Source organism: Collinsella sp. SGI.033, from assembly GCF_050315135.1.
Classification (GTDB): Bacteria; Actinomycetota; Coriobacteriia; order Coriobacteriales; family Coriobacteriaceae; genus Collinsella.
In genome coordinates this window covers 1-55350 of the sequence record NZ_JBNPOK010000014.1, presented here as the reverse complement: position 1 = coordinate 55350, position 55350 = coordinate 1, and the positions used below count along the sequence as shown (strand labels likewise).

Sequence of the window (55350 nt, the reverse complement as noted above, 5' to 3'; positions counted from 1 at the left end):
AACGCCCCCAACTGCCGAACTGCCGAACAAAAAACGGGCGAGGATCATGGGACCCTCGCCCGTTTTTGTTTTGGGCAATGTTTCGGCTGCGCCGCTACTTGCTGGCGGCCGCCTTCTTTGTGGTCGTCTTTTTCGCGGCAGCCTTCTTGGCAGTCGTCTTTTTCGCCGTGGTCTTCTTCGCCGTACTCGCCTTGGTCGTCGTCTTGCGGCCGCGGGCGGGCTTCTTCTCCTTGGTCGGGCAGTCCATGTTGACGCAGATGCGCCACGGACCGCGCGCCGTGTTGACCACCACGATGGGAGCGCCGCACTCGGGACAGGTCTCGCCCGTCGCCTCGAGTTTGCCACGCGCCGGCAGCGGATAGCTCACGCCGCAATCGTCATAGTTGGTGCAGCGGATAAAGCGCTTGCCGCTCTTCTCGCTCTTGTGCGCAATCAGATCGCCATGGCGTCCGGCCTCGGCGCACACCTTGCACTCGCCCACCTTAAGGTCGGGCTCGTAATTGGTGGGACACGTGGGGTTCACGCAGATCTCGAAAGCCTTCTGGCGGAACGGCTGGCACTTAATGCGCGGTGCGCCGCATTCGGGACACACGGCAGCCTCGCCCTCGAGCGGGCTCACCTTGACGCCGCTCGGCACCGGATAGGTCACGTCGCAGTCGGGCCAGCCCATGCAGCCGATAAAGCTGCCGCGGGTCTTGGCGCTCGTCTTCATGACCAGATCCTTGCCGCACTTGGGGCAGGCGCCCACGCGCGCATCGGCCGTGACGGCATCGCTGATGGCGTCGCCCAGCTCCTGCGTATGCTTGAGCAGCTCATCGAGCACGCCGGCCAGCAGCGCGCGCGAGTGCGTCACGACATGCTCTTCGGTATCTTCGCCGCGCTCCACGCGGGTCATGTCGCCGTCGAGCTCGCTGGTCATATCGGGGCTCGTGATGCGCGGGGCAAACTGCGACAGTGCATCGATGATGGCGATACCCAGCTGACTCGGCTCAACGGGATCGTTTTTGAGGTAGCGCACGGCGTACAGGCGCTCGATGATGCTCGCGCGCGTGGACTTGGTGCCCAGGCCGCGCTTTTCCATCTCCTGCACGAGCTTGCCCTGGCTGTAGCGTGCGGGCGGCTCGGTCTGCTTGGCCTCGAGCTTAATGTCGAATACGTCGACCGTGTCGCCCTGCTCCAGCGGCGGCATCTGCTCGTCGCGCTTAAGGCCGTACGGATAGGCCTCGCGGAAACCAGGGGTCACGAGCACGTCGCCCGAGGCCACGAACGGCTCGCCGTTGACGTCGAGCTCGAGCTTGGTGTTCTCGATGGTCGCGGGACCCATAAGCGTTGCCAGGAAGCGACGGGCGATGAGGTCGTAGAGCTTGCGCTGGCCGCCGTCGAGCGTGGATGGGTCGCCCTCGCCCGTGGGATAGATAGGCGGGTGGTCGGTGGTCTCGACCTTGCCGCGCGTGGGCTTCATAGGACCGGCAAGCACCTTTTTGCACACGGGCGCCAGCGCCGGGTTGATCTTTGCCAGGTCGCTCACCACGGCGCCCAGATCGAGCGTCGCAGGGTACACGGTATTGTCGACACGCGGGTAGCTGATAAGACCCGCCATGTAGAGGGACTCGGCGATGCGCATCGTACGCGCAGGCGAGATGCCCTCGGCCGCAGCGGCAGCCTGCAGCGAGGTGGTCGCAAACGGCGTGGGCGGCTGCTGCTTGCGCGAGCGCTTGGTCACCGCGGCAACGGTTGCCGTCTTGGCACCGTCAACGTGACCGTACGCCGTCTCAGCAGCATCCTTGTCGGTAAAGCGCGCCGTCTTGTGCGCGATCTTAAAGCGATCGTCCTCGGTAGCAGCCTGCGCGGCAGCCATGCCGCGAATCTGCCAGTAGTCCTCGGGCACAAACGCCATGCGCTCGCGCTCGCGCTCGACCACCAAGGCGAGCGTCGGAGTCTGCACGCGGCCGGCAGAACGCACGTTGCCAAAGCCGCCAAACTTGGCGAGCGTCAGGTAGCGCGTGAGCACCGCACCCCAAATGAGGTCGATGTGCTGACGGCTCTCGCCGGCATCGGCCAGGTTCTGGTCGAGCGAGACGAGGTTATCAAAGGCCTGCGTGATCTCGGCCTTGGTAAACGAAGAATACTGGGCGCGGGCAACCGGCAAGTCGGGCGCAACCTCGCGCACCTTGTTGAGGGCGTCCGAACCAATCAGCTCGCCCTCGCGATCGAAGTCCGTGGCGATGATGACGCTGTCGGACTTCTTGGCAAGGTTCTTGAGCGAGCGAATGAGTTCTTTCTCGGCCGGCAGCTTGATAACGGGCGCCCAGGTAAGGTAGGGCAGGCTCTCGAGCTTCCAGCCTTTGATGGAGATACCGTCGGCAAGGAACGGTTTGCGCTTGGTGTCATAGGGCGGACGCGCCAGGCCATCGGGTATGTCGGCCGGCAGCATCTCGCCGTCCTCGGTGACCGAATACCAACCCAGCTTTTTATCGAACAGCACGCTGTCGCAAAAATCGGGCGCAAGGATGTGACCGGCAAGGCCGATTGTCACGCACTCCTCGCCCTTCCACTCAAAACGGTAGATGGGGGTGTTGTACACCTTGTCCTTTTTGGGCTTGCCCGTGGAAAGACGCTCGGCAATCTGACGCGCGGCGTCGTTTTTCTCGGCGATGATGAGCTTCAAAAGAGGCTCCTATCTCGTGTGTCTGCGGCTGCGCCCGCACGTACGACGGCCGACTTACGCCCTTGCTTGTTCGATCTGCCCGATGAGCCAATCGCACCAGGCATCCATGCCCTCGCCCTTGCGTGCGCTCACGGCAAACCGCGGCGCCTGCGGATTGAGGTCATCGAGTGTCTTAGTATACCTATCCATGTCAAAATCGAAAGCCGGGGCCACATCGACCTTGTTGAGCAGCTGTGCGCCAGCGTGCTGGAAGATGCCCGGGTACTTAATGGGCTTGTCGTCGCCCTCGGGCACCGAGAGAATCATGATGGACAGGTTCTCGCCCAGGTCAAAGTCGACCGGACAGACCAGATTGCCCACGTTTTCGATAAAGATAACATCGATGTTTTGAAGGCCCACTGCCTGGTCGAACGCGTCAACGGCCTTCATGATCATGTTGCCCTCGAGGTGGCACAGACCGCCCGTGTTGATCTGAATGGCGGGCATGCCGGCTTCCTTCATGGTGATGGCGTCGACATCCGAGGCGATATCGCCCTCGATGACGGCACAGCGCAGGCCGGCTTTGTCGCGCAGACGCTCGTTGGTGCCCAGAATCGTGGTGGTCTTACCAGAGCCGGGACTCGACAGCACATTGATCACATAGGTGCCTGTCTCTTTGAATCGCTGACGCAGCTGATCTGCCAGGCGCTCATTGCGCGACAGAATTGGCGATGCGATATCAATAGTTTTCTCGGCCATACTCGGCACTCCTTACTTCTACCATTTATACCCCGTCCCCAAATGGCAGGCTGGTTAATTGTCGGGGGTTTCGATCTCGATGCTGGCGATGTCGAGCTCGCGGCCGTGCAGCAGGCGCACGTTGGTGCCGCCACACTGAGGACAGCGGCAATGGAAGCGGTCGTGCTCAAAGACCTCGCGGCAGTCCAGGCACTCGCTTTGTGGATGGACTTCCTCCACGGCAAGCTCGCAGTCGCGCGTGAGCATGTCCTCGTCGCGAAACGTCTCCCACGCAAAGTCGAGCGCCTCACGCACAACTTCGGTCATATCCCCAATGCGCAGCGTTACCAAAACAGCGCGCGAGGCCCCCGCCCCACGCGCCGCGCGAATCACTGTATCGAGTATGCCGTTGACAATGCCAACCTCGTGCATACGGATTTACTCCTCGTCGTCCTCGTCGTCGTTCGAGAACAGATCCAGACGGCTCACAAACAAGCCCTCCTTGCCATCGCGCGCGGTAATGACCACGCGGGCGATGGCGAGCGAAATCTCGTAGAGCGAGAGCAGGGCGCCATACATGAGACCCAGCGTAACGGGCGAGCCGTCGGGCGTAATCACAGCCGAGCCCGCAAGCAGGCCAACGTATACGTAACGCCAGGCACCGCGGAAGGCCGCATAGGACACGATATGGAAGACAGACAGGTAGAAGATGATGAGCGGCAGCTCAAACGCCACACCAAAGCCGATCATAAAGAGCAGCTCCATGTTGACGTAGTTCTCCAGATCGGGCAGCGCCGTAGCGACGGCCGAGGTTTCGCCGATGAGCCACTCAAAGCCCGCAGGGATGATGATGAAGTAGCAAAAGATTGCGCCCAGGAAGAACAGCACCGTCGAGGCGAGCACCGTGGGCACAACCCACTTGCGCTCGTTGGGGCGAAGCGCCGGCAGGAAAAACGCCAGAATCTGCCAAATGATCATAGGCGTGCACATGACAACGGCCATCTTGAGGGCCAGCGAAAAGCGCAGACCAAAGCCGCCGAGCGTGGTGGTGATGTAGAACTTACCGTCCGGCACAAAGGAGCGGATGGGGTCTTCCAGGATGTCGAGCACCACGGGCGTGGCGAAATACAGCACGATGGCGGCGGCAAAGACCGACACGACCACGATGGTTAGGCGGCGACGGAGCTCACCCAGATGATCGAAGAGCGGCATGCGCGCAGGTCCGATAGGCATTACTCATCGCCTCCCTTCGGGGCATGGGCGGCAGCGGCGTCGTCCTCGGCCTCGAGCTCGCGAGCGAGCTGGTCGACGACGGCCTTGCGCTTGCGGGGACGACGGGCGTAGAGGTCAGCCGTCGTGGGCTCTGCCGGCTCGGGCTCGGGCTCCGGCTCTGCAGCAGGCTCGGGCTCGACGGCGGCAGCGGCAGACTCGGCGCCCTCAGCCTCACCAGCAGCACCTTCGTCCTCGGCAGCACCCTCACTCGCGGCCTTCTCGGCGGCAAGGCGGGCACGGCGCTCGGCAAAGGTCTCCTTCTTTGCGGGCGCGGCCGTCTCGACGGCATCCTCGTCCGCATCGGAATCGTCATCGACGGCAGCCTTCTTGGGCTTGACCGGAGCCGAAGCGGCCTCGCTTACCGGATCGATAATCTCGGACTGAACAACAGCCGTCATCTTTTCCTGCGTCTCGCGGAACTGACGGATGGCACGGCCGATCGTGCGGCCCATCTGCGGGAGCTTATCCGGGCCAAACAGCAAAAAGCCGAAGACCACGATGATCGCGAGCTCACCCTCTCCAATACCAAACACACATACCTCCAAGGCTCGATGTGAGTCGAGCCCGCACCGCGCCATTCGGCCGGAACTCGTCTATTCATTCGGTCAAGTATAGCGCCCGGACGTCAAAACATCCGAGCGCATCACAAACATATACCAAACGGCACGCCCTTTTTGGGGCAGGGCTTATGCCGCCGTAATTGAAATCTCCTGGTCGACACCCAGCAACTGAACCACGCGCATCACCGGGGGCTGCACGTTGACGCAGCCAAACCGCTTGTCGTGATCGGCTGCGTGGTGCGCGGCGCCCACAAGTACGCCAATACCTGTCGAGTCGATATAGCTCACCTGGGCAAAGTCGAGCTCAACGGCCTCGGTGGGCTGCTCGAGCGCCAAGTCGATGGCGTTACGCAAGCTGTCGGCATTAGAGATATCAATCTCACCGGTCACCCTGATGGTGTAGAGCTCCGGCGTGGGGTTGGTGGAAATACCCAAATCCATGTATACGCTCCTTTGCGTATCGAGAGTGCGGATAGTACTGGACGCGGATTTGCGGGGCCCTACGCGTTAGGCGCGCTCGGCACGAGCAAGCTCGGCAGCGACAAGCTTGACGGCCAGCACCAGCACGTCGAGTGCGGCCTCCAGGTCCTCGACCGTGGGATAACTCGGCGCGATGCGGATGTTAGTGTCGCGTGGATCCTTGCCATAAGGCCAGGTGGCACCTGCCGGCGTGAGCTTGACACCCAGGTCGGCGCAAAGCGCGGCGACCTTTTGGGCCGAGCCCTCGGGGCCATCAAAGCTCACAAAGTAGCCGCCGCGGGGATGCGTCCAAGTAGCGCAACCCGTATCGCCCAGGCCCTCAGTGAGCTTGCGCTCGACGGCCTCAAAGCGCGGACGCAAGAACTCGGCATGCTTTTTCATGTGCTCCTTGACCGCCTCGATGGTGGGAAGGAAGCGCACGTGGCGTAGCTGGTTGAGCTTGTCGGCGCTGATAAGACCGGCCTTCAGGCGCTTGGAGAACTCCGCGATGACCGCGGGACTCGCACCGATAAAGCCGATGCCCGCGCCCGGGAAGGTGATCTTGGACGTCGAGGCGAATGCCACCACGCGGTCCTCGGTACCCGCCGCGCGGGCAAGATCGAAGATGTTGGCGAGCTCGTCGGTCTCGTCGTACAGGTCGTGCACGCAGTAGGCGTTGTCCCAAAAGATGCGAAAATCGGGCGCGGCCGTGGGCATCTCGACCAAGCGGCGCACGGTGTCCTCGCTAAAGGTGATGCCCGTGGGGTTGGAATACTTGGGCACGCACCAGATGCCCTTGATGGAGTCGTCGGCGGCAACCAGGCGCTCTACCTCGTCCATGTCGGGGCCGCTGCCGGTCATCGCGACGGGGACGTTCTCGATACCCAGGTCGGCGGTGATGCCAAAATGACGGTCGTAGCCAGGAACCGGGCACAGGAACTTGACCTTCTTACCGTCGTGCGCGGCCTCATAAGCCTCCCAAGGCTCGCTGCCGCACGAGCCGCAGCGCCAGAACATACCGGCGATATCGTGCTCGATCAAAAGGCTCGACGAACCCAGTACGAGCGTCTGATCGGCGGGGCAACCCAGGAACTCCCCCGCCAGCTTGCGTGCCGAGGGGATGCCCTCAAAGCAGCCGTAGTTGGAGCAGTCGACGTTACCGTCGTGCAGATCGGCGTCGGCATTGAGGATATCGAGCATGGGGCGCGAGATGTCCACCTGGGAGGGCGACGGCTTGCCGCGCGCCATGTCGAGCGCCAGGCCCTTGGCCTTGACCTCGGCAACCTCGGCTTTGAGCGCCTCGATGGCGGCATCGAGTTCGGTGGTTTCCATCTTCTGGTAGATCGTCTGCATGGGTGCGACCTTTCGCAAAGCGGGACGTTGCAGTTTGTCTAAGTATAGACCGCTACCGCCGCAACGGTATGAAGCCGTGATAGATTAAGTCCATCGCAATGAATTACGATATCCACCGTATGACCCGTATAGCCGCATGGCACATCCAAGGAGGCAGTATGGAATACGGCTCTTTTCAAGCCGAGGAGTTCGGAGACCTGCAGCGTCTGGTCGACGGCTTGTTTTATGACCGTAAGGCCATTGACCGCCTGGATCTAATCGTTCAGGCGGAGATCTTGGACCTGGCGCCCGATCTCATGGAAATCGTGAATCTTTTGCCGCCCGGCCACTACGACCGCCAATCGCTTTGCGACCAGCTTAACTCGGCCCTTGCCGCCCATGGCTGGGGCGCCGTCTACGGCACCGTGGAATAAAAATGGCAAATAAATGAAATGCCGTTTGTGACAGTGCTCACAAACGGCATTTTTTCACACGAGGGCATCCGGGGCATGTCCGGCCCCGGTTTTCGCGCTCCTACTCGTCCTTGGGCGAAGGATGCTTGCAGACCACGCTCATGTAGATCATGCCCAGCACGGCCGCGGTAACAGAACCGGCAAGAATGGCGGCCTTGGCGGCCAGAACCTCGAACTGGGCCGTCGGGAAGGCGAGGCCGCTGATGAGGATCGACATGGTAAAGCCGATGCCACCCAAAATGCCCACGCCGGCGATCATATGCCAGTTAACGTTATGAGGCAGCTCGCAAGCCTTAAGCTTGACCAGGGCAAACGTCACGCCAAAGATACCGATCGGCTTACCCAGCAGCATGCCAAAGTACACGCCGAGGGTCACCGGGTCGGTAAGCAGCACGCTCATGTCCACGCCCACAAGGCGAACCTGCGCGTTGACAAACGCAAAGATCGGCAGGATCACAAAGTTGACCGGCGTGGAGATCAGGCGCTCCATGCGGATGAGCGGCGGGGTCACACGGTGCATGACACGCTCGACCTTGGTGGTCGAAAGGGTAAAGTCGTGCTGGCCCAGGATGTGCGCCTCGTCGTCGTAACGGTCGTCGAGCAACGGCAGGTACTCGCCTAGCCAATCGGTAAGGCTATCGAGCTTAACACCGCACTTGGCCGGGATGGTGAAGGCCAGGATGACACCGGCAAGCGTGGCGTGCACGCCGCTCTTAAACATGCAAAACCACAGCAGCAGACCAAGCACCGAGTACGGGGCAAGGCGATAATGCTGAGTCTTGTTGAGCCACACAAGTGCGCAGGTCACAACTGCGGCGGCACCCAGCCAAAACGGACTGGGGCTCTGGCCGTAGAAAATGGCGATGGCGGCGATGGAGATGAGGTCGTCGGCGATGGCGAGCGTCGAGAAGAACACGCGCACGCCGTTGGGCACGCGATTGCCCAAAAGCGACAGCACGCCCAACGCAAAGGCAATATCGGTTGCCATGGGGATGGCCCAACCGTTGCGGGCGCCGGCATGGTTAAAGATCAGGTAGATGCAGGCGGGAACGACGACGCCGCCCACGGCTGCCAGCATGGGAAGCATGGCCTGACGCGGATTCTTGAGCTCGCCGACCGTCATCTCGTACTTAAGCTCAATACCCACCAACAAAAAGAAGATCGCCATGAGAAAGTCGTTGACGAAAAGCTCGACGGTGAGGCCAGCCGTAAGGTTGCCCAGACCCACATACAGCGGGGTCTCCAAAAAGTGATGGATAGCCTCGTAGACATCGGTGTTGGCGCAGATAACGGCGGCGATGGCGGCGATGACCATGACGGCGGCGGAAATCGTGCCGTTCTCGGCGATGCGCTCCCAGATGTCATGACGTTCAAAGCGTTTGCGCTCACGAACGTTGAACAGCTGCTCAGTTGCTGCCATGGGCGGCTCCTTTCACGGGAAAGCTCCCGTCTTAAAAAAGCACGGCCCGCCCAAGTGGCGGCACCGCGCTCCAACGTATTACGCTTGCATCTAGCCTACCCTGCACGACAAGCACGCAGGCGTGGCCGAAAAGCGGAACCACAGGTTGAACATTATTTGCCCAACGGTACGGGCGCCCCTGTCCAATAGAGGACGCGGTCCCGCGCACAAAAAACGACCGGAGCGCGGGGCGTCCGCGGTCCGGTCGTAGCAGGTTACAAAACCTAGCAGGCGGCCATGATGGGGGCAGCGACCTGCTTCTTACGGGAGAGGACGCCCGGCATCCAGACGCCGTCGTGCTCGTCGGCAATGCCCAGGCCCTTCTGAGCGGCCTCGGTCTCGCCCTCGAGCAGGACCTGCGAGCCCTCCTCCATGATGTCGGTGATGCACAGGACGATGCCGTCGGCACCCTTCTCGGCGGCGTAGGCGCGCATGGCCTCGCGGATCTCGTCGATCATGCCGAGCGCACGGCTCTTGTCGACGGTCTCGTACTGGCCGATGAGCAGCTTCTTGCCGGCGGGCTCGAACATCTTGATGTCGTTGCCGACCATCTCGGCTGCGGTGAAGGAGCCGGACGGACGGGTGAGGAAGACCTCCATGCCAAACTTGACCGGGTCGACACCCACCTGCTCGCCGAGCTTGGCGGCGACGGCGCGGTCGACATCGGTGGTGGTGGGGCTCTTGAGCATGAGCGTGTCGGTCATCATGGCCGAGAGCAGCAGCTTGGCCTGAACGTCGGAAAGCTCAACGCCGAGCACGCCGGCGAGCTTAGTGACGATGGTGCAGCTGGAACCCCAGGGCAGGCAGATGTAGTGCAGCGGGCCGGCGGTCTCAAAGTCGCCGATGCGGTGATGGTCAACGACGCCAAAGACCGTGGCGTCCTTAAGGCCGGCGACGGACTGGGCGGACTCGTTATGGTCGGTGAGAACGACAAGCTGGCCGGCCTCGACGGACTCAATCACGCGGGGCTCGGCAATGCCGGCGTCTGCGAGCAGCTTGGCGGACTCTGCCGGAAGCTGACCAAGAGCGCAGACCTCATAGGTGTTGCCGGCATACTCAACCTGGTTGAGCAGCTGAGACAGAACGACGGCGCTCATGATGGCGTCGTTATCGGGGTTCTGGTGACCAAAGACAAGAACGTTTGCCATGGGTATCCTCCACTTGGTATGTGTACTTAGACGTAGCTATGGTAGCACGCTGGCAGCTGGCCTTTGGGGACGGAAGGGCCACGGCATATTTTGTGGCAGGTATGGGGGCCAAGGCTGTCCCTTTTGCACCATGTTGGTGCAAAGTAACCTGGCCCCCTTGCACCAGCTATTTACCGGCAGCGCGCAGGGCTACGTAGGCAGAACCGATGATGCCGGCGTCGTTTCCGAGCGAGGCAACCTTAATGGGCGTCTCGCGCGAGGCGGAAAGCGCGTAGCGCTGGAAGTACTCGCGAACCTTATCGAGGTAGACATCGGCCGAGGCGGAGGCGCCGCCGCCGATCAGGAACATCTCGGGATCGACCACGTTGGCAATAAGCGCCAGGGCGCGGCCGAGATAGTCGGCCATGGTATCGGCCGCGGCCAGCGCGAGCTTATCACCCTCGCGGCAGGCTTGGAACACGTCCTTGGAATCGGAGGGGCCGGTGAGCTCGATGGGCTCGACGCCCGCCTTCTTGCACTCGGCAAGGTAGTTGCTCACCACGCCGGTGGCGCTGGAATACTGCTCCAGGTGGCCATGGCCGCCGCAGCCGCAAGTGCGCTCCTCAGCCGGATTCAGGCACATATGGCCAATCTCGCCGCCGGCGCCCACAACACCCGACACCACATCGCCGTTGACGATAACGCCGCCGCCCACGCCGGTACCGATGGTGACCATCACCACATTCTGCACGTCCTTGGCAGAACCGAGCCAAGCCTCGCCCATGGCAGCGGCGTTGGCATCGTTCTCGTACTTAACGACCGCATCGGGGCAGTGCTCCTGAATGGCGATCTTCAACTCGGGCAGGTTAATGGCAATGTTGGCCTTGACCTTGGCATCGCCCGCTGCCGGAATGGGGCACGGAACAGCAAGGCCAATGCCCGCCACAAAGGCGCGCGGAATCTGTGCCTTGGCGACCACCTGGTCGATAGCCTCGGTCACCGCGGCAAAGCCCGCAGCGTCAACGATGGGAGGCGTGGGCACGCTGACCTTCGCAAGCAGGTTGCCATCCCCGTCGAACAGGCCCTCCTTAACCGAAGTGCCGCCGACGTCGATGCCGATGTAGTACTGCTTAGGTTCCATAGGGGCCCGCCTTTCTCGTTTAAACATTGTCTGTATGGTACCGCTCCCAAGGCAAAAACCTACCAAAAAGGGACAGGTTTGTTTTGGTAGGTTTATCTGAGGAAATGCAGAATACAGGATTCGGTTCGCTGGGTGCTAAATCGGTTCGGCCCCGTCCTCGGACCGATTAGATTTCTCAACACGACATTATTCGAATGTATTTTTATTTAGAGCGCTTTTATTTTTAGCGCAAAGCGACTTTTAGTAATATATCTATCGAACTTTTCAATGACTCAATAGGGATACTTAGGTGTTGAGTATACTTTCTTTTATACTCAATCAAGTTGGAAAGGAGGTTTCATGATTCCCAAATACGAGGCGATAGCTGCAGATATTCGTCGAAGTATTGAGGATGGCGCTCTTAAACCAGGCGACAAGCTTCCCACCGTCGTTGAGTTCTGCGAGCTCTATAGCGTTTCCAAAATCACCGTCAAACGAGCTATCGAGCAAATCACCGAGGAAGGTCTTGTTACCAGCCGTCGTGGATCGGGTACCTACGTTAAGGACACGGCGGGGCTTCCCGGCCAAGCGTTTTTCCAGGGCAAAAACGACCGTGCCCAGGGCTTTTCGTATGAGCACCGCGGGGAGAAGGTGACCTCGGTGGTCTACGATTTCTCGATTGTTAATCCACCAGCGGACATCGCAGCCCAGCTGGGAATTGCCGAGGATGACTTTGCCTATCACATCGTGCGCGTGCGTCAGGCCGATGAGAAGCCCATCGTTATCGAGTACACCTACATGCCCCTCGAGCTGATTCCGGGCCTTAAAAAGAAGGACCTGTACGGATCGGTCTACCGCTTTGTCCGCGAGCAATGTGGGTTGAAGATCTCGAGCTTCCACCGTACCATTCGCGCCGTGGCAGCAACCGAGGAAGAAGCCGAGCGCCTGGACACCAAACCTGGCTCTCCCCTGCTCGAGCTCAACCAGATTGGCTTTTTGGACAGCGGCGCGGCCTTTGAGTATTCGGTCTCGCGCAACGTTGGCGACCGCTTTGAGTTGCACAACGTAACGTTGGCATAGGTTTTTGTAGTCATGCGGGCGCTCGTTTTGAGCTGTTTGTGCAACGCCCGCGCAACACAATGGGGTATGAATATGTCCGATTTGATTAAACTGACGCCGATCTTCCACGAGAAGATCTGGGGCGGCCGCCAGCTCGAAACCGTATTTGGCTACGACATTCCCGAGGGTCCCATCGGTGAGTGTTGGGCCATCTCGGCCCACCCCAACGGCGACTGCCAGATTGCGGAGGGCCCGTATGCCGGCCACACGCTGTCGTGGCTGTGGGCCGAGCACCGCGAGCTCTTTGGCAGGTGCGAGGGCAAGGAGTTCCCGCTGCTCGTTAAGATTCTGGACGCCAAGGACGACCTTTCGATCCAGATTCATCCCAACGACGAGTACGCCGCCAAGCACGAGAACGGCAGCCTGGGCAAAACCGAGTGCTGGTATGTGCTGGACTGCGAGCCCGGCGCCACGATCATCGTCGGCCAGCGCGCGCATGACCGCGCCGAGGCCGCACAGATGATCGAGGGGGGCCGTTGGGACGACATGCTCAACGTGCTGCCGATCCACAAGGGCGACTTTTTCCAGATTGATTCCGGTACCGTGCACGCCATCAAGACCGGCACGCTCATTTTGGAGACGCAGCAGTCAAGCGACGTGACATATCGCCTGTACGACTACGACCGTCCCGGCACCGACGGCAAACTGCGTCCGCTACACATTGAGCAGAGCCTCGACTGCATCGACTTTGATGCTCAGGCTCCGACCGACGGCACGGTGGCCGCGCCCGAGGTGAACGGCGTGACCGAGCTCGAGTCTAACTCCTGCTACACCGTCGATCGCGTACGCGTCGACGGCAGCAAGACCTTGGAGCAGCGCTGGCCCTTCATGTGCCTGTCGGTCATCGACGGCGAAGGCACCGTCTGCGGCGACCCCGTCCACAAGGGAAGCCATCTGCTGGCACCCAGCACCGTCAGCTCCATTGACCTCGAAGGCCAGATGGAACTGATCGTCTCGCACCTGTAAGTTACCGGTCCCCGAGCGCTCGCCGGGATGGGGCGCGGGCTTTGGTCGCCTGCTCGGACAGTCCTGCTCGCACGGAGAGCACATTAAGTGCTCTCCGGCTCGTGCGGAACTCGCGATCGACCAAACCCCGCGCCCCATCCCGGCGAGCCTCTGGCTAGTAACGACAATCAAAAAGCAACAAGGGGCTCTTCCGTTCATCAACGGAGGAGCCCCCGCTATACATAACGACTCAAGGTGCCTATAGGTAGACCTTTTCGAGAAACGATAACGTGTCCTGAAGCCGCGCCCTTTCCTTACGGTTGGTCTGCCGATTTACATACGAAGCAAAGTCCGTAAGAAAATCCTCCGCATCAACCCTCATTTGCCCCGTTAGCTCCAAACGCGCCGAAGGCGACAATAAGTCAGCAAGTCGAGCAACATCCGAACGGTGCTTCCGCCGATCAATGTTGTTGCAACGACGTCCCTCTTCATAACTTCTGTTGATATCAATGTGCGCACGCATCTTGAGGGGAATGATATGGAGTGCATCGAGCAACGTAATGCCTTCTACGTTCGTTGCGTTGTCGCGAATAAATTCGTAGTAGCCATCGTCGAGGATAATTGCCGAGAGACTTGATACGGCCCCGTCAAAGGAAAGAGGTGCCACTTCGCTCGTTTCATCTTCGAGCACAAAATCAGGATGTCGGGCAAATAGCTCAATTTGACCGGGATAGTCTAGGGCCCGCTTCGATCCTTTGGGCAAGCAGAACCGATAGTAAGTGCACTTTCCATCGCCGACCTTTCCAATCTCGTATCCAGCTGCTTTGATAAATGCCCACAATGCAGTGGCAAATTCAACGCCTTCCCCATCAGCAATTACGACGACATCCAAGTCTTCGGTAGCCCTGAATGAATCACCTTCGCTGTCAAATAGAACGCTGCAGGCCCCTCCACCAATAAGGACGTAACCACCTTTGCAGCTGCTCATGGCGTCGGCAAATCGCTCTATCCCCCTCACTTTTGGCATATCGTCCTCCTGAGCTGTTCGACCGCATCGAGCAGACGGTCATCTTTGTAATCCTCTTTTGCGCAGGCAACGTATAAGGAGAACGGGTCGACACATTGCAAACCTGTCGTGTCAAAACTAACATCGGACGGCTCGTCCACGGGATACGACCAGACCTCAATCTCGATAGCAGCCGGTTCGTACCACTGGGCCTCCAGCCATCTGTCACCCATGTGCTCTTTTAGGTCCTCTAGCTGATTCTTTTCGAGAGCAATGGTTGGAGCAGATTCTTCATGAGCAAGGTCAGACATATAGCTAAGGGCAGACATACCGGAAAGCAGCGCGTCAACGGCACGTAGCTCTGTTCTCTCGATAACCTTCTTGAGCCGGATTCGCTCTAAAACTGGTGTGCGAAGATAGTCCTCAAACCCATCCAGCAGCGTCTCGGTCGACAACCCGGCATCGCACAATATACGCTTTTTGCCGTCCCGCATAATCAACCCAGGAGCTATAGCGGCGATTTCCGAAAGATAGCCGCTGACGCTTGCCGCGCTTTTGCCACACAGACGCGCTAGGTCGCCGGCGGAGCAGTCAACCCATCGTCCCGCGATGAGATTTAGGACGATTCGTTGAGATTGGGGCGAAAGCGGAGCAGCGGGAGAAGCACCCAGCACCTCACCGGAAATAACGGCTCCGATAAACGGCAGAAACGCATTTCGCTCATCTCGGATATATGCGATCCCCTCCGAAGAAAGCGCGCGCATAAAGCCTAAATCCATAGCGTTCCAGCAAATTGCCACCGGGCGAGCATCTATCTTGCGCACTGCATTGGCGAGATTTTGCGCCGAAATGACACTGGGCGGTTCTTTTGGTTCCGCAACAATAAAACGGCCTTGCTCAGACATGCCGAGCCGTGCTAAGCGAAGCGAATAGCGCTCGAGATACATGCGAGGAATCTGTATCTCAACTGGCTCCGGGTCGATGGCGAGCTCTAAAGAGAAGAGTCTTTCAGGGAGACAATTTAGCAGCATGTCCACTCACCATTTTCATTTCAGTTACATTTTAGTATCTATCTAAAATTATACTGAATCGTATAAAACGCTCAATCCCCAAAGTCATAAGAAACAATCCGAAACGCAACAAGGGGCTCTCCCGACCATGTACGGGAGAGCCCCTACTCGTATCTATCTATCAGCCCACCCGGCTCTCCAGATCAAAAAGCGAACGAGCAAAGCGACGTTCGCAAGCTGCAGGCCAAAACGCCACAAGGAAGAGGGCGCGCCGGGGGCTTTGGTCGATCGCGAGTTCCGCACGAGCCGGAGAGCACTTAATGTGCTCTCCGTGCGAGCAGGACTGTCCGAGCAGGCGATGTTTCCCCATACGCCCGCACAGGTCCGCCGGGATTACGACAGCTTGACGATCGGCGCAAAGCCCTTCATCAGCTTTTTGGTCTGGCCGGTCTTTTCGAATTGGACCTCGATCATGTCTCCAGCGACCGAGATCACGGTACCCGTGCCAAAGGTCTTATGACTCACGGTATCGCCCGCGGCAAAGTCCTGCGACGCGCTGGCGCGATCGACCTTGCGCTCCACTGTTGGGGACACCTTGGACGACGGCTTTTTGGCTCGCGGTGCGCCCGAGCCAAAGGTCGAGGCAACGCGACCGGCGTCGGGCGAGACCCCACGATGGCGCTCGGTCCCGTAGCTGCTGCCGCCAAAGAAATCGTCGAAGCTCGATCCGCCGCGCGAACCGGAACCGCCGGTCGAGCGCGTATGCGAACCAAACACCTTGCCGCCATACATATCCGAACCCGTGCCCGAGCCAAAGGTGCCGCGACGGTCGCCGCGCTTCTCCCAGCCCGTGCCCTCAAAACCGGCAGAACCGATACCGCTAAACTCGATATCCTCAAACGGAATCTCGTTGAGAAAGCGCGAACGCGGGTTGGCGGAGGTCGAACCGTAGGTGCGACGCGTGGCCGCATAGGTCAAGAACAGGCGTTTGCGGGCACGCGTGATGGCGACGTAGGCCAGGCGACGCTCCTCCTCGAGCTTGCCCGGATCATCGCTGCCGCCAAAGTCGTGCACGTGCGGAAAGATACCCTCCTCCATGCCGGCCACGAACACCGCCGGAAACTCCAGGCCCTTGGCGGAGTGGATGGTCATCATGGTAATGGCATGCGTCTCGCCGGCCAGGGAATCCAAATCGGAGCGCAAGGCCAGCCACTCCATGAGTGCCGGCAGCGCCTTACAGGTGAGCGGACCGTAGGTACGCTCGATCTCGCCGGCATGCACGGCACCCGCCGACAGCTCCGTCGGCGCGGCATACGCGTTGCCTGCGATGGCGGCGGCCAGGGCATCCTGCGGAGACAGCGCCGGAGCGGCCAAGCCATCGAGCGGATTGGAGCCCGCGGCGTCACGGGCGCCGACGAGCGCCTCAAACGAGGATGCCGGGACAGATGGCCCCGGTTCGGGCGCAGACACGCTCACCACGACGGGCTCGGGCTCGGCGCCGGCAGGCACATCGGCAACACCGGCTGCGCGCAGCTCTTCTAGGCTCTCGAGCGTACCCTCGATATCCTCGTGCGTCTCCTCAAATTCCGCCGCAACGCCCAGAAATTCCTGGATGTTCTCGGCGCGGCTCTCAGATTCCATGGTGCCCTCGGCGCGAAACGCCTGCAGCAGGCCCGTCTTATCGACGATCATCTCGACAACGTCCTTGAGCTCGCCGTCCATGCGGCGGCCCTCGCGCACCAGTGAGACAAAGCTCGACAGGCCGTTGCGCACCTTGGCGCTAAACATGCCGGTTTCGGCGCACGCGATCTCGCAAGCCTGGAAGAACGAGCAACGGTTGTCGCGTGCCAGCTGCTCGATCTTTTGGATTGAGGTGGAGCCAATGCCGCGGCGCGGTGTGTTGATGACGCGCTTGACGCTCATCTCGTCGGCCGGGTTCACGATCATCTTGAGGTAGGCCATGACGTCGCGAATCTCGGCACGGTCGAAGAATCGAGTGCCGCCCACGATCTTGTAGGGCACGCCCGCGCGCAGAAACATATCTTCGAGAATACGCGACTGGGCGTTGGTGCGATAAAACACGGCGATGTCGTCGTAGCTCGTGCCTTTGGCATGCAGTTTCTCGATCTCGCCGGCAATCCAGCGGCCCTCGTCGCGCTCGTCGCTCGCCTGGAAGGCCTGGATCTTCTCGCCATCGCCCTCGGCCGTAAACAGGCGCTTGTCCTTGCGCTGCGAGTTGTGGCGCACCACGGCGTTGGCGGCGTTTAGGATATGGCCCGTAGAGCGGTAGTTCTGCTCGAGCTTAACGGTCTTGCAGTTTTTAAAGTCCTGCTCAAAGTCCAAGATGTTGGTGATGTCGGCGCCACGCCAGCTGTAAATGGACTGGTCATCGTCGCCCACAACCATGAGGTTTTGGTACTTGGCGGCCAGAAGGTTGGCGATTTCGTACTGGACGTGGTTGGTGTCCTGATACTCGTCGACGCTAATGTAGCGGAAGCGCTCCTGGTACTTGTCGAGCACCTCGGGGCGGGTACGCAGCAGTTCGAGTGTGCGCACGAGCAAATCGTCGAAGTCCATCGCGTTGGCGGCGCGCAGGCGGCGCTCCAGCTCCAGGTAGACCTGCGCGGCCTTTTTGTCGTTGGGGCTATCGGCGGATTTGAGCATGTCCTCGGGGCCGATCATGGCGTTTTTGGCCGAACTGATCTTGCTGCGAATCATGTTGATGGGGAACTGCTTTTGCTCGATGCCGAGCGCCTGCATAATGTCACGCACCATGCGCTTTGAGTCATCGTCATCGTAGATGGTGAACTGACCGGTATAACCCAGCAGGTCGGCGTCCTCGCGCAGCATGCGCACGCACATGGCGTGGAAGGTGCACACCCACATGCCGCGGGTACCGCTGGGAATGAGCGCCGTCAGACGCTCGCGCATCTCGGCCGCGGCTTTGTTGGTAAACGTGATGGCAAGAACCTGCCAAGGCTTAACACCCAGGTCGCCGAGCATATGCGCGATGCGGAAGGTCAGGACGCGGGTCTTGCCCGAGCCTGCGCCGGCGAGGACCAGCAACGGGCCCTCGGTGGTCAGGACGGCCTCGCGCTGGGCGGGATTAAGGCTGTCGATGTCGACGAGCGGCTTGACGGGCTTGGGTGCCGGCGCGGGAGCGTCGTAGATGTCGAGCGGAACGAGCTCGGGCTCCGGCGCAGCGGGGGCGGTGTATGCATCGAGCGGCACGGGTTCCGGCGCGGGCGGCACGGGTACCGCGGCGTTCTTTTCCCAGGGCAAGGGCTGGGTCATGGGCGACTCCTCATCTGACGGACGGCGCGCCTGCGGGCGGCGCCATAGTTTGAGCCGTACCAGTATACCGAGCCGCGCGGACACCGATGCAAATCACACCACGACTCCGTGCGCCGCGCTCTGGCCGCCGCGCAGCGTCAACCAAGTTACAGGCCGAGCATAGGCTCCAGAACAAAGAAGTACGCGAGCACCACGATGCCCAGAATAATGCGGTAGACGCCAAAGCACTTAAAGTCGTGACGGCGAACGAAGCCCATGAGCCACTTGATGGCAATAAGCGAAACCACAAAGGCCACGACGCAGCCCACGCCCAGAATGGCAATCTCGTTGGTGCCAAACGTACCGCCCTTAACGAAGTACTTGACCAGCTTGAGCGCGCTCGCGCCAAACATAACGGGAATGGCCAGGAAAAACGTGAACTTGGACGCCACCGAGCGCGTGCAGCCCAGCAGCAGGCCGCCGATGATGGTAGAGCCGGAGCGTGATGTGCCCGGAATCAGCGAAAGCACCTGGAAGCAACCGATACCCAATGCGGTCTTCCAGCTCAGGTCCTCGAGCGTGGCGATGGATCCAAAATCCAAATCCTCGTCATCGTCATTGTCTTCGGCAATATCCGCCGCAGGCGCCGCGAAGTGTGCACCGGCGGGACGCCCGCCCGCCACCACAGCACGCGAACCAAACGAATCGGCAAGAGCGGCATTCTCGCGCTTACTCGCACGCCAGTTCTCAATCACGATAAACAACACGCCGTACACGATGAGCGCCAGCGCCACGACGGGAGCGTTATAGAAATGCTCCTCCATCCAGTCGTTGAGCGGCAGACCGATCGCCGCGGCGGGAATACAGCCAAGCACGATCTTGCCCCACAGCACCCAGGTGTCGCGACGACCCTCCTTGCCCTTGCTGGGCGAGAACGGATTTAAGTCGTAGAAGAACAGAACGCAGACGGCCAAAATGGCGCCAAGCTGAATCACGACCAGGAACATATTCCAGAATGTCTCGCTCACATTCATCTTGACGAACTCGTCCACCAAGATCATGTGGCCCGTCGACGAAACGGGCAGCCATTCGGTGATGCCCTCGACCAGGCCCATGAAGGCAGATTTTAGAAGCTCGATGATATCCAAAGGGACCCCCTCGTTTGTCACCCGCCGATAGTTGTTCTGCGGACGGTTGCGGGCGATGTCCCATTATCAACCGTTCGGCCGCGGCCGCGCCCACCCTTACCAAAAATCTCGCCCGTTCACAGAATTGCGAGCGGTCAAACCGAAATCCTTGGGTATAACTGCAACAAGCTAAAGTGTCCGGCGGCCAACACGTCGTCCGATGCACGAGCCCCGCGCCCGTGCGATAGACCAAGGAGGAAACCATGAACGAGGGCTATACCAAGGTATTTGTTTCACTCGACGGTACTGAGCAGCAGGATTTTGTGCTCACACGCGCTATCAAGGTCGCCGCAAACAATGGCGCCAAGCTGATCATCGGTCACGTCATCGATTCCACGGCGCTCGAGAGCGCCGGTTCCTATCCGGTCGATCTGGTCAACGGCCTGGAGGAGGCCTTTAAGAACTCCATCGCCAAGCAGCTCGAAGAGGCCAAGGCTAATCCCAACATTCCCGAGGTCGAAGTCATGATTCGCGCCGGCCGTATTCGCGAGACGCTCAAGGACGAGATGCTCGACGTGGTCAAGCCCGATCTGGTGCTCTGCGGCGCTCGTGGCCTTTCCTCGATCAAGTATGCGCTCCTGGGTTCGATTTCGACATTCCTGCTGCGCAACACCGACTGCGACATTCTGGTCGTGAAGTAGGTTCCTTCCCGCCGGCGCAAGGCCTGCGGGGTTATCACGCCGACGTCCTCGCCGCTTCGCGGCTGCGGGATGTCGGCTTAGATAACCCCTCCCGGCCTTGCGCCTTCGTCACCGTACTTCAGCGAGTTAGCTGAATAGAGAGATGGCGTGCCGCCCTGGTCGGGCGGCACGTTTTGTTTGGGTGATTTTTTTAGAGCCTCATAGCCATGTTCACGTTCGGGAACATGGCTATCCGTATCACAAGACGGCCCGACTACTCGAAGTATTGAAACTTGTTGGTCGAGAAAGCGAATGTTACGACAAAGCCTTCGCCGGAGTCGGATGCCGCGGTGACGTCGATGCCCATCTTGGAACACAGGCGCGCCACCAGGTAGAGGCCGATGCCCGTTGCGCGCTTGGTGGTGCGGCCGTTATCGCCGGTAAAGCCCTTCTCGAACACGCGCGGCAGGTCAGCCGCGCTCACGCCGCAGCCGTTGTCCGCGACGGTAAGCTCGATGCGCTCGCTTGCCAGGCCCTCGTCCAGCAACGCACCCGAAAACACAATCTTCGCGCCGTCCTCACGCGCATATTTAATGCTGTTCTGAATGAGCTGGCCCAGAATAAACTCGAGCCATTTCTCGTCGGTGAACACCTCAAAGTCGAGGTTCTCGCACACCGGAGCCACGTGCGCCGCAATGAGCTCGCGCGCGTTGGCTTTAATCGCGCCCGTCACCAAGCTCTTGAGACCCCAGCGGCGAATTAGGTAGTCGCGCTCTACGACTTCCGAGCGCGCATAGTACAGCGCCTGATCGATATAGCGCTCCACGCGAGCCAGCTCGCGACCCAGGTCATCCACGCGCGACAGGTCGTCTTCGCTGCCGTCCAGGTTTTCCAAAATCAGATGAGCCGCCGCCAGGGGCAGCTTGGCCTCGTGGACCCAGCTCTCGATATAGTCGCGGTAGTCATCGGTCTGGCGCCGGCCTTCCGCCACCTCGTCGCAAGCGGCTTTGCCCACCCGGCGCAAGACCTCATATTCGAGCTCGCCCTCGGCATAGGTCGGGCATTGCACCATCTCCTGCACCCAAGCAGGGCTCCCCAGCTCCTCTGCCGCGCGCTCCAGCTGGCACAGAAAACGACGACGGCGCACGTACTCGATCACGATGCCCAGCATGCCAAAGATAAAGGACACACCGACCGCCACGACCACGATGGATGCCGGGGCGCCGGCGACCGTCAGTACAAAACAGCTCAGCAGAACGCCGCAGGTCCACACGGCAACGGGAAGCAGTGCATCTTTAAAGAACTTGGCAAACGACATAACCGGCCCCTAGACCGAATAGCCTTGGCCGCGATGCGTCGTCAAATACCCCTTGATGCCGATTTTTTCGAGCGTGGTGCGCAGGCGGTTGATATTGACGGTGAGCGTATTGTCGTCCACGAAGGCGTCGGAGTCCCACAGGTCCTGCATGATAGCCGAGCGCGAGACAATCTTGCCCGCGCGGCCCAAGAGCAGCGAGAGGATACGCAGCTCGTTTTTGGTGAGCTCGGTACTGTCGCCGGTTGCCGTATTGGTGACCATGGAGCGGGCGAGGTCGAGCTCCAGCCCCTTGTGGACGAGCGTGCTGCGATCGCCCGCCGCCGCGGTGCGGCGCAGCAACGCATTGATGTGCGCCACGAGCACACGGGCGCTGTAAGGCTTGGGAACAAAGTCGTCCGCGCCAAGCGTCATGGCCATGACCTCGTCGATCTCGGTCGTGCGCGACGTGAGGACGATGATAGGAACCTCGGATTCGCGGCGAACCTCGTGGCAGATATGTTGGCCGTCCTTGACGGGAAGCGTGAGGTCGAGCAACACCAGGTCGGGCGCGGCGGCAAGGATATCGCGCGAGACATGCTCAAACGATTCGCAGGCCTCGATTTCAAACCCGGCGCGGGCAAGGATGTCGACAAGCTCACGACGAATGCGCTCGTCGTCCTCAACGACATAGATCAGCGCCATGTGTCCTCCCATTTCGCGCAACTTGCACCTTCCACACCATTATGCCCACGGCGTCGCAGCGATACGACCCCGTGGGCACCTAATGTGACAAAAGCGTTCGGTAGCCTTGAGAGAAAATGGGGGCCGACCGGTCCTAAACCGATCGGCCCCATCACTTCGACCTTGAGCCTCTACTCGAGCGTACGCATGTACGCAGAGATGGCATCCAGGCCCTTCTGCAGGTCGTCGGTGTTATCGGAGTATGCATAGCCGATACGCATGCTCTTGGGCTCCTCGAAGCAATCGCCCGGGGTGACGAGCGCGCCGGACTTCTTAATCATGTCGGTGCAGAACGTCCTGGAGTCGATGTCGTAGTCGTAATACACGAGCGCGGTGCTACCCGCCTCGGGCTTGACGAACGACAGGTGCGGCTCGCTCTCGACCCACTTTTCCAGAACAGCGAGGTTCTGACGGACGATGCGACGGCTGCGCTCAAGGATCACGGAAGCGTTACTCAGAATCAACTCCGCCACCGACTCGCTGAATATGCCTTTCTGGACGAAGCGGTCGCCCTGTTCGCATCGTTTGCAGAGCCCCTCGACCCGCGTACGTTTTTGCAAATCGAACGTCTCTGTTCAAAATCGACCCTCGCCGAATGCCACAACATGCTGGCACCCTATGACGGAGGTCTGCTATTCGTAGCGACAAGCGACTCGGAGCAGACGCTCGATGTGGAGCGAATCGTGCAGGCGCTCACGGAGCTCATCGAGGTTAGCGGTATCGATGGCGGAGCGGAAGGGCTCGGCATCAGCGATATTCTGTTTGGAGACGAGGCGGTGGCGCAGGCGATCTCGCAGGCGATTTACGCACAGCGCCTATCTTGTCAACGAGCCGAGGGCCCTGTCCGCTATACGCAGCTCGGCATCCTGAGAACCGTGATGCCTTTTGCGGAAACCCCGGAGATGCGATCGTTCTCGGAGGCGATTCTCTCGCCGATACGCGAGCACGACAGTGAGCATGGCAGCGAACTGGAATCCACGCTCGCCGCATTCATCGAGAACGACCGACGTATCGAGCGAACCGCCAAGCAGACTAGCCAGCACCCGAACACGATTCGATATCGCCTCGATAAGGTGACAGCTCTCACCGGACTGAGCTACAAATGCGCCCCGGAGATGGAGCAGCTGTCGCTCGCCTACGCCATCGAACGCGCTCGCTCGCTTCAGTAAGCCCACCCCGCCTTGAGGTTAGAAGCGGCAGGCACGGAGCTTTTCGTAGCCTTCGGCAAAGAAGGCAACCGTAGCGGCGTCGGACTCGACGGCGTCCGTCTCGGCGGCAGGGACCACGCCGTGCTCGTCACTCACCAGGAACAGCGCACCCTTGAGCTGCGCGGGAATGTCCACGCGCGTGACCGGGATGCCCTTGGTCTGGGCCAGCTGCTCGATAAGCGTCGCCGTGCCACACAGGCACTCGTCCGCCGGTGCCACAAAGACCAGCTCGCCGTTGTTGACGGCGGCGAGCAGCTCGGGCGCCACGCCGGTTTCGTCGGCCTCGGAGCGGGCCTCGGCGGAGCGGGCACGCAGCGCCTTGGCCGAAGTATCGGCCAGCGGCTCGTACTCCCCCACCGTCATGACGGCATTGCCATTAACGTCGATCACCAGCATGAGCACGCCGTCGCGCGCGGTGTAATCGCCCTCGGCAAGCGACCACTCAACGTGCTGCTTGGCCCAGCTGAGCATGTTATGGGTGAGCGGCTCGCCCTGCACCAGGCGCTCGGACAGCGCACGAATGTGACGGTTGAGCATGGGCACCTTTTTGTTGGACATGCGCCAACGGCAGACAAGCGCGGGCTTGTCGAGCGTAAACTTCTCGACCGCCTCCTGATTGGCGCAAAAGTCCTCGTACGCACGCTGGTCCTCGGCATTGCCAAACAGCTCGGCATCATCCACAACGGCCATATCCAACCTTTCTCAAAAACATACACCGCACCGTTATACCCAAAAAAGCCGCCCGCACCAACCGGCACGGACGGCAATAGATAGCTTTAGCTCGGGGCGAGCAAATACCGCTGGTGGAGCATAAGCCAGCGAGCCGGACCCAAGTGCCTCAGGTCGCCGCAAAAGAGGAGCGACGCGTACTTCTGTACGCGAGCGACGGTTTGAGCGGCGAGATGAGGTGCTTGGGGCCGGCGCAGCGTCGAGCAGTTACGCGGTTTGGTAAAACCGCGTAACGATCATTAGTGGCGGAAGTGGCGGGCGCCCGTGAAGACCATTGCGATGCCATGCTCGTTGCAGGCCTGGATGCTCTCGTCGTCGCGCTTGGAGCCGCCGGGCTGGATGATGCAGGTCACGCCGTGCTCAGCAAGCACGTCGACGTTGTCGCGGAACGGGAAGAACGCGTCGCTTGCGCAGGCAAAGCCGCCCTTCTCCACGCCCTCGCGCTCGCAGAAGTCCTCGGCGCGCTCGCAGGCAAGCAGTGCGGAGTCAACGCGGTTGGGCTGGCCCGGGCCCATGCCAATGCCGGCCTTACCCTTGGAGACCAGGATGGCGTTGGACTTGACGCCCTTGCAGACCTTCCAGGCAAACTCAAGCTCGGCCATCTCGGCATCGGTGGGCTTGCGGTCGGTGGGGAACGTAAAGGTCGCGGGATCCTCGATCACGTGGTCGACCTCCTGCACCAGCATGCCGCCGTCGATGGAGCGCAGCTCCACCTTGGCGCCGTGGTCCACGCCGCCGGTAGCCAGCACGCGCAGGTTGGGGCGCTTGGCCATGCGCTCGAGCGCCTCGGCGGTGTAGCTCGGGGCGATGATGACCTCGACGAACTGCTTGTTCTGATCGGCAAAGTGCTCAACCAGCTCAAAGGGAACCTCGCGGTTGCAGGCGATGATGCCGCCGAAAGCGCTCTTGGGATCGCAGGCAAAGGCGCGGTCGTAGGCAGCCGTGATGTCCTCGGCAACGGCGGAGCCGCAGGGGTTCTGATGCTTGAGGATCACGCAGGCAGGCTCGTCGAACTCGCGAACCAGGTTCCAAGCGGCATCGGCGTCCAAATAGTTGTTGTAGCTGAGCGGCTTGCCCTGAATCTGCTCGGAGCCCACGAGCGGGAACTGCGAGCTCGCGGAGTTCTCGCAGCCATCGGCAAAGCGGTAGACCGTAGCCTTCTGCTGAGGATTCTCGCCATAGCGCAGGTCGTCGACCTTCTCCAGCGAGACCTCGAGTTTGGCAGAGGTGTCCGCCACGTCGCTTGCCTGGGCAGCAAGCCAACGGGAGATAGCCGTGTCGTAGGCGGCGGTGGTCTGGTAGACCTTCACCTGCAGGCGACGACGGGTGGAAAGCGTGGTGCAGCCACCGGTCTCGCGCATCTCGGCCAGGACGGCATCATAGTCGGCCGGGTCGGAGATGACGGCAACGCTCGCGGCGTTCTTGGCGGCAGAGCGAAGCATGGAGGGGCCACCGATATCGATGTGCTCGATGGCATCCGCGAAGGTGACCTCGGGGTTGGCGACGGTCTTCTCGAACTCGTACAGGTTGACGACGACCAGGTCGATCAGCTTAATGCCGTGCTGAGCTGCCTCCTGCATGTGCTGCTCGGAATCGCGGCGAGCCAGCAGCGCACCATGAACCTTGGGGTGCAGCGTCTTGACGCGGCCGTCCATCATCTCGGGATAGCCCGTGAACTCCTCGATGGGGGTTACGGGAACGCCCGCGTCCTCGATGGCACGAGCCGTGCCGCCCGTAGAGATGATCTCGACGCCAAAGTCGTCAACCAGCGTCCGTGCGAAATCGACGACGCCCGTCTTATCGGTAACCGAGATCAACGCGCGTGCGATCTTCACATCAGATCCCATGCAGTCCTCCTGTCTGGTACGCCGCCGTGCTCTGTGAGTCGGTGATACGTCGATCTGCAGCGCTCGCGCAGCGGCATTGAAAATACTGATTCAATGTAGCGCATCGAGCGCATCGATGCACCCCGTAACGGGCGCATGTGCAGAAAAAGCTTGCGAGCGGGGGTTGCAGGAGCGCCACTAGGCACGGTGAGTTGATGGAACACAGGGGCACCATAATTAGATGCCAATGGCATGGTAGAACTGTGCTCGATATGCATCCGCAATAGAAAGAGGCACTATGGTCTCGCGGGTTCTCTACCGACCGTTTGATACCGAAGACTTCGACGCCATCGCGCTGATCTTGCAGCAGCTTTGGCATAACAATTCGGATAACGAAGAGTACAACCGCCTTGAGGCCGCGTGCGACCTCGCCTATTGCCTTTCATCATCGACGTTTTCGCAGGTCGCCGTAATCGACGGCCAGGCGCGCGGCATTGCACTCGCACGTGCGGGGCAAAGCAGCGGCGCCACCGTTAAGGAGCATTGGATGGATACAGAACGCGCATTGCTGTCGCAGATGCGTGAGCTGGAGCCCGATGCCTGTGCCGAGTATCTCTCGTTTGTGCGCGCCACCATTCGGACCAACAACCGCCTGCTCGAGAGCAGCCCGCTGCCGCATGACAACGAGGTCACGTTGCTTGCCGTGGATCGCGATGTCCACGGCCTGGGCGTTGGCTCGGTTCTGCTCGATGCCGCGGTCTCGCACCTGTCCTCGCGCGGAGCGTCGAGAGCGCACCTGTATACCGACTCCAACTGCTCGTGGAAGTTCTACGAGCTGCACGGCTTTAAGCGCACGGCCACGCACCGCGCCAACCGCGAAGAGCGCCGCCACGACATGCCGCGCGAAAGCTTCCTCTACGAACTCGACCTGACAGCCTAAACCCGGTAGTCAAGGGAGTGTCCCCAAGTGCCGACATCCGGGGAAGTTCCTAAACTGCCGGCATAAAAAGAACGCCCCTAAGTGCCGTCCGTGGAGCAAGCAGCCCCACTCGAAAACTCACAGGGAAAGCGCATCCCAGAATTCGCCTAAATTGCGGGATGTGGTTTCCGGAAGAGAGCCTCTTGAGAAACTGCATCCCGGTTTGAGCGCATATTCTGGGATGCACTTTCCGAATGGCACGTCTGGCGGAAACTGTGACCCAGAATCGAGGCCCAGAGTGGGATGCGCTTTCCGAAATCATCCCATCGGGAAAGTCCATCCCGCTCTGCGCCTAAATAGCGGGATGCGGTTTCCGCGAAAGCTCGCCTTGGGAAAGCCTGCATCGCTTCTGAGCATAAAAATGGGATGGATCTTCCGGCAACAGCCGCCGGGGAAGACCCATCCCATGATTTGCGCTCGCTAGAACGTTCCGCCGCCGCCTCCGCCGACGCCGCCGCCCCCGCCGCCCGAGAAGCCACCACCGCCGCCGCTCGAGCTATCGGAACTCGAAGCCAGCTCACGGATGCTCTCGTGATACACGCCATCGAACGAATCGAGCGGAGACTGGTTTCCGTAGTGATGGTAGTACCACCAGTAGCAGGGGTAATTGTCGTAGAAGCCGTCGGCCTCGCGCACCTCGGGCGGCACGGCCTCGGCAAGCTGACGCAGAACTTCCTTGGAAACGCCCAGCGCCGCACCCATCACCAGAAGTTTATTCCACAGCACCAGATCGCCGGGGACGGCTTCCTTTAGACGCGTGAAGTCCTCGAGCCAATGCTTGAGCGCCTTGCAGCGAGCCGCCACCTCGGCGCCCTCCGGCGTAAGGCGGCGGAACGTAAGGCCCACGCCAATACCCACCAGCACAATCGGCACCGAGATAACCGCGGCGACAATGTTCGCCTGTGCGCCGTCGGTAAAGAAGATGGATCCCACGGGAACAAAGGCGATCAGAGTACCAAGAACCAGGCAAAACACCATTGCGACAATGCCGTCCGAGGCAACGTACTCGCTATCGGCCAGTTTGCCCTTAACGGTGCTCTGATAGTCCTTGAGCTTGTCGCCCACGGGCGTAGCGTGCTGCTTAACATAGTGTTGCAGCTCGTCAAACGTGCGCGAGCGATCGCCGTTCTCGTCGGGCTTAGCACCGGCAAAGAAGACCTTGAGCACCATGCGGTCAATGCCCTTGACCGACTTCCAGCCCGCATCGCTCACCGTCACACGATACGTCTGCTCCTCTTTTTCGCGACGGAGCAGGCCCTTCTTGCCCTTGGTCGCGATTGCCTCCTCTAACTTGATCACGCGATCGTCGGTGAGCTTCATGAGCGTGGCGATATATGCCTGATCGGGCACCTCGTTCCAGCTCATGAGGGCCGAAAGCACGGCGGGATGGTCGGCCGAGGGCACGTCGCGGAAGTATTCGTCCTGGAACAGCGGTTTGGGCTTGCGCTTGCGCAACTTGAGCACGGCGATTGTGCCGGTAAAGGCCACCGCCGCGACAACGCTAACCACGGCAAGTGCATTGGCGATCATGCGGGCGTGAGCGCGGCGGGCGTTGGCCTCCTCGGCCCACGCCTTCTCCTCGCTCAGAATTGTCGACATGCGTTCCTTGCCCGAGGCGGCGAGCTGCGGCACCCAATCGCTGGGGAAGGCGATGCGCGCCTCGGCGAATTCGCCCTGATGCACGCAGGGTATGGTATAGGTGACCATGGGCTCGTCCGCGTCGAGCGACACGTCGCCCGTGAGCGGACCGTGGCCCCATGCACGGAAGTTATCGCCCTTGACGGCCGCCGTTCCGGCAGCGGCATTTGCGAAGTAAACTTCCATCTCGACGTCATCGGAGTCCGCAGACCAGCCGTCGCCCACAAACTTCCAGTAGAGCTCGGCGGTATCGGACCATTTCATAACCGCACCGGTCATGGTGTAGCTCACGTAATAGATCGCGCTATCGCCGCTCTCGTGGGGGCTGAACACCTTGATCTTTACGCCGCCGTCGGACTGCTCAACCGTATAGACGCCGTTGTCGCCTTTGTTTGCATAGTCAACCCTGTTAAACGCGGCATCATCTTCCTCGACGCTCAGCACATCGACACCCGCCGTACCACCCTGCTGGTTGGTGCCCGTATTGATATCCCAATACACGCCGTTGATGTCGTCGTCGAAATCAAACTGGCGTCCCTCGACAACGGTCAGCGATCCATCGGCCTCAACCGTGGCACCGATATAGGTTTGGGTCATGGAATACCCGTCGGCACGTGCAACGGCGGGCAACAGCAGCAGCACGCACGCGACGAGTGCGCAAATGGAAGCAAATCGCGCAAGCAGGCAGCGCTGCCGACAAGCATTGGCAACGGGGGCGTTCATAGGCACATCCTTTGTCTGTAAAACCAACAGCGCCATTGTCCCACGTTTGCGGGTACACATGACGAACATCTAGGCGACCGGAGCGCCAAACGGGATGAAAGTCATGCCTGCCGCCAGCAGCTAATCATTGGGTATTCATTGGGGACGTTCTTAAATGACTAGTCATGAGGGACACCCTTGGCATGGCCCGCGCCAGCAATAGATACCACTTCACAGCTCCGTCACAGGTGTAGCAGCTTTGTGTGGGCGCGGCACGCGCTGATTGAGCCGCCAGCCGAGGGGCATAAAGCAGTTGAGCGAAACCGGTTTGCCCCTTTGCCGTTCGCTCGAGGATCATGTCCCCCTTTTCCGCGGAAACCCCGGCAGTTGCGAAGAGCTGCCGGGGTTTCTGTTGTTTGAGGGGTTAAAGGGGCTGAGCTTGGGGCGGTAATCGAGGTGTTGAGTCGGTGCCCGCCGCGCACAACACGCAGCCTCGGCAACTCGCGAGCATCGACGACGCCCCCCACCTCACCCCGCGCTATACTCGTCCGCATGGATATCAACGCATGCAACATAGCAACACACGCCGTGGCCACGTCGACGGCGTCCAACAGCAAGCTCGCCCCCGCCCTCACGCCCGTCGTGGGCCGCTTTGCCCCATCGCCCTCGGGCCGCATGCACCTGGGCAACGTGTTCAGTTGCCTGTGTGCGTGGCTTTCGGCCCGCAGCCAGGGCGGCAGCATCGTGTTGCGCATCGAGGACCTGGACGATCGCTGCAAGCGCCCGGAACTTGCCGCTCAATTGATTGACGACCTGGCCTGGCTAGGGCTTGAATGGGACGAAGGCCCCTACTACCAGCACGATCGTCTGGACCTGTACGAGAGCGCCTTGCGCCGGCTGAATGACGCCGACCTCACCTATCCCTGCTTTTGTACGCGTGCCGAGCTCCACGCCGCGAGCGCGCCGCATGCCAGCGACGGCACGCCCATCTACCGCGGCGCCTGTCGAAACCTTTCTGTCGAAGAGATCGCCCGCCGCAGCGTTCTGCGCGCCCCGGCCACGCGTCTGCGCGTGCCTACCGTCGATGACCTCGCCGGCGACGTGATCGAATTCGTGGACCGTACGTACGGCGCCCAATGCGAGGCACTCGCCACCGAGTGCGGCGACTTTTTGGTGCGCCGCAGCGACGGCGTTTTTGCCTACCAGCTAGCCGTGGTGGTCGACGACGCTGCCATGGGCGTCACCGAGGTCGTGCGCGGATGCGATCTGCTGGGCTCTACGCCCCGCCAAATCTATCTGCAGCATCTGCTGGGACTTCCCACGCCGCACTACGCGCACATTCCGCTGCTCGTGTCGCCAGACGGCCGCCGCCTTTCCAAGCGCGACCGCGATCTGGACCTGGGCGAGCTACGCGCACGCTTTGGCACGCCCGAGGCGCTGCTGGGATGGCTCGCCGGGCAAACGGGCATCGCGCCGGACACCACGTCGCGCTCTGCCGAGCAATTGGTCGAGCACTTTAGCTGGAATGTCATCCGCGCGCACCGCGAGAACATCACTGTAACGGCCGAGTAGCCAAATACCTCACCCCTACGCAACGTCCCAGGGCTGGAGTTCGTCGCCCAAGCGAACGATGCAGTCGTAGAGCACGGTATGGCGCTCGGCAGGGTTGGCATCCCGATGAAAATGCCCGTAGTACCAACGCTTGTAATCCAAGCGGTCTTCCAGCTCATCGAAAAATGCCGTAAGCCGATCAACGGCGGGGTAATTCCAGCCAGGCCCCGGATAGAGCGTGGGCGAAAGCATGCGCGTAGAGCAGGTGTGGGTGACCACGTAGTCAACCTTCCAGCCCACGCTGTCGAGCTTTGTCCGCGCCTCCTCAAAGTTGCGCTCGTCCGGCAGCTCCTGTGGCCACCAGCTGGAATAGGGAATGCGGTATTCCTTATCCACGCTCGTGGCGCCGCCCATGGTAAAGATCGTTGAGCCGTCGAGCTCAAAAACCTCGCCGCGCGTCAGGCGCCGTATGGGAGAGGTATCCGACAGGCGTTGCGTTAGCCCACCGTGCCACAGCTCCATGGGACGCTCCGCCCAGTGATCGAAACGCTCGTGATTGCCGTCGACGAACAGCACGGTATAGGGACGCGATTCCAGCCAAGCGATGTCGGCGCACTCCTCGGCAGAGAAATCCCACGGAAAGCCAAAGTCGCCCGCGACAATCAGATGGTCGTCGCTCGTCAGACTATCCCCAAGATCCCAGTCGCGCAGCTTTTGCATGTCGACGCCGCCGTGAATATCGCCCGTCACATAGACCGTCATCGGATTACCACTTCCCCGTAAGTAGATAGTCCACATTCTGCACGATCACTAAGCCAACCGTTCCAGCCCTTCCATCCCTTAGGGCTTACCCCTCGCTCTTCCATCCAAACGGATCAAGCACCCAAAAAATCAGATCGAGCACGCCGCCGGTCATCATAGCGCCGGCAAGGGCCATGCAAACGCGCAGAGAGCTGGCACTTCGGAGCGCGTCGAACGGCCCCAGAACAGCCAGCAGCGCGACCGCTGCGCCGACCACGCACAGCGCGAGGCACGGCCCCACGTCCTTAACGCACTTCTTTGCGAGATGCTTGGTGTTATCACTCATCAATATCGGACTCCTTAGAGGGCCGTTGTTTGGGCACATGCCGCCGCGGCAGAGCAGGGCGGCAGGGTAAGTGTCACATGCCGTGCGGACATCAATGGAGAAACCGCGCCCCTCAGACCAAAGCCGGCAATCAATACCGTCATATGCCCAAAACACGAACGATCGATCTGTTATCCTGGCGCCAACATAGTCTTTCGAAAGGTTTGGCCGGGATGACTACGCAGCAGCAGATTGATATTGAATTCGACTCGCTTGCACGCGAGAACGATTCACCCAAGCTCATCGCCAACTCGAAGGCGACAGGCGGAACACTACTATCCGTTATCAAAGAGCAGCTCTCAACCTGCAGCTCTTTTGACTTTTGCGTAGCGTTTGTTGCAGACGGCGGTCTTCAAATCCTGGTCGAGGCGTTCCAGGAGCTCAAACAGCGTGGCATTAAGGGCAGGCTGCTCACGTCCACCTATCTCAACTTCAACTCACCCGATGTATTTCGCAAACTCCTGGAATACGACAACATGGAAGTTCGCGTATTCCAGGGTAATTTGCATGCCAAGGGATACATTTTTGATAAGGGCGAGACCAGCATGGTTATCATCGGCAGCTCCAACATGACGCAGGCTGCCCTCACCTGCAATAAAGAGTGGAACGTGCTGTACCAGACTGTCGAGAACAGTCGCCTGCTCGGCGAACTGAGGGGCGAGTTCAATTCGTTGTGGAACGACACCTCAACCGTTTTGCTTTCCCAAGACTGGATTGAGAACTATGCCGCATATCGATCGGCACGTCCGCCAAAGCCCAAATCGAAACCGACATTCAGATCTGCGGAAACGCCGGCGCAGAATGACCTCGAAGAAATCAAGCCCAATAAAATGCAGCAGCGCGCCCTTGAGGCGCTCGGCGTAATCCACCGCAAGGGCGAGACCCGCGCCCTGCTGGTCTCGGCAACCGGCACCGGCAAGACCTTCCTTTCGGCGTTCGACGTGCTCGCAACTAAACCCCGGCGCGTCCTCTTTCTTGCGCACCGCCGGCGCATTATCGACGCCTCCCGCGCAAGCTACGAACGCCTCTTAGGTAGTACCTATACGTTCGACACCTATCAAACTGGCAAGAATATAAGCAATGCTACCTGCGTGTTTGCCATGTGTTCTTCGGTCGCCAAACATCTGAGCGATTTCCGTCCCGATGAGTTCGACTACATCGTCATCGACGAGGCCCACCGCACGGGATCCCAGGGTTACCAATCCATCATGTCGCACTTTGCGCCTCGGTTTTATCTGGGCATGACCTCTACACCCAATCGCACCGACGGCTATGACGTCTTCGCTCTTTTCAATCACGTCATCGCGTTCCAGATCACGCTGCAGGACGCTTTGGCCGAGGAGATGCTTGCCCCCTTCCATTATTTTGGCATTCACGATCTGGAGATTGACGACGAAACGGTCGAAGATATCGCCCTGTTCGGGCGCTTGACGTCCGACGAGCGCGTGCGTCATATCACCGAGAAGATCGAAGAATATAGCGTCACCAAAAGCAATCGCAGGGGCTTAATTTTTTGCAATCGAAACGCCGAGGCCAAGGAACTGTCACGCAAATTCAACGCTCTCGGATATCGAACGGTTGCGATTAGCGGTCAAGATCCCGATGAGGTCCGCGATGCCGCGATCAGCCGACTTGAAGCCGGCGAGCTCGAGTACATTTTCTCGGTCGATATCATGAACGAAGGCGTCGACATCCCCTCGCTCAATCAAATCATTATGCTTCGACGCACCGACTCCGCAATCATCTTTATTCAGCAGCTCGGACGAGGTTTGCGCTTGAATGATGGTAAGGAATACGCACTGGTGCTCGACTTTATTGGCAACTACCAGAGCAACTTCCTGGTGCCCATCGCGCTTTCGGGTGACAAGACATATAACAAAGACCGCCTGCGCCGTCTTGTTCAAGAGGGCGATTCGGCGATCCCCGGATGCTCGACCGTGAGCTTCGATCGTATTTCCGAGGCACGCATTTACAAGGCCATCGACGGAGGCGATTTCACCTCCGTCAGGTTTTTGAAAAACGAATATCTCGACTTGCGCCAAAAACTCGGCAAGATTCCCTCGCTGCTCGAATTTGATCGTAACGGCTCCATCGATCCGCTGCTTATCTTCAAGAATAGCGGCCTGGGCTCCTACCACGTATTTCTTTCCAAATACGAGCCGGACTACACGGTTCAATTTTCCTCTGATCAAACCAAGATTCTCAAATTTATTTCTCAAAAACTTGCCGCGGGCAAGCGATTCGAAGACCTCTATTTGCTTCAAACGCTCGTCGAAGCCGGACACGAGGGCTACCGGCATATGCGCGAGGCTGCGCTTAGGAACTACCGCGCACAGCTTAAGGACAGCGCCGTTAGGTCGGCAATCGCAGTCCTTAAGGGCGACTTTGCCACTCCTAAGGATTTCGTTTCCCTGCTCATTGACGATGGAACCGGACCTCGTCTGACCGAAGTGTTTGTGACCGCCCTGCGCAACGCAGAGTTCAAACGTCAGATTCTTGAGGTGCTGGATTTTGGTATCGCGCGCAACCGACTCGACTATGCCGAGACGTACGAAAACACAAATTTCGTTCTCAACGCCAAGTACACGTACGAAGAGGTTTGCCGCTTGATGAACTGGGAAAAGAACATCAACGGCCAAAATCTTGGCGGCTATTTTTACGACGAAAAGACCAATACATTCCCTGTGTTTATTAACTATGACAAGGCGCCCGACATTAGTGAGTCAATTCAGTATGAAGATCGCTTTGTTTCGCCGAGCAAGCTTATCGCAATCTCCAAGGGCAACCGTACGCTCAACTCTCCCGAAATTCTGCGACTGCAGGTATGGCCGGAAAACGGCCTGAAGACGTATTTGTTTATGCGAAAGAATAAGGACGATAAGGGTGGCAAGGAGTTCTATTTCTTAGGCGAAATGCATCCGACCGGTGAGTTCGAAGCTATTAAAACTAAGAGCGGCGACAACGCCGTTGAAATCGAATATGAGCTCAATGTGCCTGTACGACAGGACATCTACGAGTTTATGCTCAGCGATTTGAGCGAGGCCGAGTAAAAAAGAGCGGGCCGCCATGTGGCGCCCGCCCCTTTCTTACATAAGCCCGAGTTTCTTTTCGAGCTCCTTAACGACTTTAACGTCTGCCGGAAGCCAATCGACATCCCACAGGTTATTGGTATCAAGCCATTTCATATCCTCGTGAGCATGCTCTTTGAACTCCCCCGAAAGAATGGCAGCTAGGTAGCACTGCATCGACAGGTGGAACGTCTCGTAATCGTGTTCGACCGTGCAAAGATAGTCGAGGTTACCGATCGTGACCTCGAGCTCTTCTTGAATCTCGCGCACAATTGCCTGCTCGCCGGTCTCGCCCGGCTCGAGCTTGCCGCCCGGAAATTCCCAGCCGTCTTTAAACTCGCCATAGCCGCGCTGGCAGCTCAGAATTTTTCCGTCCTTCTGAATAACCGCTGCTGCAACATTGATTGATTTCATAACTAGTTATCACCTCTCCAGTTGAGCCCAACCAGTATAGGTGATCAACCGCCCGCCATGTCCCAGTCGCCTGAAAACCACCTGCTCGACCAACCCTTAACGCCGTTTTGCACCGGCACTCCATCCCCCGCTATCGAGGTCTAATACTTTTCCGCGAAGTGAACGTCTGTTTTAGGACCCCTGAAGCATCCACATTTTTCGTCGGCAAAATCGCAGGATTCCAGCACCGAAACCCCAGGAAACGGCACCTCTAAAGTGTCGATGCTTCGGGGGGTCCGATTTAGCTCGTTCACTTCTCGGAAAAGTATTAGACCTCGTCGGCAGCAGTCCAAAAGGCGAGTCGTTTCTCCCTCGCGCAACCCAATAGACACATTCCGCTCCTCCCTCACACCACCCAAAAACTCATCCAACATTAATCTTGGCTCAAGAATCGCTTAATCTATAACCTGCACTATAAAGTTCGACCAAGGGCGGGGCGGCGCCGCGCAACGCAGACCGCTGAACGCAACGCTCGCGCCCGGGCAGATCGCCCGGCGTCGCGCCCATCGAACGAAAGGACAGGTCATGGACGACCTCGAAAAAGTTGAAACCATCCGCACCAAGTGCAACGTGAGCTACACCGATGCCAAGGCCGCGCTCGACGCCGCCGACGGCAACGTTTTGGACGCCATCATTTGGCTCGAGTCGCAAGGCAAGACCCAGACCACATCGGCGCACGCCGCCACCGAATCCGAGCCGGTCGATGAACCCTCGGCCGAGATGGTCGCCGCGCAGGCAGCCTACGAGAAGTCGAGCGAAAAGACTGACTTTTCCAAGAAGATGGACAGCGTGTGGGAGTACCTCAAAAAGCTCTTCCGCCTGAGCCTGGACACCAAGTTTATCGCCACGCGCCGCGACGCCATCATCCTCAACATCCCCATCCTGATCCCCATCGTCGCCCTGTTTGCCTGGGGCGCCACGATATGGCTCATGCTGATTGGCCTGTTCTTTGGCATGCGCTACCGCATCGATAGCGACGGCGACGTGCCCGGCAGCATCAACAACCTTATGAATCACGCCGCCGACGCCGCGGACGACATCAAGCAAAACCTGAACGACGACAAGTAATCGCAGACGGGAACACGCATGACACAGATCCTGATCGTAGAGGACGAGGAGAAAATCGCCCGCTTTGTGACGCTCGAGCTGGAGCACGAGGGCTACCAGGTGGAGCACGCCGCCGACGGCCGCACCGCCGTGGACCTGGCGCTGGAGCGCGACTACGATCTGATTCTGCTCGATGTGCTGTTGCCGCAGCTCAACGGCATGGAGGTCCTGCGGCGTGTCCGCAAGCACAAGGATGTGCCGGTGATTATGGTCACCGCGCGCGATGCCGTGATGGACAAGGTAGCCGGCCTCGATGCCGGCGCCGACGATTACCTGACCAAGCCGTTTGCGATTGAGGAGCTGTTCGCACGGATTCGCGTGGCGCTGAAGCGCGCGGAGGCCGTGCGGGCGGCTTCGGGCGTTGGCGGCGCCGGCGCTGGGGCGGGCATGACGGGCGGCGTGGGCGGCGACGCCGCTGCGGTACCCCCGGTCAGCGAGTCGACCAAGGCTTCCGTCGCGCCCTCTCCCGCCGCGCTCACCGTGGGCTCGGTCGTGCTCGACCCCAACCGCCGCGAAGTCACGGTCGGCGGCTCGCCCATCGCGCTCACGGCCCGCGAGTTCGACGTTCTCGCCCTGCTTATGGCACATGCCGAAACCGTGCTCACACGCGAGCGCATCGCGCACGAGGCGCTGGGCTACGAATACGTGGGCGACACCAACAACGTCGACGTGCACATCGCGCACCTGCGTGCCAAGATCGAGGACGCCGGCGGCGCCCGCATCATCCAGACCGTGCGCGGGGTGGGCTATGTCTGCCGTGCGTAACGCCGAGGCCAAGCGTGTCACCTCCATCGCCCGCGCCATCAACCGGAGCTATATATGGCGCCGCCTGATGAGCTACGTCTGGCTCGATCTGCTGCTGATGGTGATTGCGGCGGCGATCCTCGTCTATGGATACAACCAGACGCTGCCCGAAGGCGCGTTTACCGCAGGATGGATCCCCAGCGCCGCCGTTCACGGCATGTCGCTGAAGCCCGCGCGCGACTGGGACCTGACAACGCTCGCCTATACTGTCGAGCTTGCGCGTACCACCAAGACCTTCCCTCTCGCGCAGGACCTCGTCGCGCTATGGCCTCTCTACCTTGTCGTTGTGGGTTGGCAGGTCATCAGCGTGCTCAACATGCTCGGCGGCGCGAGGCACGTGCGTCGCACCATGGCACCGCTCAACGACTTGGCCCTGCGCGTGGACGAACTCGGCCGCATGCAACTCTCCGGCGGCAAGATGGAAACACTGGAGCAGGCCATCGAGCGCGCGAGTGTCGACTCGCCAAGCGTCACCACCGGCGACGCCGACCTGGCAAGCATCGAGGTCGCGCTCAACCGGCTGCTGCGCCAGATGCAAGAGGCCAAGCTGCAGCAGATGCGCTTTGTCAACGATGCAAGCCACGAGCTGCGCACGCCCATCGCGGTGATTCAGGGCTACGTAAACATGCTCGACCGCTGGGGGAAAGACGACCCGGACGTGCTGGCGGAATCCATCGCGTCCCTCAAGGCCGAAAGCGAGCATATGCAGGAGCTCGTGGAGCAGCTGCTGTTTTTGGCACGCGGCGATGCCGGGCGCACGGTCCTGCGGCGTGCGCATACCAACCTGGCCGCACTGGTCGGCGAGGTGTGCGAGGAATCGCAGATGATCGACGCCGCGCACACGTATCGGCTGGCTTTTGACGCTGCATTTGCCAACGATCCGCGCTGCGACGCACCTGTCGACGTGGCGCTTGTGAAGCAGACTCTGCGCGTGATCGTGCAGAACGCCGCCAAGTATTCGAACGCGGGAACGACCGTCACGTTTGCCATAACTCCCGATACGGGCACGGGCGCGATCGACATAAGTGTTGAGGACGAGGGTATCGGCATGAACCAGGAGTCCGCAGCTCACGCGTTTGAACGGTTCTACCGCGCCGACAACGCACGCGATGCCGGCGCGCAGGGCTCGGGCCTGGGGCTTGCCATTGCTAAGTGGATTGTCGATAGCCATGGCGGCGCCATTGGCGTGACCTCGGTCGAGGGCGTCGGTAGCCGCTTTACGATTCGCCTGCCACGGTAGGAAGCCCCCTCGTGAATCGAGGTCTAATACTTTTCCGGAAAAGTGAACGAGCGTATTTGGACCCCTGAAGCATCCACATTTTTCGACGGGATAATCGCAGGATTCCAGCATCAAAACCGCAGGAAACGGTACCCTCAAAGTGTCGATGCTTCGGGGGTCCAATTCTGCTCGTTCACTTCTCGGGAAAAGTATTAGACCCCGATTTCATGTCCCCTCAAAAGGTCGCCCCCTCGGCAAAAAAAGGGATAGGGCCATGCGGCCCTATCCCTTTTTTTCGTTATAGCAGCTTGTACGCTACTCGCGACACAGGTGCACGGCGAAGCCGGCGAACTCGCGCTTAAAGTACACAAGCTTGGTGCCGCCGTCGGGCAGCAGCACGCGCGACTCCTCGTTGACCTCGAGCCCGTGCTCGGCAAACCACTTCTCGGCAGCATCGATGTCGTTGACGGCAAAGCCTATGTGGCCCTTGGCGCCACGACCGTTCTGCTTCATGATCTCGACCAGCGAGTCGTTAAAGTACGAAATCGGGGTCTCGCTGACGGGCAGGCCCATCATCGTCGAGAACAGCTCCGCGATCTCCAGGGCGTCTGCCGGGTCGGTGGCGTTAATGCCCACATGGGCAACGCGCATGCCAAAGAGCTCGACCGGGTTGGCGTTCTGCTCGTTCATACAGGCAGCGCCTACTGAGCCATGACGTCGAGAACGGCCTTCTCGGCAGCGACGCGGTTCATGCCGGTCATAAAGGGCACGCCGCTCACGTACGGGCAGGTGAGGCCCTCGGGGGCAACGGTGGTGGCGATCAGCAGGTCGGCGCCCTCGTCGCAAGCGTCCTTGGCCTCGGAAATGGCGCACTGCACGATCTCATACTTGCCGGCGTAACCGTTGGCGTCGAGCATGGTGGCGACCTTCTGGGCAACGAGCGTGGAAGTAGCAGCGCCAGCACCGCAAGCCAAAACGATCTTCTTCATAGGTAATGTCTCCCTTCATGGTTTACTTTAGGTAAGTGTACCGCAGCGAGCGATGGCGCTCGGCCTCGATGCACTTTTGTGCCAGTTTGCTTGCACGCTGCGTATAATACATCTAGTACGTTTTGTCATACCGCTTGTTTTACGAGCGACCGAGGAGCTCAATATGCCCGATTCCCGCACACTCTGGACCGTCGTCGTTGTCATCTGTATCGCCGTGTCGCTGCTCTTTAGCATCAAAAAACGCACCACGTTTAAACGCCTGCAGCGGCTCATGGCCGCCAAACAGTGGGACGAGTTCGATCGTTTGCTCGACGGCAAACTCACCAGCATGCTGTACCCGCGCTACAACCGCGACTACCTGCGCCTGAACTCCTATCTGCTGCGCGAGGACCACGAGCGCGCCGACGAGATGTTTGACCTGCTGCTGGGGCTCAACCTGCCCAAGATGCAGCGCGTCGATCTGGTGATCAAGGCCTTTAACTACTACGTTGGCCAGGAGGACCGCAAAAAGTCCAAGGAGCTGCTGCACGAGATCAAGGGCTTTGAGGGTGGCCAAGCCGAGGCAGTCGCGCACGAATGCCAGCTGATGTACGACACGATGATCCTCAAGCGCCACAACGACATTCCCGAGCTGGAGCGCATGCTCGAGGATGTCGGCAACGACCCGGTCAAGCGCTGCCGACTGGAGTACCTGCTGGCCCTGCAGTACCAAAACAAGGGCGACGAGGCAAAGTTCCAAGAGTTCCTCGAGAAGTCGGGCCAACACTCGATGGCCGTCAACGCGTAACGGACGGCTTGTGCTAGACTTCTAGTCTTACGGGGGCGTGGCGGAATTGGCATACGCAGGAGACTTAAAATCTCTCGCCGCAAGGATTGTGGGTTCGAGTCCCACCGCCCCTACCACGTATTGTTTACGAGCCCGTGTCCCTTTGGAATGCGGGCTCGCTTCTTTTGGACACCGTCAAGCCTCTAAGAAGTTGCGGTGGAATAGTTCCTGTTTTGGCAGTTTATCAGCCTATTTAGGAACTATTTCACCGCAACTTATGAGGGGATGGTTAAAGGACGCTGAGGCTGGGGGTCCAGGCGATGGTGGGGGTCGCGCCGTCGAGAACCTCGTTGATGGTGGCAGCCATTCCGGCGAGCAGACTGTTCTCGCTTACAGTGAGCGCGTCGTAGCCGCCGGCTCGCATGAGCTCGCGAATCACCACAGCACCAGCCAGGATCACGCCCGCGCGCTTGGGTTGCACGCCTGGCAACGCGGCGATGCCCGCGACATCCAGCGAGGACATGCGCTCGATAGCGGCCGAAACCTGGTCCAGCGAAAGCTCGCGCAGGTGCACAAAACTCGAATCATACGGCTCCAGCTCGTGAACGAGCGCAACGAGCGTGGTGACGGTGCCACCCACCGCGACCAGGCGCTCGGCTCGCTCAAAGTCGACAGGCAAGCTCTTAAAGTAGCCTGCAAACTGCTCGTTTGCCCACGCGCCAGCGGCGGCAAGCTCGCTGCCCGTTGGCGGCAGCGCCGAGAAAAACCGCTCCGTCACGCGGCGACAACCGATGTCCAGCGAGCGCGTTCCCTCCAGCGCAAAGACCCCACGCTCCGGCGCATAGACGCCCGTCGCGAGCTCCGTGGATCCGCCACCCGAATCGGCAACAATGATGCGCTCGCCGGCAAAGTCGTGCGCCACGCCAAAAAACGTCAGGCGCGCCTCGACCTCGCCCGGAATCACCTGCGGCTCGAGCCCCAGCTCGCGCAGGCCGTCCAGCAGCAGCGCGGCATTGGACGCATCGCGCGCGGCGCTCGTGCACGTGGTACAGATGCACGCGGCCCCAAAGGCACGGGCCTCGTCCACAAACATTCGGCACGCAGCGAGCACGCGCCCAACGGCCGCCTCGCAAAAGCGCCCCGTTGCGTCCACGCCCTCGCCCAAGTCGGTAATCTCGGTATGCTTGGACGATTCCACGATCGCCCCGTCCTCGACCTGGGCCAGCACCAGTCGCGACGACACCGTTCCCAGGTCAATCGCCGCCACCTTATATCGTTTGCAATTCGTCATTGCGGCCCCCCTCCGGGCGCTACTCGCCATTGGACACGACTGCCTGGCCCTCGACGCCGTTAAATCCAAACAGCATGTCGAGCGTCTGGATGTACCACGGCGCGTCCTTGCCGACCTCTTCGATTTCCTTGGCAACTTCGCTGGCCTTCTTGGCGTTCGACGACTTCTGGCTCGACGAGGCATCGGAATCGTCGTCCAGGCCCTGCACTTCAATCCTCTTCTCGCCGGGCATCACCAGACCCAGGTCCTCGGTCGCCGCGTCCTTAATGCCCTCCTCCGAGAGCAGTTTGTCGACGCTTTTTTGCAGGTCGTCATTATATTGCTCGCGAATCTCGACCTGCTTGGCCAAGATGTCGCTCGAGCGTTTTGCCACATACAGGTCGCGCACCGGGAAGTACAGGCTCACGAGCGCCAGGGCGACGACAATGCCAACAAACAGCCCTCGCTGGGGACCGTGGGTAAAATCATAGATTGCCTTGACCACCGCGTTATCGTTGGCGTAGCGCATAAAGTCCGAACCCGAAAGACGGCTTGAGGGACGGCGCGGCTTGTCGGACGCCTGGGTCGAAGGGCACGACGCATGCTTGGAACGCGATGGGCGCACCGGACTGTCCGAGGAACTATTTGGCTGAGCATTGGGATGCGAAGTCGCCGGCGAGCTATACCTGGAGCGATCAGCGCCAGCATAACCAGACCCGCCAAGCTGCACCGAATGCGCACGGCGAGGTGACGGTTCGCGCGAACCGGCGGAATAGTGCCTGTTGTCGTAAATCTGATCCATGTGCGCCTTGTGCGGTTGAGGTTTGTTTGCGCTAAGTCCTTTAGTTATAGCACGCGGGCGGACCAGCCGGACGAGCCGTAGGACAAATCCATTACTCGAGCGCGCGTGGTCGCCAACGGGCAAGTCGACGGGGCGCCGCCCTTACGCCCCGCCGACCAACACCGTGTCCTACTCCTCTGCCTTTGCGGCATCCCACAGGTCGTTGAGCCCGTGGGTCGAAAGCTCGGCAAGATCAACATGGGCATCGGCCGCCATCTGCTCCATCGCGGCCCAACGGCGGCGGAACTTGGCCGTGCTCGCGCGCAGGGCGCTCTCGGCGTCGATACCCTCTTTGCGCGCAACGTTGACCAGGGCAAAGAGCAGGTCGCCAAACTCCATCTCGCGCTCGGGCGAGCCGGGTTCCTCGGCCTCAAACTCGGCACGTTCCTCGGCGACCTCGTCCCACACGTCCTGGACCGTATCCCACTCAAAGCCCACGGCAGCCGCCTTGCGCGACACCTTCTGAGCCTGCATCAGCGCCGGCAGATGCGTGGGCACGCCGTCGAGCAGGCCCTCGGGCGCAGCATCGCCCGCCGCCACGGCCTGGTCCTTGGCGGCCTTCTCGGCAAGTTTGACCTCGTCCCAAATCTTGAGCACCTCGTCGGAGCTGCCGGCATCCACATCGCCAAATACGTGCGGATGGCGGCGAATGAGCTTGGCGTCGATATCGCGCGCCACGTCGGCCAGCGTAAACTCGCCGGCGTCCGCCGCGATCTGCGCATGCAGCACGACCTGCATGAGCACATCGCCCAGCTCCTCGCGAAGATGGGCCGCGTCATCCGCCTCGATGCAGTCGAGCGCCTCGTAGGCCTCCTCGATCATGTTCTTGCCAATGCTCTGGTGCGTCTGCTCGCGGTCCCACGGGCAGCCGTCGGGCTGACGCAGGCGCCAGATAGTCTGTACCAGATGTTGTAACTCGGCCGATGCATCGACCAGCGTGGACAGGTCGCGCGAACCTTCGGCATTTTGCTGAGCCATGTGCTCGGCCATGGTTAGTCCTCCTCCATGATCACATGGCGGAACGCGCCGCCCTCGTAGATACCATAGCTGTGCGTGCCGTCCTTGGGGATGCTCACGCTGCCGGGATTGAAGAGCCACAGACCCGGGTGCGCGGTGCTTTCCTCGTTGACCTTGACGTGCGTGTGGCCGTAGACGAGCGCGGAGCCCTCGGGCAGCGCGGGCGCGTGGTCGACGCTGTTGTGCATGCCGGCGCCAAAGACGTGGCCGTGCGTCAGGAACAGCTCGCGGCCGACCTCGTCGAACAGTGCGGAGTAGTCGGCCATGACGGGAAAGTCGAGAACCATCTGGTCGACCTCGGCGTCGCAGTTGCCGCGCACCGCGATAATGCGGTCGGCCAGGGCGTTGAGCAGCGGAATCACGCGCTTGGGAGCGTAGTCGCGCGGCAGGTCGTTGCGCGGACCATGATAAAGCAGGTCGCCCAGCAGGACGATGCGGTCGGGCTGCTCGGCTTCGATGGCGGCGCAGAGGCGCTCGGTCCAATATGCCGAGCCGTGGATGTCAGAAGCGATGAGGTATTTCATGGAGGTCCTTTCGGGGTGGGGTTGACGTGGCCGGGCGCGGAATGTCGCCACCAGCCGCGTTATTCAAATCACAGTGCCGCGCTCTGGGCCGCCTGCATCACGCGTTGGAGCGGCACATTGTGCTCACGGGCAAGGCGGGCGCAGTCTTCGTACTCGGGCGCCGCACGCTCACTGCCGTCGGGCAAGGTGGCCACCTTGACGGACACCTCGCCCCACGGCGTCGTTACGCGCTCAAAGTAGCGCGGCAGGCAAACGCGCTCCATAACCTGGCGGCGAATGCCATTGGTCGTGGTTTCCAAAAAGATGATCGTCTGCAGGCGCTCGATATCCTCGTGGGTGCAGATTACCTGCAACTGCCAGCCAGGACGGCCTTTCTTGCAATAGAGGGGCAGCCAGTGCACCTCGCGCGCGCCGGCCTCGCGCAGGCGGTCGGCGGCGTAGGCGAGCACCTCGGGCGACGCGTCGTCGATGTCGCACTCCAGCTTGACGATGGTTTCGGGCGCATCGGTCTCGCGGGACAGCGGAGATGTAGTTCCACGTTGCATACGGTCCGGCTCCTTTCCGCACGGGCTCGTTTTATTCACCCAAACGCTAGCACATCGCGAGCGGCGCAAGTGTGGCGGCGCGCGATGAGCGCGATTTTCCTTGTCTGCAAGAACCGACACTCCACCGCCTCGGCCAAACATGTACATCAGCCTCCAAACATGTCATTTTTTGTCGGTTTTGGAGGCTGAGGTACATGATTCGAAGCAAGGCCGATGTCGCGAGCCCGCCCTTATGCGCCGCCCGTCCTTTCCAGTCGATTTCGGCCCCCGGCGCGTACATCGCACTGGGGGCCGCGCCGTTACAATGGAGCAGATTCGCTTGACGTAAAGGAGCCGCCATGCCTGCTTGCCCGCTGGTCGATTGCCATACTCACACCTCGTTTTCGGACGGACACGCCTCGTTTGAAGACAACGTCCGCGCCGCTGCTGCGGCCGGTTGCCGCACCATGGTCTCGACCGATCACCTTACCCTGCCTGCCAGCATGGATGCCACCTGCGAGGTGCAGGTTGTCGAGGGCGACCTGCCGGCGCATCGTCTGGCTTTTGAGGATGCCCGCAAGCTTGCCGCGCAGATTGCGCCGGAGCTCGAGCTTGTCTATGGCTTTGAGTGCGATTGGTACGAAGGCTGCGAGCCTTTGGTTGAGCGCTGGTCCCGGGGCGCCGTCGTACGCCTGGGCAGCGTGCATTGGATTGGTAACCCGGGCAATATCATGGCAGGCGCTGCGGGCACGACGGGGACAGAGGGCGTCGCGCGCCCCGATACGCCCGACTCACGCTGCGGCTGGATCGACGACGACACCAACCTGCACGTTTGGGAAAACTTAGGTGTGCGCGGCGTGTGGGAGCGCTACGTCGATGAATGGTGCCGCGCCTGCGAAAGCTCGCTCAACTTTGATGTGATGGCTCACCCCGACCTGGTCATGCGCTTTTCGAAGGAAGGCTTTGCGCCCGATTTTGACCCCGCACCGTTTTGGCAGCAGATGGCCGAGTGTGCGCACGATACGGGCCGCCGCGTTGAGGTCTCGACCGCCGCACCGCGCAAGGGGCTCGACGACTACTATCCCGCGACCGGCCTTTTGCGCTGCTTTGCCCATGCTGAGGCGCCCATTACCTTTGGCTCGGATGCGCACCGCGCCTGTGATATTTGCTGGAATATCCGCGAGGCCCAAGCCCATGCCTACGACTGCGGCTACCGAACCTTCGACATGCCCCACCCCACCGGCGAATGGGAGTCCACACCCCTCGCCTAGCCATCCCTTCATAAGTTGCGGTGAAATAGCTCCTATTTATAGCCCTAAGACCGTCAAACAAGAACTATTCCACCGCAACTTCTATGGTCATCGGGGACGTTCTTTAACGACTAGTGGCGGCGGGCGTTGAGTTCGCCGGCCAGCTCGTCGAGGGTAATGCCGTAGCGCTCAAGCGTCACGAGCAGGTGGTAGACCAGGTCACCAGCCTCGTAGCGAATGTGATCATGGTCGTTATCCTTGCAGGCCATGATCACCTCGCTCGCCTCCTCGGCAAGCTTCTTGAGCAGCTCATCCTCCACATCGGTCAGCAGTCGAGCGGTATAGCTTTCCTGCGGCGACGCATCGCGACGACCGTGAATCACCTCGGCCAGCCCCGTTAGCGTCTCGCCGATATTTCCATCCTGAACGTTTGCGGTACGCACACCCATGGTTCAATCCTTTCTGGTCGGCCAAGCGCCTGGTCGAGCGCCCGCCCTACGCGAGTTTCTTAAAGAAGCAGGTACGGTTGCCGGTATGGCAGGCCGGACCCGGCGAGTCGACCTTGACCAGCAGCGTATCGCTATCGCAGTCGGCCCAGAGTTCGCGAACCTCCTGCATGTTGCCGCTCGTCGCGCCCTTGTTCCAGAGCTCCTGGCGACTGCGGCTCCAAAACCACGTGGTGCCGGTCTCGAGCGTCAGCCCCACCGACTCCTCGTTCATCCAGGCAACCATGAGCACCTCGCCGGTGTCATACTGCTGAACCACACAAGGAATCAGCCCGCGGGCGTCGTACGCAAGCTTTGAAGGATCGGTTATCTCTTCCATTTCTCTCCCCAAATTCAAACTTCGCAGGTCGGCGAGGGTTGTCCAGGTGCCCGAGATTCCGAGCGACAAGCCCGACGACGCGTACTTAAGTACGCGAGGAGGGTTGGAGCCGGAAGGTCGGGTGCCTGGGCAAGCCGCAGCGCTAGAAGTCCAACCTGACAGGGATGCCTTGAGAGGCCATATACTCCTTCACCTGGCGAATGCTGAAGGTTCCAAAGTGAAAGACGCTCGCCGCCAGCACGGCGTCGGCCTCGCCCTCGATCACGCCCACGGCAAAATGCTCGAGCGTGCCCACGCCGCCGCTCGCGATGACGGGGATTGGCACCGCGCGGGCCACGGCGCGGGTGAGCGCCAAATCAAAGCCGGCCTTGGTGCCGTCGCGGTCCATGCTGGTGAGCAAGATCTCGCCGGCGCCGCGACGAGCCGCCTCCTCGGCCCACGCCACCGCGTCGATGCCCGTGGCGTTGCGACCGCCCGCCGTGAAGACTTCCCACTTGTCGGCACCGGATGCGCCGGGCAGGCCCACACGCTTGGCATCAATCGCCACGACCACGGCCTGGCTGCCAAACGCCGCGGCAGCCTGGCTAATCAGCGACGGATCGCGCACGGCCGCCGAGTTGAGCGACACCTTGTCGGCACCGGCGGCAACCATGGTGCGCATGCCCGCCAGGTCGCGAAAGCCGCCGCCCACGGTATAGGGAATGGCGAGCTCCTCGGCCGCGTGCGCTGCCATCTCGATGGTCGTCGCGCGGTTGTCGCTCGTCGCGGTAATGTCCAGGAAGACGACCTCGTCTGCACCCTCGCGGTCGTAGGCACGGGCCAGTTCCACCGGATCGCCCGCATCGCGCAAGCTCACAAAGTTAACTCCCTTGACCACGCGGCCGTCCTTGACGTCCAGACAGGGAATTACGCGCTTGGTAAGCATGGGCTACTCCTCCCCTCGGGCGGCGGCCAACGCCTGGGCCAGCGTAAAGTTGCCCTCGTAGAGCGCACGGCCGGTAATGGCGCCTTCAATCGCGCCCTCACCCACCGCGGCCAGTGCGCGGATGTCGTCGAGCGTCGAGATGCCGCCCGAAGCCACGACGGGAAAGCCCGCGACCTCGGCCACATGGCGATACGCCGCCACATCGATACCCGTCTGCATGCCATCGCGCGCGATGTCGGTATACACCAGATGCTTAAAGCCCAGCTCGGAAAGCTGCGCCACGGCATCGTCGAGCGCCACACCTGCGCCGTCGCGCCAGCCGTTCACCTTGACCTGACCGTCGCGCGCGGCGATGTCTGCCACCAGCAACTCGCCAAAGCCTTGGGCTGCCACTTCGGCAAAACCCGGCTCGGTCACCAGCACGGTGCCCAGCGCGATACGGCATGCGCCGTAGCCTGCCAACTCGTCGATGCGCGCAAGCGAGCGGACGCCGCCGCCCACGTCCACGGACAGACCGTCGACGCCGCAGATGGCCTTAATCGCCGCCGAGTTGGCAGCGCGTGCGCCCTCGTCCTCGCCAAAGGCAGCGGACAGGTCGACGACGTGCACCCAGCTCGCGCCCTGTTCGGCAAACGAGCGGGCAACGGCCACGGGATCGTCGGAATATACCTTGCAGCGGCTGCGGTCACCGCGCTCCAGGCGCACGACCTTGCCGCCGATCAGATCGATTGCGGGAAACAGGATCATCGGCCAACCTCCTCGACGATGCTCACAAAGTTCTTAAGGATGCGCTGACCCAGCGCGGAGGATTTCTCGGGATGGAACTGGCAGCCCCACACGTTGCCATGGCGCACGATGCACGGGAAGCTCCGCGTATAGTGTGTGCACGCCAGCACATCGGCGGCATCGGCGTCGTCAGCCACCGCGTAGCTGTGGGTGAAGTACATGTTGGCACCCTCGGCAAAACCGGCAAGCAGCGGATCGGCCGCACCGGCGGGCGTCATGTGCACCTGGTCCCAGCCCACGTGCGGCACCTTCAGGCGGCTCGACTCCAAGCGCGTGCACGAACCGCGCATAATGCCCAGGCCATCGACCCAGGGACCGCCAGCCTGCTCGGGGGCGCTGCCGTCGGCGACCGCGCCCTCGTCCGCAGGCACGCCCTCGTTGCCGCGCTCAAAAAATAGCTGAAGGCCCAGGCAGATGCCGAGCAGCGGAGTTCCGGCGGCAACGGCGTCGAGCACCGCGTCCGCCTCGCCGCTCTGGCGCATAAAGGCGATCGCGTCATAGAACGCACCCACGCCCGGGATGACCAGGCCGTCGGCGCGGCGGATCTGCTCCGGATCGTCCGACGTGCAGGCGGCGGCACCGGCGCGCACAAGCCCGCGCACGACGCTCGACAAGTTGCCCTTGTGGTAGTCGACCACCACGATCTTCGGTTCGCCCACGCGACCCTCCTTTTTCCCATTCAAAACCTGCCAAAAAGGGACAGGTTTATTTTGGTCGGTTAAACGTTCACCCACCGTATGAGACAGCATTTCCGCAGATAAAACCTGCCAAAATAAACCTGTCCCTTTTTGGCAGGTTACAGCGAGCCCTTGGTGCTGGGGATGCCCTGCACGCGGGGATCGAGCTCGCAGGCGTGGCGCATCGTGCGGCCCACGGCCTTAAAGGCGGCCTCGATAATGTGATGCGAGTTGCCGCCTGCGAGCTCGCGCACGTGCAGCGTGAGCTTGGCATCGCGCGCAAAGGCATAGAAGAACTCGACGGCCAGCTCGGTATCGAAGCTGCCCACACGTTCGGTCGGCACGGGCAGCTCGCAGTAGGCCTGGCCGCGACCCGAAATGTCCACGGCGGCCATCACGAGCGTCTCGTCCATGGCAATCGCCGCGTCTGCAAAGCGCGTAATACCCGCCTTGTCGCCCAGCGCTTGGCAAAACGCCTCACCCAGCACAATGCCCGTGTCCTCGACGGTATGGTGCGCGTCGACCTCCACGTCGCCTACTGCATGCACCGTCAAATCAAACAGGCCATGGCGGCCAAAGGCGTTGAGCATGTGGTCGAAAAACGGCACGCCGGTCGAGATATCGCACGCGCCGCATCCGTCCAGGTCGAGTTTGACAACAATATCGGTCTCCCCCGTCTTGCGGACCACCTCGGCATAACGGCTCATCTACATCTCCTCCTTCACCAGCGCGGCAAACGCAGCCAGCACCTCATCGTTTTCCTGCGGGGTGCCCACGGTAATGCGCAGACAGTCCGCAAGCCCCGGCGCGTAGCTAAAGTCGCGCACCAAAATCGAATACTCGTCGCGCAGGCGCTCACGCACGCGCGTAGCATGCGGCGTGCGCACGAGCACAAAGTTCGCCGCACTCGGCCATGCCTCCACGGGCAGACCCCCGGCAGCCATTGCGCGCAGGGCACACAGTTCGCGCTCGCGCTCGGATGCGACCTGTGCCACCACGGGCGCATACGCATCGCGGGCGCGCACGCAGGCAAGCGCCGCCGCCTGGCTCAGCACGTTGACCGAATAGATCTGGCGAATCGCCGCAAACACGTCGATGACCTCGGGCGCCGCAATCACATAGCCCAGACGCGTGCCGGCGGCGCCAAACGCCTTGGACAGCGTATGCAGGATCACCAGGTTGGGATGCTCGGCGATAAGTCCCTGCGCTGTGGTGGCCGCGCCAAACGAATCATCGGCAAACTCCACGTAGGCCTCGTCGACCATCACCACGCCGGGGCACGCATCGCACAGGGCCGCGACAAAGTCGAGCGGTGCCACGTCGCCCGTGGGGTTATTGGGCGAGGTCACGATTGCCAGGTTGCACTCGGGCGCCGCCGCGAGCACGGCAGCCTGGTCGAGCTCAAAGGTCGCGGGGTCTCGCCACACGTCGCGCACCTCGGTCTGGCAGAGCGACGCAAAGAACGCATACTCGCTAAAACACGGCGGGCAGTTGAGCAGGGTCCGCCCCGCGCCGCCAAACGCCAGCAGGTAGTTATAGAGCAGCTCGTCGCCGCCGTTGCCCACGCAGATATTCTCGCGCGCCACGCCATGCCAAGCGGCAAGCTCGTCGCGCAGGTCGTTCGACATGGGATCGGGGTAGCGGTTGAGCGGCGTGGCAGCCAGGGCGGCGTCGACCGCCTCGCGCACGCCAGCCGGCACAGGATAGGTGTTCTCGTTGGCCGAAAGGTTGATGCGCGTGGGCGTAAAGTTGGGATTGTAGGGCTCAATGCCAGCCAAGTAGGGCTGGACGAGCTCCTTCATGCGAGACGTCAGCTCGGCCATATTAGGCCTCCTCGCCGGTCGCGCCAGCGCCATCCGCGCTTGCTGCCGCTAGGTCCACACCCTCGGCGACCGTCGCCACGGCGTCGCCCGGCCAGGCGACCTTGGTCAGGTCGGCCGCGGCCAGAGACTCAGCACTCACGGCACCCTCGCCCTGCTCCAGCACACGGCGACGCAGTGCGGCGGAAAGCGCGTGTGCCCACAGGCCCTCGGCCTCGGCCAGGCGCTGCGTCGCGGGAGCGTCCGAGAGCAGGCCCTCGGGCGTATAGCAAATGACGCTCGAGCGCTTGACGAATTCTTCGACCGAAAGCGGGTTGGAGAACATGGCCGTGCCGCCGGTCGGCAGCGTGTGGTTGGGGCCGGCAACATAATCGCCAAGCGGCTCGGAGCTCCAAGCGCCCACAAAGATGGCGCCGGCGTTGCGAATGCCGCCGAGCAGGCCCATCGCATCCTTGCAGTGCAGCTCCAGGTGCTCGGGCGCCACGGTGTTCACCGCCTCGACGGCAGCAGCCATATCGGCGGCCACCACGATGGTGCCCTCGTTGTCGAGCGAGGCGCGCGTGATCTCGGCGCGCGGGGACTGTGCCACCAGAATGTCGATACCCGCCTCGACCTCGCGCGCAAACTGCTCGTCGCAGGTCACCAGATAGCAGGCTGCTAGCGGATCGTGCTCGGCCTGGGCCATCAGGTCGGCCGCGACCACCATGGGTTTGGCCGTGGCATCGGCCAGCACGCAGACCTCGGAGGGACCGGCGACCATATCGATACCCACGTCGCCCGAGACAATCTGCTTGGCCGCGGCAACAAAGGCGTTGCCCGGACCGGTGATTTTGTCGACGCGCGGAATGGTCTCGGTACCGTATGCCAGCGCGGCCACGGCCTGGGCGCCGCCCACCATATAGATCTCGTCCACGCCGCCAAGCTTTGCCGCCGCGAGCGTGTAGGGACTGATCAGGCCGTCCTTTTGCGGCGGGGTCACCATGACCACGCGCTCAACGCCGGCCACCTTGGCGGGAATGGCATTCATGAGCACCGTGGAGGGATACTGCGCGCGACCGCCCGGCACGTAGATGCCGGCTGCCGCAAGCGGGGTCACCTTAACGCCGAGCATGGTGCCATCTGCACGCGTGGTAAACCAGCTCTGCTCGACCTCGCGCTGGTGGAACTCGCGAATCTGGCGCGCAGCCTTCTCGAGCGCCGCGACAAAGGCCGGATCGAGGCCCTCGAGCGCGGCATCGATCTGCTCTTGCGGCAGACGGAAGCTCTGCAGCTCAACACCATCAAAACGCTGACAGTAGTCGCGCACCGCGGCATCGCCGTTGGCGCGCACGTTGGCCACGATATCGCGGGCGGCGTCGACGATGTTTTGCGGCAGCACGCCCTTACGGTTGAGCTGGTTGGTAACGAGACGCTCACCGGGAGCAAGCTTGATAGTCTTCATATCGGTATCCCCTATCGGTCGAGGTTGTGTTCGAAAAACGAGAGGCCGGGCGGCGGCGCCCATCGGCCCGCAGCCCAGACGTTGGGGCGCCCGTGCGTGCTCGCGCTATTGTGCCGAGCCCGCAACGGGCTCAAAATGCTTGTCCTTAACGGCCGCCGCCAAGCGATCTGCCAGATTGCGTACGCGCGGATCCAAGCGAGCGGCACCCGGGTTGACAAAAAAGCGCGCCGTGCAGTCCATAATGCGGCCGGTGATGACCAAATCGTTGTCGCGCAGCGTGGCACCCGTGGCGGTAATATCCACGATACGGTCGGTCATGCCGACGATGGGGCCCAGCTCGATGTTGCCGTGCAGCGAGACGATATCGGCGTTCACACCGCGCTCGGCATACCAGGCACTCGCGATGCGCGGATACTTGGTTGCCACGCGAAGCGAACCGCGGCGGGCATAGTTGCGCTCGGCCTGGCCGGCGCGCCACGCGGGCTCTGCCTCGATAAAGGTGCACAGGCCGTAGCCCAAATCGACCAGCTGCAGCAGGTTGAGGTCGGCCTCGATGAGCGAATCCCAGCCGCAGATGCCGCAATCGGCGCCACCGCAGCCCACAAAGGCGGGCGCATCGCTGGGTCGCACGATAACAAACTCGATATCGCCAACCGTGCCCTCACCGGCACGCGTGTCGCGACCGCGCACAATCAGGTGACGGCCGGGGTCACGCAACTCAGAGACGTCCAGGCCCGCGGCCTCGAGCACGTCGAGCGTGTCTGCCTTAAGCGAGCCCTTGGGCACGGCAATGCGCAGCGGACCCTCGGCGCCACGGCCCGCGGCGTGATCGCCGTCGGAAGCGGTGTCCTCTGCCGAGGTACGCGCGGCCTCCAGGCGCTCGAGCGAAAAGGCGAAGCCCGCCGCCGGCACCTCGATGCCGTCGCCAAATGCACCGGTAAAGATGGAGTCGTAGCGTCCGCCCGAACCGACCGGATCGGGCAAGCCGCCGGCATAGGCCTTAAAGACCAGGCCCGTGTAGTAATCGAAAGAGTTCATGATGGAGAAATCGAACGACAGCACCTGGGCGTCCTCGGGAGCCAAACCCTCGACCAGGGCACGCAGCTCGCGCGTCGGCGGCGCGGCGATACCGGCGGCCTCCAGCAGCGCGTCCACGCGGTCGAGCACCTCGGCACCACCGTGCAGGCGCGGCAGTTCGCTAATGGCGGCCTTGACGGCATCAGACTCGGTGCTGGCAGCCACGCGGGCATCGAGGCCCACAAAGTCGTTGGCATGCACGCAGCGCAGGGCCTCGGCTGCCAGCTCGCGATCCTCGCACGCCGCGAGCAGCTCCTTAAAAGGACGCACGCTACCTGCGATAATACGAGCATCGGGAAGCGCCAGCTTACGCACGGCCTCGGCCACCAGCGAAACAATCTCTACATCGCCCGCGGTATCGCCCGCACCGATAAGCTCAAAGCCCAGCTGCGTAAACTGACGCGAGCCACCGGCATTGCGCTGGCACTCGCGAACCACCGGCGCCTCGTAGCGAAGGCGCAGGGGCAAATCGGCCGCACGCATGCGGGTCGAAACCAGGCGCACGATCGGCAGCGTGTTGTCGGGACGGACCACCAGCAGGCGACCATCATCGTCAAAGAGCTTAAACGGCGTGTCCGCAATGCGGCCGCCCTCCTCGAGTGAGCCCTTGTCCTCGAGCAGTGGCGTCTCGACCGGCAGGTAATGATGCTCCCTAAAGCAGCCCTTCACCGTACATGCGATCTCCTCGCGCGCCTGAGCCTCCTCGGGCAATATGTCCCGGAATCCCCACGGTGTGGCCGTCATCTGGTGAGCCTCCTCATGCTGTGTTTCATATAGAGCAGAAGACCGGCATAGCTCCGCCGGTCTTCTGGGTACTTTAGCATACTAGAGTGTTTGCGGGGAAAATCCGTCGTAGCCGCTCACACCGTATTCATTTGGAAACATAGGGCAGATTGCCGCAACCCAACCCCACCTAGGCGCCAATCGCACGACGATACTCTGCCATTACCTGCGCATCGGCAGCTGCGGGGTCGGCAAAATAGCGCCAGTCATAGGTCTCGGCCGAAACAACTCCGCGATAGCCGCGCGCCACCAGCCTATCCAGGTCGGCGCGCATATCGCGGTCGCCGTCACCCCAGGCAAGATGCGTCGTGCCATCTGCCGCAACATCGACAAAATGCACGTGGGCGACATCATCGCCAAGCAGATCGAAATAATCGTCGATGGTATCCCCCGCCACCGCCATAGCGCCTATATCCAGACACGCCTTAAGTGCCGGATGATCAACCGCCTCGATCATGCGCTTCGTGTCGGCCGCCGAGTTCACGATCATCGACTCAACCGGCTGTAGGGCCTCGAGCACCAGTCGCACGCCGCGCTCTCCCGCATGCTCGGCAATCGCACGCAGCATCGAGGCACTTCGACCCCACGCGTCCTCGATCGGCTCGTTCAAAAATGCCCAGCCGCTCGAGACCATGACCTGCTCGGCTCCAAGTTCCGCCGCGATATCCACAACGTTCTTAAAGTACGCGAGCGTGCGGGCACGTGCCTCATTCCCGCGCGCCGCGATATTCCACGGCTTGGGGTTGTTCTGTTCGGGACAAAGCCCCACAATCCGAATCCCATACCGCTGTGACAGCTCCTGCACCTGCTCGAGCGAATCGTATCCATGGCAATCGACATACAGATGCATCGCCCCGGTCCAAAGCTCGCAACACGTGTAGCCCGAGGCCGCTGCCGAAGAAAAGAATTCCTCAAGGTCAAAATAACGATGGCTGATATTCATGACGGCAAGCTGGGGATAGCTCATAATTACTCTCCAACCCAAGCGAGGCCCCGTTCCATATAGGAGCGAGGCCCGATTACACAAACGTTATTTGCTC

53 protein-coding genes and 1 tRNA gene are annotated in these 55350 nt (G+C 61.0%); 14 read left to right on the top strand and 40 right to left on the bottom strand.

Features of this window, described 5'->3' with window-relative positions:
- Window positions 1-94 precede the first annotated feature (94 nt).
- From ACQRC0_RS05865 to ACQRC0_RS05835, 7 genes are all read right to left on the bottom strand, one after another.
- Window positions 95-2668, bottom strand: a complete 2574-nt coding sequence (locus tag ACQRC0_RS05865) for a DNA topoisomerase I (protein ID WP_427728548.1) — start codon at window positions 2666-2668, stop codon at window positions 95-97.
- Window positions 2669-2722: 54 nt separating this feature from the next.
- A complete protein-coding gene (gene hypB, locus ACQRC0_RS05860) occupies window positions 2723-3406 on the bottom strand; it encodes a hydrogenase nickel incorporation protein HypB (RefSeq protein ID WP_427728545.1) in 684 nt (227 codons plus the stop codon).
- Window positions 3407-3460: 54 nt separating this feature from the next.
- Entirely contained in the window at window positions 3461-3817 is a 357-nt protein-coding gene (hypA, locus tag ACQRC0_RS05855; protein ID WP_427728543.1) for a hydrogenase maturation nickel metallochaperone HypA, read from the bottom strand.
- 6 nt (window positions 3818-3823) lie between these two features.
- Complete coding sequence (gene tatC, locus ACQRC0_RS05850) at window positions 3824-4618, bottom strand: twin-arginine translocase subunit TatC (protein ID WP_193221504.1); 795 nt, start codon at window positions 4616-4618, stop codon at window positions 3824-3826.
- A complete protein-coding gene (locus ACQRC0_RS05845) occupies window positions 4618-5190 on the bottom strand; it encodes a twin-arginine translocase TatA/TatE family subunit (RefSeq protein WP_193221503.1) in 573 nt (190 codons plus the stop codon). Before ACQRC0_RS05845 ends, tatC begins: the two co-directional genes overlap by 1 nt.
- A gap of 153 nt (window positions 5191-5343) precedes the next feature.
- On the bottom strand, window positions 5344-5658 hold the full coding sequence (locus tag ACQRC0_RS05840) for an STAS domain-containing protein (protein ID WP_154515032.1): 315 nt from the start codon (window positions 5656-5658) through the stop codon (window positions 5344-5346).
- A 66-nt stretch (window positions 5659-5724) separates the two neighbouring features.
- A complete protein-coding gene (locus tag ACQRC0_RS05835; RefSeq protein WP_427718927.1) occupies window positions 5725-7029 on the bottom strand; it encodes an aminotransferase class I/II-fold pyridoxal phosphate-dependent enzyme in 1305 nt (434 codons plus the stop codon).
- Window positions 7030-7187: 158 nt separating this feature from the next.
- On the opposite strand from ACQRC0_RS05835, the gene ACQRC0_RS05830 reads away from it, so the two are divergent.
- Window positions 7188-7442 (top strand): hypothetical protein, encoded by a 255-nt coding sequence (locus tag ACQRC0_RS05830; RefSeq protein WP_154515036.1) that lies wholly within the window; start codon window positions 7188-7190, stop codon window positions 7440-7442.
- Window positions 7443-7542: 100 nt separating this feature from the next.
- Here the strand turns inward: ACQRC0_RS05830 and nhaA are convergent, their stop codons facing one another.
- The 3 genes from nhaA to ACQRC0_RS05815 form a co-directional block, all read right to left on the bottom strand.
- Window positions 7543-8901, bottom strand: coding sequence for a Na+/H+ antiporter NhaA (gene nhaA, locus ACQRC0_RS05825; RefSeq protein ID WP_154515038.1), 1359 nt, complete (start codon window positions 8899-8901; stop codon window positions 7543-7545).
- Window positions 8902-9164: 263 nt separating this feature from the next.
- Window positions 9165-10088, bottom strand: coding sequence for a manganese-dependent inorganic pyrophosphatase (locus ACQRC0_RS05820; protein ID WP_427718922.1), 924 nt, complete (start codon window positions 10086-10088; stop codon window positions 9165-9167).
- 166 nt (window positions 10089-10254) lie between these two features.
- Window positions 10255-11208, bottom strand: a complete 954-nt coding sequence (locus tag ACQRC0_RS05815) for an ROK family protein (protein WP_427728539.1) — start codon at window positions 11206-11208, stop codon at window positions 10255-10257.
- A 339-nt stretch (window positions 11209-11547) separates the two neighbouring features.
- Between ACQRC0_RS05815 and ACQRC0_RS05810 the strand changes: the two genes are divergently transcribed.
- A complete protein-coding gene (locus ACQRC0_RS05810) occupies window positions 11548-12267 on the top strand; it encodes a GntR family transcriptional regulator (protein WP_154515044.1) in 720 nt (239 codons plus the stop codon).
- A gap of 72 nt (window positions 12268-12339) precedes the next feature.
- Complete coding sequence (locus ACQRC0_RS05805; protein WP_427728537.1) at window positions 12340-13272, top strand: type I phosphomannose isomerase catalytic subunit; 933 nt, start codon at window positions 12340-12342, stop codon at window positions 13270-13272.
- A 238-nt stretch (window positions 13273-13510) separates the two neighbouring features.
- Here ACQRC0_RS05805 and ACQRC0_RS05800 read toward each other — a convergent pair whose 3' ends face one another.
- The 4 genes from ACQRC0_RS05800 to ACQRC0_RS05785 all read right to left on the bottom strand — a co-directional run bounded on the left by ACQRC0_RS05800 (window position 13511) and on the right by ACQRC0_RS05785 (window position 19688).
- Window positions 13511-14278, bottom strand: coding sequence for a hypothetical protein (locus ACQRC0_RS05800; RefSeq protein WP_427728535.1), 768 nt, complete (start codon window positions 14276-14278; stop codon window positions 13511-13513).
- Entirely contained in the window at window positions 14266-15294 is a 1029-nt protein-coding gene (locus ACQRC0_RS05795; protein WP_427728534.1) for a hypothetical protein, read from the bottom strand. The genes ACQRC0_RS05800 and ACQRC0_RS05795 overlap by 13 nt, the downstream gene beginning before the upstream one ends.
- A 366-nt stretch (window positions 15295-15660) precedes the next feature.
- Window positions 15661-18561, bottom strand: a complete 2901-nt coding sequence (locus ACQRC0_RS05790) for an ATP-dependent helicase (RefSeq protein WP_427728532.1) — start codon at window positions 18559-18561, stop codon at window positions 15661-15663.
- Between the two features lie 146 nt (window positions 18562-18707).
- On the bottom strand, window positions 18708-19688 hold the full coding sequence (locus ACQRC0_RS05785; RefSeq protein WP_427728530.1) for an undecaprenyl-diphosphate phosphatase: 981 nt from the start codon (window positions 19686-19688) through the stop codon (window positions 18708-18710).
- 242 nt (window positions 19689-19930) lie between these two features.
- Between ACQRC0_RS05785 and ACQRC0_RS05780 the strand changes: the two genes are divergently transcribed.
- Complete coding sequence (locus tag ACQRC0_RS05780; protein WP_154515052.1) at window positions 19931-20368, top strand: universal stress protein; 438 nt, start codon at window positions 19931-19933, stop codon at window positions 20366-20368.
- A gap of 253 nt (window positions 20369-20621) precedes the next feature.
- Here the strand turns inward: ACQRC0_RS05780 and ACQRC0_RS05775 are convergent, their stop codons facing one another.
- From ACQRC0_RS05775 to ACQRC0_RS05765, 3 genes are all read right to left on the bottom strand, one after another.
- Window positions 20622-21665, bottom strand: a complete 1044-nt coding sequence (locus ACQRC0_RS05775; RefSeq protein ID WP_427728528.1) for a sensor histidine kinase — start codon at window positions 21663-21665, stop codon at window positions 20622-20624.
- A 9-nt stretch (window positions 21666-21674) separates the two neighbouring features.
- Entirely contained in the window at window positions 21675-22346 is a 672-nt protein-coding gene (locus ACQRC0_RS05770; protein ID WP_427728526.1) for a response regulator transcription factor, read from the bottom strand.
- Window positions 22347-22516: 170 nt separating this feature from the next.
- Complete coding sequence (locus ACQRC0_RS05765) at window positions 22517-22849, bottom strand: hypothetical protein (protein ID WP_427728524.1); 333 nt, start codon at window positions 22847-22849, stop codon at window positions 22517-22519.
- Between the two features lie 141 nt (window positions 22850-22990).
- On the opposite strand from ACQRC0_RS05765, the gene ACQRC0_RS05760 reads away from it, so the two are divergent.
- Window positions 22991-23554 (top strand): PucR family transcriptional regulator, encoded by a 564-nt coding sequence (locus tag ACQRC0_RS05760; protein WP_427728522.1) that lies wholly within the window; start codon window positions 22991-22993, stop codon window positions 23552-23554.
- An 18-nt stretch (window positions 23555-23572) separates the two neighbouring features.
- Here ACQRC0_RS05760 and ACQRC0_RS05755 read toward each other — a convergent pair whose 3' ends face one another.
- Both ACQRC0_RS05755 and purH read right to left on the bottom strand, forming a co-directional pair.
- Window positions 23573-24283 (bottom strand): hypothetical protein, encoded by a 711-nt coding sequence (locus tag ACQRC0_RS05755; protein WP_427728520.1) that lies wholly within the window; start codon window positions 24281-24283, stop codon window positions 23573-23575.
- 278 nt (window positions 24284-24561) lie between these two features.
- Entirely contained in the window at window positions 24562-26169 is a 1608-nt protein-coding gene (gene purH, locus ACQRC0_RS05750; RefSeq protein WP_427728518.1) for a bifunctional phosphoribosylaminoimidazolecarboxamide formyltransferase/IMP cyclohydrolase, read from the bottom strand.
- A gap of 277 nt (window positions 26170-26446) precedes the next feature.
- Here purH and ACQRC0_RS05745 point away from each other — a divergent pair, with 277 nt between their 5' ends.
- Window positions 26447-27088 carry a GNAT family N-acetyltransferase gene (locus ACQRC0_RS05745; protein WP_427728515.1) on the top strand — a complete coding sequence of 214 codons (642 nt, stop codon included), beginning with the start codon at window positions 26447-26449 and terminating at the stop codon, window positions 27086-27088.
- A gap of 459 nt (window positions 27089-27547) precedes the next feature.
- On the opposite strand, the gene ACQRC0_RS05740 is transcribed toward ACQRC0_RS05745, so the two are convergent.
- Complete coding sequence (locus ACQRC0_RS05740) at window positions 27548-29488, bottom strand: DUF2207 family protein (protein ID WP_427728513.1); 1941 nt, start codon at window positions 29486-29488, stop codon at window positions 27548-27550.
- 654 nt (window positions 29489-30142) lie between these two features.
- On the opposite strand from ACQRC0_RS05740, the gene gluQRS reads away from it, so the two are divergent.
- Entirely contained in the window at window positions 30143-31039 is an 897-nt protein-coding gene (gene gluQRS, locus ACQRC0_RS05735) for a tRNA glutamyl-Q(34) synthetase GluQRS (protein ID WP_427728551.1), read from the top strand.
- A gap of 15 nt (window positions 31040-31054) precedes the next feature.
- Here gluQRS and ACQRC0_RS05730 read toward each other — a convergent pair whose 3' ends face one another.
- Together ACQRC0_RS05730 and ACQRC0_RS05725 are read right to left on the bottom strand one after the other, a co-directional pair.
- Window positions 31055-31780: a metallophosphoesterase gene (locus ACQRC0_RS05730; RefSeq protein WP_427728511.1), complete on the bottom strand. Its 726-nt coding sequence runs from the start codon at window positions 31778-31780 to the stop codon at window positions 31055-31057.
- Between the two features lie 85 nt (window positions 31781-31865).
- Entirely contained in the window at window positions 31866-32105 is a 240-nt protein-coding gene (locus ACQRC0_RS05725) for a hypothetical protein (RefSeq protein ID WP_427728509.1), read from the bottom strand.
- A 212-nt stretch (window positions 32106-32317) separates the two neighbouring features.
- On the opposite strand from ACQRC0_RS05725, the gene ACQRC0_RS05720 reads away from it, so the two are divergent.
- Window positions 32318-35194: a DUF3427 domain-containing protein gene (locus ACQRC0_RS05720; RefSeq protein WP_427728506.1), complete on the top strand. Its 2877-nt coding sequence runs from the start codon at window positions 32318-32320 to the stop codon at window positions 35192-35194.
- 36 nt (window positions 35195-35230) lie between these two features.
- Here ACQRC0_RS05720 and ACQRC0_RS05715 read toward each other — a convergent pair whose 3' ends face one another.
- Complete coding sequence (locus tag ACQRC0_RS05715) at window positions 35231-35626, bottom strand: (deoxy)nucleoside triphosphate pyrophosphohydrolase (protein WP_427728504.1); 396 nt, start codon at window positions 35624-35626, stop codon at window positions 35231-35233.
- Window positions 35627-36190: 564 nt separating this feature from the next.
- Here ACQRC0_RS05715 and ACQRC0_RS05710 point away from each other — a divergent pair.
- The 3 genes from ACQRC0_RS05710 to ACQRC0_RS05700 are packed head-to-tail and all read left to right on the top strand — an operon-like array spanning window position 36191 to window position 38816.
- Complete coding sequence (locus ACQRC0_RS05710; RefSeq protein WP_055252376.1) at window positions 36191-36733, top strand: hypothetical protein; 543 nt, start codon at window positions 36191-36193, stop codon at window positions 36731-36733.
- A gap of 18 nt (window positions 36734-36751) precedes the next feature.
- Window positions 36752-37537: a response regulator transcription factor gene (locus ACQRC0_RS05705; RefSeq protein WP_427728501.1), complete on the top strand. Its 786-nt coding sequence runs from the start codon at window positions 36752-36754 to the stop codon at window positions 37535-37537.
- Window positions 37521-38816, top strand: coding sequence for a sensor histidine kinase (locus ACQRC0_RS05700; protein WP_427728500.1), 1296 nt, complete (start codon window positions 37521-37523; stop codon window positions 38814-38816). Before ACQRC0_RS05705 ends, ACQRC0_RS05700 begins: the two co-directional genes overlap by 17 nt.
- A gap of 294 nt (window positions 38817-39110) precedes the next feature.
- On the opposite strand, the gene ACQRC0_RS05695 is transcribed toward ACQRC0_RS05700, so the two are convergent.
- Complete coding sequence (locus ACQRC0_RS05695) at window positions 39111-39485, bottom strand: VOC family protein (RefSeq protein ID WP_427718886.1); 375 nt, start codon at window positions 39483-39485, stop codon at window positions 39111-39113.
- 11 nt (window positions 39486-39496) lie between these two features.
- Window positions 39497-39784, bottom strand: a complete 288-nt coding sequence (locus tag ACQRC0_RS05690; protein ID WP_055252380.1) for a PTS sugar transporter subunit IIB — start codon at window positions 39782-39784, stop codon at window positions 39497-39499.
- Window positions 39785-39947: 163 nt separating this feature from the next.
- Between ACQRC0_RS05690 and ACQRC0_RS05685 the strand changes: the two genes are divergently transcribed.
- On the top strand, window positions 39948-40571 hold the full coding sequence (locus ACQRC0_RS05685) for a hypothetical protein (protein ID WP_427718884.1): 624 nt from the start codon (window positions 39948-39950) through the stop codon (window positions 40569-40571).
- 31 nt (window positions 40572-40602) lie between these two features.
- Window positions 40603-40687 (top strand) — tRNA-Leu (locus tag ACQRC0_RS05680).
- 152 nt (window positions 40688-40839) lie between these two features.
- Here the strand turns inward: ACQRC0_RS05680 and ACQRC0_RS05675 are convergent.
- The 5 genes from ACQRC0_RS05675 to larC form a co-directional block, all read right to left on the bottom strand.
- Window positions 40840-41841, bottom strand: coding sequence for a hypothetical protein (locus ACQRC0_RS05675; RefSeq protein WP_427728497.1), 1002 nt, complete (start codon window positions 41839-41841; stop codon window positions 40840-40842).
- A gap of 19 nt (window positions 41842-41860) precedes the next feature.
- Complete coding sequence (locus ACQRC0_RS05670; RefSeq protein WP_427728495.1) at window positions 41861-42622, bottom strand: hypothetical protein; 762 nt, start codon at window positions 42620-42622, stop codon at window positions 41861-41863.
- 168 nt (window positions 42623-42790) lie between these two features.
- Window positions 42791-43651: a nucleoside triphosphate pyrophosphohydrolase gene (gene mazG, locus ACQRC0_RS05665; RefSeq protein ID WP_427728493.1), complete on the bottom strand. Its 861-nt coding sequence runs from the start codon at window positions 43649-43651 to the stop codon at window positions 42791-42793.
- 2 nt (window positions 43652-43653) lie between these two features.
- Window positions 43654-44202 carry a phosphodiesterase gene (gene yfcE, locus ACQRC0_RS05660; RefSeq protein WP_427728491.1) on the bottom strand — a complete coding sequence of 183 codons (549 nt, stop codon included), beginning with the start codon at window positions 44200-44202 and terminating at the stop codon, window positions 43654-43656.
- 68 nt (window positions 44203-44270) lie between these two features.
- Complete coding sequence (gene larC, locus ACQRC0_RS05655) at window positions 44271-44747, bottom strand: nickel insertion protein (RefSeq protein ID WP_427728489.1); 477 nt, start codon at window positions 44745-44747, stop codon at window positions 44271-44273.
- Window positions 44748-45085: 338 nt separating this feature from the next.
- Between larC and ACQRC0_RS05650 the strand changes: the two genes are divergently transcribed.
- On the top strand, window positions 45086-45997 hold the full coding sequence (locus ACQRC0_RS05650) for a PHP domain-containing protein (protein WP_427728486.1): 912 nt from the start codon (window positions 45086-45088) through the stop codon (window positions 45995-45997).
- Window positions 45998-46107: 110 nt separating this feature from the next.
- Here the strand turns inward: ACQRC0_RS05650 and hisE are convergent, their stop codons facing one another.
- From hisE to ACQRC0_RS05600, 10 genes are all read right to left on the bottom strand, one after another.
- The gene (hisE, locus tag ACQRC0_RS05645; RefSeq protein WP_006235893.1) at window positions 46108-46425 is read right to left on the bottom strand and encodes a phosphoribosyl-ATP diphosphatase; all 318 of its coding nucleotides are present in this window, start codon (window positions 46423-46425) and stop codon (window positions 46108-46110) included.
- Window positions 46426-46471: 46 nt separating this feature from the next.
- Window positions 46472-46801 (bottom strand): phosphoribosyl-AMP cyclohydrolase, encoded by a 330-nt coding sequence (hisI, locus tag ACQRC0_RS05640; RefSeq protein WP_427728483.1) that lies wholly within the window; start codon window positions 46799-46801, stop codon window positions 46472-46474.
- 142 nt (window positions 46802-46943) lie between these two features.
- Window positions 46944-47726: an imidazole glycerol phosphate synthase subunit HisF gene (gene hisF, locus ACQRC0_RS05635; RefSeq protein WP_427728482.1), complete on the bottom strand. Its 783-nt coding sequence runs from the start codon at window positions 47724-47726 to the stop codon at window positions 46944-46946.
- A 3-nt stretch (window positions 47727-47729) separates the two neighbouring features.
- On the bottom strand, window positions 47730-48473 hold the full coding sequence (locus ACQRC0_RS05630; protein ID WP_427728480.1) for a HisA/HisF-related TIM barrel protein: 744 nt from the start codon (window positions 48471-48473) through the stop codon (window positions 47730-47732).
- A complete protein-coding gene (locus ACQRC0_RS05625) occupies window positions 48470-49171 on the bottom strand; it encodes an imidazole glycerol phosphate synthase subunit HisH (protein ID WP_427728478.1) in 702 nt (233 codons plus the stop codon). The genes ACQRC0_RS05630 and ACQRC0_RS05625 overlap by 4 nt, the downstream gene beginning before the upstream one ends.
- A gap of 137 nt (window positions 49172-49308) precedes the next feature.
- Complete coding sequence (hisB, locus tag ACQRC0_RS05620) at window positions 49309-49896, bottom strand: imidazoleglycerol-phosphate dehydratase HisB (RefSeq protein WP_427728476.1); 588 nt, start codon at window positions 49894-49896, stop codon at window positions 49309-49311.
- Entirely contained in the window at window positions 49897-51012 is a 1116-nt protein-coding gene (gene hisC, locus ACQRC0_RS05615; protein ID WP_427728474.1) for a histidinol-phosphate transaminase, read from the bottom strand.
- A 1-nt stretch (window position 51013) separates the two neighbouring features.
- Window positions 51014-52450: a histidinol dehydrogenase gene (gene hisD, locus ACQRC0_RS05610; protein ID WP_152067999.1), complete on the bottom strand. Its 1437-nt coding sequence runs from the start codon at window positions 52448-52450 to the stop codon at window positions 51014-51016.
- A 105-nt stretch (window positions 52451-52555) separates the two neighbouring features.
- Window positions 52556-54271: an ATP phosphoribosyltransferase gene (gene hisG / locus ACQRC0_RS05605; protein WP_427728471.1), complete on the bottom strand. Its 1716-nt coding sequence runs from the start codon at window positions 54269-54271 to the stop codon at window positions 52556-52558.
- A gap of 169 nt (window positions 54272-54440) precedes the next feature.
- Window positions 54441-55277 carry a sugar phosphate isomerase/epimerase family protein gene (locus ACQRC0_RS05600; protein WP_195444739.1) on the bottom strand — a complete coding sequence of 279 codons (837 nt, stop codon included), beginning with the start codon at window positions 55275-55277 and terminating at the stop codon, window positions 54441-54443.
- Window positions 55278-55350 lie beyond the last annotated feature (73 nt).

Coding starts and splice junctions, on each gene's coding strand:
- ACQRC0_RS05805 (WP_427728537.1), top strand. CDS start 12,340: ATGTCCGATTTGATTAAACTGACGCCGATCTTCCACGAGAAGATCTGG.
- hisC (WP_427728474.1), bottom strand. CDS start 51,012: ATGGCCGAGCTGACGTCTCGCATGAAGGAGCTCGTCCAGCCCTACTTG.
- ACQRC0_RS05800 (WP_427728535.1), bottom strand. CDS start 14,278: ATGCCAAAAGTGAGGGGGATAGAGCGATTTGCCGACGCCATGAGCAGC.
- hypA (WP_427728543.1), bottom strand. CDS start 3,817: ATGCACGAGGTTGGCATTGTCAACGGCATACTCGATACAGTGATTCGC.
- ACQRC0_RS05755 (WP_427728520.1), bottom strand. CDS start 24,283: ATGGCCGTTGTGGATGATGCCGAGCTGTTTGGCAATGCCGAGGACCAG.
- ACQRC0_RS05770 (WP_427728526.1), bottom strand. CDS start 22,346: ATGGCGCTGATCTATGTCGTTGAGGACGACGAGCGCATTCGTCGTGAG.
- hisB (WP_427728476.1), bottom strand. CDS start 49,896: ATGAGCCGTTATGCCGAGGTGGTCCGCAAGACGGGGGAGACCGATATT.
- ACQRC0_RS05815 (WP_427728539.1), bottom strand. CDS start 11,208: ATGGAACCTAAGCAGTACTACATCGGCATCGACGTCGGCGGCACTTCG.
- tatC (WP_193221504.1), bottom strand. CDS start 4,618: ATGCCTATCGGACCTGCGCGCATGCCGCTCTTCGATCATCTGGGTGAG.
- ACQRC0_RS05835 (WP_427718927.1), bottom strand. CDS start 7,029: ATGCAGACGATCTACCAGAAGATGGAAACCACCGAACTCGATGCCGCC.
- purH (WP_427728518.1), bottom strand. CDS start 26,169: ATGGGATCTGATGTGAAGATCGCACGCGCGTTGATCTCGGTTACCGAT.
- ACQRC0_RS05705 (WP_427728501.1), top strand. CDS start 36,752: ATGACACAGATCCTGATCGTAGAGGACGAGGAGAAAATCGCCCGCTTT.
- hisG (WP_427728471.1), bottom strand. CDS start 54,271: ATGACGGCCACACCGTGGGGATTCCGGGACATATTGCCCGAGGAGGCT.
- nhaA (WP_154515038.1), bottom strand. CDS start 8,901: ATGGCAGCAACTGAGCAGCTGTTCAACGTTCGTGAGCGCAAACGCTTT.
- ACQRC0_RS05790 (WP_427728532.1), bottom strand. CDS start 18,561: ATGACCCAGCCCTTGCCCTGGGAAAAGAACGCCGCGGTACCCGTGCCG.
- larC (WP_427728489.1), bottom strand. CDS start 44,747: ATGCAACGTGGAACTACATCTCCGCTGTCCCGCGAGACCGATGCGCCC.
- hisF (WP_427728482.1), bottom strand. CDS start 47,726: ATGCTTACCAAGCGCGTAATTCCCTGTCTGGACGTCAAGGACGGCCGC.
- ACQRC0_RS05780 (WP_154515052.1), top strand. CDS start 19,931: ATGAACGAGGGCTATACCAAGGTATTTGTTTCACTCGACGGTACTGAG.
- ACQRC0_RS05725 (WP_427728509.1), bottom strand. CDS start 32,105: ATGAGTGATAACACCAAGCATCTCGCAAAGAAGTGCGTTAAGGACGTG.
- mazG (WP_427728493.1), bottom strand. CDS start 43,651: ATGGCCGAGCACATGGCTCAGCAAAATGCCGAAGGTTCGCGCGACCTG.
- ACQRC0_RS05695 (WP_427718886.1), bottom strand. CDS start 39,485: ATGAACGAGCAGAACGCCAACCCGGTCGAGCTCTTTGGCATGCGCGTT.
- ACQRC0_RS05760 (WP_427728522.1), top strand. CDS start 22,991: ATGCTGGCACCCTATGACGGAGGTCTGCTATTCGTAGCGACAAGCGAC.
- ACQRC0_RS05700 (WP_427728500.1), top strand. CDS start 37,521: ATGTCTGCCGTGCGTAACGCCGAGGCCAAGCGTGTCACCTCCATCGCC.
- ACQRC0_RS05745 (WP_427728515.1), top strand. CDS start 26,447: ATGGTCTCGCGGGTTCTCTACCGACCGTTTGATACCGAAGACTTCGAC.
- ACQRC0_RS05670 (WP_427728495.1), bottom strand. CDS start 42,622: ATGGATCAGATTTACGACAACAGGCACTATTCCGCCGGTTCGCGCGAA.
- ACQRC0_RS05600 (WP_195444739.1), bottom strand. CDS start 55,277: ATGAGCTATCCCCAGCTTGCCGTCATGAATATCAGCCATCGTTATTTT.
- ACQRC0_RS05775 (WP_427728528.1), bottom strand. CDS start 21,665: ATGTCGTTTGCCAAGTTCTTTAAAGATGCACTGCTTCCCGTTGCCGTG.
- ACQRC0_RS05840 (WP_154515032.1), bottom strand. CDS start 5,658: ATGGATTTGGGTATTTCCACCAACCCCACGCCGGAGCTCTACACCATC.
- gluQRS (WP_427728551.1), top strand. CDS start 30,143: ATGCACCTGGGCAACGTGTTCAGTTGCCTGTGTGCGTGGCTTTCGGCC.
- ACQRC0_RS05830 (WP_154515036.1), top strand. CDS start 7,188: ATGGAATACGGCTCTTTTCAAGCCGAGGAGTTCGGAGACCTGCAGCGT.
- ACQRC0_RS05810 (WP_154515044.1), top strand. CDS start 11,548: ATGATTCCCAAATACGAGGCGATAGCTGCAGATATTCGTCGAAGTATT.
- hypB (WP_427728545.1), bottom strand. CDS start 3,406: ATGGCCGAGAAAACTATTGATATCGCATCGCCAATTCTGTCGCGCAAT.
- ACQRC0_RS05710 (WP_055252376.1), top strand. CDS start 36,191: ATGGACGACCTCGAAAAAGTTGAAACCATCCGCACCAAGTGCAACGTG.
- ACQRC0_RS05820 (WP_427718922.1), bottom strand. CDS start 10,088: ATGGCAAACGTTCTTGTCTTTGGTCACCAGAACCCCGATAACGACGCC.
- ACQRC0_RS05650 (WP_427728486.1), top strand. CDS start 45,086: ATGCCTGCTTGCCCGCTGGTCGATTGCCATACTCACACCTCGTTTTCG.
- ACQRC0_RS05685 (WP_427718884.1), top strand. CDS start 39,948: ATGCCCGATTCCCGCACACTCTGGACCGTCGTCGTTGTCATCTGTATC.
- ACQRC0_RS05715 (WP_427728504.1), bottom strand. CDS start 35,626: ATGAAATCAATCAATGTTGCAGCAGCGGTTATTCAGAAGGACGGAAAA.
- ACQRC0_RS05730 (WP_427728511.1), bottom strand. CDS start 31,780: ATGACGGTCTATGTGACGGGCGATATTCACGGCGGCGTCGACATGCAA.
- hisE (WP_006235893.1), bottom strand. CDS start 46,425: ATGGGTGTGCGTACCGCAAACGTTCAGGATGGAAATATCGGCGAGACG.
- ACQRC0_RS05740 (WP_427728513.1), bottom strand. CDS start 29,488: ATGAACGCCCCCGTTGCCAATGCTTGTCGGCAGCGCTGCCTGCTTGCG.
- ACQRC0_RS05690 (WP_055252380.1), bottom strand. CDS start 39,784: ATGAAGAAGATCGTTTTGGCTTGCGGTGCTGGCGCTGCTACTTCCACG.
- ACQRC0_RS05720 (WP_427728506.1), top strand. CDS start 32,318: ATGACTACGCAGCAGCAGATTGATATTGAATTCGACTCGCTTGCACGC.
- ACQRC0_RS05630 (WP_427728480.1), bottom strand. CDS start 48,473: ATGATCCTGTTTCCCGCAATCGATCTGATCGGCGGCAAGGTCGTGCGC.
- hisI (WP_427728483.1), bottom strand. CDS start 46,801: ATGGAAGAGATAACCGATCCTTCAAAGCTTGCGTACGACGCCCGCGGG.
- yfcE (WP_427728491.1), bottom strand. CDS start 44,202: ATGAAATACCTCATCGCTTCTGACATCCACGGCTCGGCATATTGGACC.
- hisD (WP_152067999.1), bottom strand. CDS start 52,450: ATGAAGACTATCAAGCTTGCTCCCGGTGAGCGTCTCGTTACCAACCAG.
- ACQRC0_RS05675 (WP_427728497.1), bottom strand. CDS start 41,841: ATGACGAATTGCAAACGATATAAGGTGGCGGCGATTGACCTGGGAACG.